General features: G+C 64.3%; 47 protein-coding genes and 1 pseudogene (2 of these 48 cut by a window edge). 22 read left to right on the forward strand and 26 right to left on the reverse strand.

Annotated features, from left to right (window positions below):
* The 4 genes from GL300_RS17545 to GL300_RS27140 all read left to right on the forward strand — a co-directional run.
* On the forward strand, positions 1 to 656 hold the final stretch of the coding sequence (locus GL300_RS17545) for a cellulose biosynthesis cyclic di-GMP-binding regulatory protein BcsB (protein ID WP_155040959.1). It extends 1,591 nt beyond the left edge of the window; the window shows 656 of its 2,247 coding nt (coding positions 1,592-2,247); its start codon lies off the left edge, out of view; its stop codon occupies positions 654 to 656.
* Positions 656 to 1,744 carry a family 8 glycosyl hydrolase gene (locus GL300_RS17550; protein WP_155040960.1) on the forward strand — a complete coding sequence of 363 codons (1,089 nt, stop codon included), beginning with the start codon at positions 656 to 658 and terminating at the stop codon, positions 1,742 to 1,744. Before GL300_RS17545 ends, GL300_RS17550 begins: the two co-directional genes overlap by 1 nt.
* Positions 1,741 to 3,129, forward strand: a complete 1,389-nt coding sequence (locus GL300_RS17555) for a hypothetical protein (RefSeq protein WP_155040961.1) — start codon at positions 1,741 to 1,743, stop codon at positions 3,127 to 3,129. The genes GL300_RS17550 and GL300_RS17555 overlap by 4 nt, the downstream gene beginning before the upstream one ends.
* 209 nt (positions 3,130 to 3,338) lie before the next feature.
* The gene (locus GL300_RS27140) at positions 3,339 to 4,088 is read left to right on the forward strand and encodes a calcium-binding protein (RefSeq protein ID WP_155040962.1); all 750 of its coding nucleotides are present in this window, start codon (positions 3,339 to 3,341) and stop codon (positions 4,086 to 4,088) included.
* A 68-nt stretch (positions 4,089 to 4,156) separates the two neighbouring features.
* On the opposite strand, the gene GL300_RS17565 is transcribed toward GL300_RS27140, so the two are convergent.
* Complete coding sequence (locus GL300_RS17565; protein ID WP_343043103.1) at positions 4,157 to 4,711, reverse strand: NADPH-dependent FMN reductase; 555 nt, start codon at positions 4,709 to 4,711, stop codon at positions 4,157 to 4,159.
* A 140-nt stretch (positions 4,712 to 4,851) separates the two neighbouring features.
* Here GL300_RS17565 and GL300_RS17570 point away from each other — a divergent pair, with 140 nt between their 5' ends.
* Entirely contained in the window at positions 4,852 to 5,400 is a 549-nt protein-coding gene (locus GL300_RS17570) for a helix-turn-helix domain-containing protein (RefSeq protein WP_211595176.1), read from the forward strand.
* Positions 5,401 to 5,468: 68 nt separating this feature from the next.
* On the forward strand, positions 5,469 to 5,990 hold the full coding sequence (locus GL300_RS17575) for a GNAT family N-acetyltransferase (RefSeq protein ID WP_155040964.1): 522 nt from the start codon (positions 5,469 to 5,471) through the stop codon (positions 5,988 to 5,990).
* Positions 5,991 to 5,992: 2 nt separating this feature from the next.
* Here GL300_RS17575 and GL300_RS17580 read toward each other — a convergent pair whose 3' ends face one another.
* Positions 5,993 to 6,892 carry a DMT family transporter gene (locus tag GL300_RS17580; RefSeq protein WP_211595178.1) on the reverse strand — a complete coding sequence of 300 codons (900 nt, stop codon included), beginning with the start codon at positions 6,890 to 6,892 and terminating at the stop codon, positions 5,993 to 5,995.
* Positions 6,893 to 6,922: 30 nt separating this feature from the next.
* Between GL300_RS17580 and GL300_RS17585 the strand changes: the two genes are divergently transcribed.
* Together GL300_RS17585 and GL300_RS17590 are read left to right on the forward strand one after the other, a co-directional pair.
* Positions 6,923 to 7,477 carry a helix-turn-helix domain-containing protein gene (locus GL300_RS17585; RefSeq protein ID WP_155040966.1) on the forward strand — a complete coding sequence of 185 codons (555 nt, stop codon included), beginning with the start codon at positions 6,923 to 6,925 and terminating at the stop codon, positions 7,475 to 7,477.
* 110 nt (positions 7,478 to 7,587) lie between these two features.
* Positions 7,588 to 11,586, forward strand: coding sequence for a toll/interleukin-1 receptor domain-containing protein (locus GL300_RS17590; protein WP_170297705.1), 3,999 nt, complete (start codon positions 7,588 to 7,590; stop codon positions 11,584 to 11,586).
* A 6-nt stretch (positions 11,587 to 11,592) separates the two neighbouring features.
* Here the strand turns inward: GL300_RS17590 and GL300_RS17595 are convergent, their stop codons facing one another.
* The 8 genes from GL300_RS17595 to GL300_RS17630 form a co-directional block, all read right to left on the reverse strand.
* Positions 11,593 to 12,915 (reverse strand): TRAFs-binding domain-containing protein, encoded by a 1,323-nt coding sequence (locus GL300_RS17595; protein ID WP_155040968.1) that lies wholly within the window; start codon positions 12,913 to 12,915, stop codon positions 11,593 to 11,595.
* Positions 12,916 to 12,949: 34 nt separating this feature from the next.
* Entirely contained in the window at positions 12,950 to 14,152 is a 1,203-nt protein-coding gene (locus tag GL300_RS17600; RefSeq protein ID WP_211595179.1) for a patatin-like phospholipase family protein, read from the reverse strand.
* Positions 14,153 to 14,341: 189 nt separating this feature from the next.
* Positions 14,342 to 18,088: an nSTAND1 domain-containing NTPase gene (locus tag GL300_RS17605; RefSeq protein WP_155040970.1), complete on the reverse strand. Its 3,747-nt coding sequence runs from the start codon at positions 18,086 to 18,088 to the stop codon at positions 14,342 to 14,344.
* A 14-nt stretch (positions 18,089 to 18,102) separates the two neighbouring features.
* Positions 18,103 to 19,125, reverse strand: a complete 1,023-nt coding sequence (locus GL300_RS17610) for an ABC transporter substrate-binding protein (RefSeq protein WP_170297706.1) — start codon at positions 19,123 to 19,125, stop codon at positions 18,103 to 18,105.
* Entirely contained in the window at positions 19,122 to 20,921 is a 1,800-nt protein-coding gene (locus tag GL300_RS17615) for an SLC13 family permease (protein ID WP_155040972.1), read from the reverse strand. The genes GL300_RS17610 and GL300_RS17615 overlap by 4 nt, the downstream gene beginning before the upstream one ends.
* Positions 20,922 to 20,965: 44 nt before the next feature.
* Complete coding sequence (locus GL300_RS17620) at positions 20,966 to 21,646, reverse strand: methyltransferase domain-containing protein (protein WP_155040973.1); 681 nt, start codon at positions 21,644 to 21,646, stop codon at positions 20,966 to 20,968.
* Positions 21,643 to 22,578 (reverse strand): hypothetical protein, encoded by a 936-nt coding sequence (locus GL300_RS17625; RefSeq protein WP_155040974.1) that lies wholly within the window; start codon positions 22,576 to 22,578, stop codon positions 21,643 to 21,645. Before GL300_RS17625 ends, GL300_RS17620 begins: the two co-directional genes overlap by 4 nt.
* On the reverse strand, positions 22,575 to 23,747 hold the full coding sequence (locus tag GL300_RS17630; RefSeq protein ID WP_155040975.1) for a type 2 periplasmic-binding domain-containing protein: 1,173 nt from the start codon (positions 23,745 to 23,747) through the stop codon (positions 22,575 to 22,577). Before GL300_RS17630 ends, GL300_RS17625 begins: the two co-directional genes overlap by 4 nt.
* Positions 23,748 to 24,159: 412 nt before the next feature.
* Here GL300_RS17630 and GL300_RS17635 point away from each other — a divergent pair, with 412 nt between their 5' ends.
* Positions 24,160 to 25,464, forward strand: a complete 1,305-nt coding sequence (locus GL300_RS17635; RefSeq protein ID WP_155040976.1) for an OmpP1/FadL family transporter — start codon at positions 24,160 to 24,162, stop codon at positions 25,462 to 25,464.
* 12 nt (positions 25,465 to 25,476) lie between these two features.
* Here the strand turns inward: GL300_RS17635 and GL300_RS17640 are convergent, their stop codons facing one another.
* Positions 25,477 to 26,034: a hypothetical protein gene (locus tag GL300_RS17640; protein ID WP_170297707.1), complete on the reverse strand. Its 558-nt coding sequence runs from the start codon at positions 26,032 to 26,034 to the stop codon at positions 25,477 to 25,479.
* A gap of 251 nt (positions 26,035 to 26,285) precedes the next feature.
* Between GL300_RS17640 and GL300_RS17645 the strand changes: the two genes are divergently transcribed.
* From GL300_RS17645 to GL300_RS17660, 4 genes are read left to right on the forward strand one after another with little or no spacing between them, the layout of a single operon-like run.
* A complete protein-coding gene (locus GL300_RS17645) occupies positions 26,286 to 26,951 on the forward strand; it encodes a hypothetical protein (RefSeq protein ID WP_155040978.1) in 666 nt (221 codons plus the stop codon).
* A gap of 21 nt (positions 26,952 to 26,972) precedes the next feature.
* The gene (locus GL300_RS17650; RefSeq protein ID WP_155040979.1) at positions 26,973 to 27,995 is read left to right on the forward strand and encodes a hypothetical protein; all 1,023 of its coding nucleotides are present in this window, start codon (positions 26,973 to 26,975) and stop codon (positions 27,993 to 27,995) included.
* A 12-nt stretch (positions 27,996 to 28,007) separates the two neighbouring features.
* Positions 28,008 to 29,681, forward strand: coding sequence for a Dyp-type peroxidase (locus tag GL300_RS17655; RefSeq protein WP_155040980.1), 1,674 nt, complete (start codon positions 28,008 to 28,010; stop codon positions 29,679 to 29,681).
* Between the two features lie 24 nt (positions 29,682 to 29,705).
* A complete protein-coding gene (locus tag GL300_RS17660) occupies positions 29,706 to 31,064 on the forward strand; it encodes a cytochrome P450 (RefSeq protein WP_246195234.1) in 1,359 nt (452 codons plus the stop codon).
* 1,071 nt (positions 31,065 to 32,135) lie between these two features.
* Here GL300_RS17660 and GL300_RS17665 read toward each other — a convergent pair.
* The 6 genes and pseudogenes from GL300_RS17665 to GL300_RS17685 form a co-directional block, all read right to left on the reverse strand.
* Positions 32,136 to 33,070 (reverse strand): annotated as a pseudogene (locus GL300_RS17665) (transposase).
* On the reverse strand, positions 32,961 to 33,212 hold the full coding sequence (locus GL300_RS26785) for a transposase (protein WP_343043105.1): 252 nt from the start codon (positions 33,210 to 33,212) through the stop codon (positions 32,961 to 32,963). Before GL300_RS26785 ends, GL300_RS17665 begins: the two are co-directional and overlap by 110 nt.
* Before the next feature lie 579 nt (positions 33,213 to 33,791).
* The gene (locus GL300_RS17670; protein WP_155040981.1) at positions 33,792 to 34,268 is read right to left on the reverse strand and encodes a DUF411 domain-containing protein; all 477 of its coding nucleotides are present in this window, start codon (positions 34,266 to 34,268) and stop codon (positions 33,792 to 33,794) included.
* 33 nt (positions 34,269 to 34,301) lie between these two features.
* The gene (locus tag GL300_RS17675; protein ID WP_155040982.1) at positions 34,302 to 35,738 is read right to left on the reverse strand and encodes a multicopper oxidase family protein; all 1,437 of its coding nucleotides are present in this window, start codon (positions 35,736 to 35,738) and stop codon (positions 34,302 to 34,304) included.
* 72 nt (positions 35,739 to 35,810) lie between these two features.
* Complete coding sequence (locus tag GL300_RS17680) at positions 35,811 to 36,275, reverse strand: hypothetical protein (RefSeq protein ID WP_170297708.1); 465 nt, start codon at positions 36,273 to 36,275, stop codon at positions 35,811 to 35,813.
* Between the two features lie 73 nt (positions 36,276 to 36,348).
* Complete coding sequence (locus tag GL300_RS17685; protein ID WP_155040984.1) at positions 36,349 to 37,014, reverse strand: TerC family protein; 666 nt, start codon at positions 37,012 to 37,014, stop codon at positions 36,349 to 36,351.
* Between the two features lie 430 nt (positions 37,015 to 37,444).
* On the opposite strand from GL300_RS17685, the gene GL300_RS17690 reads away from it, so the two are divergent.
* The 8 genes from GL300_RS17690 (at position 37,445) to GL300_RS17725 (ending at position 47,133) form a co-directional block, all read left to right on the forward strand.
* Positions 37,445 to 38,212 (forward strand): DUF2092 domain-containing protein, encoded by a 768-nt coding sequence (locus GL300_RS17690; protein ID WP_155040985.1) that lies wholly within the window; start codon positions 37,445 to 37,447, stop codon positions 38,210 to 38,212.
* Positions 38,209 to 38,796 (forward strand): hypothetical protein, encoded by a 588-nt coding sequence (locus GL300_RS17695; RefSeq protein ID WP_155040986.1) that lies wholly within the window; start codon positions 38,209 to 38,211, stop codon positions 38,794 to 38,796. The genes GL300_RS17690 and GL300_RS17695 overlap by 4 nt, the downstream gene beginning before the upstream one ends.
* 151 nt (positions 38,797 to 38,947) lie before the next feature.
* Positions 38,948 to 39,622 (forward strand): response regulator, encoded by a 675-nt coding sequence (locus GL300_RS17700; RefSeq protein WP_155040987.1) that lies wholly within the window; start codon positions 38,948 to 38,950, stop codon positions 39,620 to 39,622.
* Complete coding sequence (locus GL300_RS17705) at positions 39,609 to 41,015, forward strand: sensor histidine kinase (RefSeq protein WP_170297709.1); 1,407 nt, start codon at positions 39,609 to 39,611, stop codon at positions 41,013 to 41,015. The genes GL300_RS17700 and GL300_RS17705 overlap by 14 nt, the downstream gene beginning before the upstream one ends.
* 85 nt (positions 41,016 to 41,100) lie before the next feature.
* Complete coding sequence (locus GL300_RS17710; RefSeq protein ID WP_155040988.1) at positions 41,101 to 42,093, forward strand: Bug family tripartite tricarboxylate transporter substrate binding protein; 993 nt, start codon at positions 41,101 to 41,103, stop codon at positions 42,091 to 42,093.
* Positions 42,094 to 42,184: 91 nt separating this feature from the next.
* Positions 42,185 to 43,492, forward strand: a complete 1,308-nt coding sequence (locus GL300_RS17715; protein ID WP_155040989.1) for a CitMHS family transporter — start codon at positions 42,185 to 42,187, stop codon at positions 43,490 to 43,492.
* A gap of 229 nt (positions 43,493 to 43,721) precedes the next feature.
* Entirely contained in the window at positions 43,722 to 46,706 is a 2,985-nt protein-coding gene (locus GL300_RS17720; RefSeq protein ID WP_155040990.1) for an ATP-binding protein, read from the forward strand.
* Between the two features lie 85 nt (positions 46,707 to 46,791).
* Positions 46,792 to 47,133 carry a zinc ribbon domain-containing protein YjdM gene (locus tag GL300_RS17725; RefSeq protein WP_155040991.1) on the forward strand — a complete coding sequence of 114 codons (342 nt, stop codon included), beginning with the start codon at positions 46,792 to 46,794 and terminating at the stop codon, positions 47,131 to 47,133.
* 24 nt (positions 47,134 to 47,157) lie between these two features.
* On the opposite strand, the gene GL300_RS17730 is transcribed toward GL300_RS17725, so the two are convergent.
* From GL300_RS17730 to GL300_RS26790, 7 genes are all read right to left on the reverse strand, one after another.
* Positions 47,158 to 47,838, reverse strand: a complete 681-nt coding sequence (locus GL300_RS17730) for a response regulator (RefSeq protein WP_155040992.1) — start codon at positions 47,836 to 47,838, stop codon at positions 47,158 to 47,160.
* Positions 47,835 to 50,522, reverse strand: a complete 2,688-nt coding sequence (locus GL300_RS17735) for a sensor histidine kinase (protein WP_155040993.1) — start codon at positions 50,520 to 50,522, stop codon at positions 47,835 to 47,837. Before GL300_RS17735 ends, GL300_RS17730 begins: the two co-directional genes overlap by 4 nt.
* A gap of 8 nt (positions 50,523 to 50,530) precedes the next feature.
* Complete coding sequence (kdpC, locus tag GL300_RS17740; protein WP_155040994.1) at positions 50,531 to 51,109, reverse strand: potassium-transporting ATPase subunit KdpC; 579 nt, start codon at positions 51,107 to 51,109, stop codon at positions 50,531 to 50,533.
* 12 nt (positions 51,110 to 51,121) lie between these two features.
* A complete protein-coding gene (kdpB, locus tag GL300_RS17745; protein ID WP_211595181.1) occupies positions 51,122 to 53,164 on the reverse strand; it encodes a potassium-transporting ATPase subunit KdpB in 2,043 nt (680 codons plus the stop codon).
* A gap of 24 nt (positions 53,165 to 53,188) precedes the next feature.
* Positions 53,189 to 54,853, reverse strand: a complete 1,665-nt coding sequence (gene kdpA, locus GL300_RS17750) for a potassium-transporting ATPase subunit KdpA (protein ID WP_155040996.1) — start codon at positions 54,851 to 54,853, stop codon at positions 53,189 to 53,191.
* Positions 54,854 to 54,862: 9 nt separating this feature from the next.
* A complete protein-coding gene (kdpF, locus tag GL300_RS27470; RefSeq protein ID WP_155041021.1) occupies positions 54,863 to 54,949 on the reverse strand; it encodes a K(+)-transporting ATPase subunit F in 87 nt (28 codons plus the stop codon).
* 107 nt (positions 54,950 to 55,056) lie between these two features.
* Positions 55,057 to 55,416 (reverse strand): hypothetical protein, encoded by a 360-nt coding sequence (locus tag GL300_RS26790; protein WP_246195235.1) that lies wholly within the window; start codon positions 55,414 to 55,416, stop codon positions 55,057 to 55,059.
* On the opposite strand from GL300_RS26790, the gene GL300_RS26795 reads away from it, so the two are divergent.
* The gene (locus GL300_RS26795) at positions 55,415 to 55,678 is read left to right on the forward strand and encodes a hypothetical protein (RefSeq protein ID WP_246195236.1); all 264 of its coding nucleotides are present in this window, start codon (positions 55,415 to 55,417) and stop codon (positions 55,676 to 55,678) included. The two genes, GL300_RS26790 and GL300_RS26795, sit on opposite strands and share 2 nt — an antisense overlap.
* A gap of 228 nt (positions 55,679 to 55,906) precedes the next feature.
* Here GL300_RS26795 and GL300_RS17765 read toward each other — a convergent pair whose 3' ends face one another.
* Together GL300_RS17765 and GL300_RS17775 are read right to left on the reverse strand one after the other, a co-directional pair.
* Positions 55,907 to 56,422, reverse strand: coding sequence for a tripartite tricarboxylate transporter permease (locus GL300_RS17765; protein WP_211595184.1), 516 nt, complete (start codon positions 56,420 to 56,422; stop codon positions 55,907 to 55,909).
* Positions 56,423 to 57,302: 880 nt separating this feature from the next.
* A protein-coding gene (locus GL300_RS17775; protein ID WP_246195237.1) for an NAD(P)/FAD-dependent oxidoreductase crosses the window boundary here: on the reverse strand, positions 57,303 to 57,671 show its end. The gene runs 978 nt beyond the window's last position; 369 of the gene's 1,347 nt are visible here — the last part of the coding sequence; its start codon lies beyond the right edge, outside the window; its stop codon occupies positions 57,303 to 57,305.

Below are 57,671 nucleotides of genomic sequence, written 5' to 3' on the forward strand. Positions count from 1 at the left end.
ATATTGCCGGATTGCGGCCTTCGGATGCAGGTATCCCGACGCGGGTCCTGCAAGAGGCCCTGTTCCCGGTCGAGATCGCGCCCGTGGCCAAGGCCGCGCCTGTGCCCGCGGCGCCTCAGTTCCGGCTGAGCGAGGAAAGCGAACCCGCGCCCGATGCCGAACCAACCGAGGCCAAGGAGAATGCCAAGGAGCCCGCGTGGTCCTTTGGCGGCTGGCTGTCGGGCATGCGGGAACGGGTCCGAAATTCGGCCTTCATGACCTCGGATCAGGATCTGGGCGATTGGTTGCAGGGCCGCAAGGGCGACGCGCTGCTGATGTCGGGCCATGCCGACCAGCCTGAAGCGCTGCGGCTGATCGTCGGGCCGGATGCCCAGGCGAATGCCATCGGTCCCGCCCTGAACAAGCTGCGTACCGGATCGCTGGGCGAGGGCAAGGCGGTGCTGCTGTCCAATGACGGAACCTATCAGGTCTGGGCCTCGGCGCAGCTTCCCCGCATGCGCGAGCCGGTCACGCCTCTGAACCTGCTGCCGGTTCTGGGCAATTACGCCTCGTGGTCGCCCTTCATCTTTACGCTCGGTCTGCTGGTGCTTGGCCTGATTTCGATCATTCCGGCGCTGCTGATCGTCGTTCTTTTCCGCAAGCGGAGACTGCGCTGATGGACCGCCGAGCCTTTTTGACCTGTGCGGTCGCATCGACATCCCTGCTGCTGGGCGGCAATCGCGCATGGGGGGACATGACCACGGGCTATTTCGACCCCGAGCATCCGCTGCAGGAATCCTGGCGCATGTGGAAATCCCTGTGCCTGGATAATGCCGGGCGGGTCATCGACGGATTTCAGAACTCTGCCAGCCATTCCGAGGGGCAGGGCTATGGCCTGACGCTGGCCGCGATGTTCGACGACCGCGCCGCCTTTGACTCGATCATGGCCTGGAGCGATGCCAATCTGGCGGTGCGCGACGACGCGCTGATGGCCTGGCGTTGGCAGCCCGATGCCGATCCCCCGATCCAGGACCGCAACAATGCGACGGATGGGGACCTGTTCTATGCTTGGGGGCTGATCCTTGCCGGTGCGCGTCAGGACCGTCCCGACCTGATCGCCCGCGCGGGCCAGATCGCGGCGGATATCGTCCGGCTTTGCTCGGCCCCGCATCCCGACGGCAGCGGCAGGCCGATCATGCTGCCCGCCGCCATGGGTTTCCGCAGCCCCGAACAACTGGTCGTCAATCCATCCTATTACATGCCGCGCGCCATGCGGGAACTGGCCGCGGCGACTGGCATTGCCGGTCTGGCCACAATGGCCGCGACCGGCGAAGAGCTGATTGAAACGCTGGCCCAGACCGGGCTGGTGCCCGATTGGGTCGCGCTGACGCCGCAGGGGCCGACGACGCCCCCGGAAAACTTCTCAAGCAATTCCGGCTATGAGGCGATCCGCGTGCCGCTGATGGCGCTGTGGTCGGGCAATGCGCAATCGCGGGCCGTCCGGAATTTTGCCGAGGCCACTTCGGCCGCGTGGAAGACCGACAGCCCGGCCGTGGTCTTTGACCCCATCACCCGCGAGGCGCTGGAACGCAGCAGCCATGCAGGTTATCGTGCGGTCGCGGCCCTCAGCAGTTGCGCGGCATCTGGCGGCGTTGGCTCGGTCATGCCGCGCTTTACGAGCGAACAACCCTACTACCCGGCGACCTTGCACCTGATGGCGCTGGTTGCCCAAGCCACCCAATTTCCCCAATGCGTGCCCCTATGATCCGTTCGACCATCTTTGCAGCCATGATGCTGGCGGCTCTGCCCGCCTTCGCGCAGGACGCTCCGTCGCCTGACGAGTTCCTTGCCCTCAACATCTATCTGCAGCGCAATGAGACCGCTGCGGTCGAGGCCGAACTGCGGCGCCTGCGGTTGAAATACCCGCAATGGACGCCGCCCGCCGATCTGCGGCAATTGTCGAATTCGGCCCCCAGCGGCGAGATCGACACCTTCTACAAGCAGATTGCCGCCGGGCAGATCGAACAGGCGCGCGGGACCCTTGCCGCGATGCGTCGGGATTATCCGAACTGGACCCCGCCCGCCGACATGACCACGCAGCTTGAGACGGCTTCAGGTCAGCAGACGCTGGACTCGGCGCTGGATGGCGGGGATGTGGACGCGGCCCGTTCGGTCGCCGCGCGCACGCCCGGCCTGCTGCGCTGCGACCGGATCAACAACGCCTGGCGGATCGCCGACGGGCAACGCAGCGCGGGCCGCTCGGCCGAAGCACTTGCGACCTATCGCGCCATTCTGGGGGCCTGCGTCAATCCGGCCGATCTGACCGCAACCATCGAAAAGGCCGATGCGGTCAGCAGCAGCACCGAGTTGCGCGCCATGGTGGCGCAGGTCAGCGGACGTTTCCCCGCCGAGGCCGCGCGTTTTGATGAGCTTTTGCAGCGTCTTCTGGCTGGGCGGGGATCAGGAGCAGCCGCGCCGGCAGTCGCCCAGCCCCGGACCGAGCAACCCGCGCCGCGTCAGCAGGCCGCCACCCCGCGGGCGGAGCCTCAGCAGCAGGCGCAGCCGCAACGGCAGCAACAGACGCGCAGCCCAGATGCTGGCCGCGCCGAAGTTGTCGCGCCGCGCAGGTCGAATGAAAGCCCCGCCCAATGCGCCGCGAGAACCGCGAATGCCCGTGCGGCGGGAACGGTTCTGGAGCGTGCCTGGTGCGTCTACAACCTGAACCGCACCATGGATGCGATGGCCGATTTCCGCACGGCCCTGTCGGGACGCCTGACCGCCAAGCAGCAACGCGAGGCGCAATATGGTCTGGCGCTGTCCTATCTGAAACTCGGCATGGCCGAAGAGGCTTCGCGGATCGCCGCCAAGACCGATTTCACCCGTCAGCAGCGCGTCGACGTCGAGCGGCAGATTCTGGACCAGCGCGGCGTGCAGGCCTATCGCGAACGCCGCTTCCGCGATGCGGTCCGCTATTTCGACGCGTTGGAGCAGGTCACTGGCGGCATCCGGCGCGATCTGGCCATCCTGCGGGCCTATGCCTATCTCAACGCGGGGCAGCGCCCCAAGGCGCATGCCGAATTCCTGCGCCTGAACAATGAACTGTCGACGACCGAGACCCGGAAAGGACTGGCCGCGGCGGCTTCGGAATAGGCCTTGTGCCTTGGCATCCTCGGTTGCAGGGGCTGGGTCAGGATGTGTGACGGTGCCGTCGGCACGGTGTCGATGGGAATCTGGCAAAAGCCTGACAGGTCGCGTCAGGAAGCTGTCAGGACAGATGCGCTAGGAAGCGTACCAAGCTGAGTCTGTCCGGTTCGCGGGCAGTCAGGCCGATGGTAGGTTACATCTGTAGGAGCACAATCATGGCACGCATTACCGGGACCTCGGGCAACGACACGCGCAACGGCACTTCGCTGGCCGACATCATCCTTGGTCTTGATGGCGATGATCGCCTGTATGGCCGCAATGGCAACGATACGATCAATGGCGGAAACGGTCGGGATCGTCTGTTTGGTGATGACGGCAACGACCGCCTGTTTGGCGCGGCTGGCAATGACAAGCTTTTCGGTGGTGCAGGCGCAGATTCGCTGGATGGCGGTATCGGCGCGGATGAGCTTGAGGGCGGCGCGGGCAATGACTCGCTTTATGGCGGCCTTGGCAACGACGATCTTGAGGGCGGCTCCGGTCATGACCTTCTGGTGGGGGGCGATGGCCATGATGAGCTTGACGGCGATTCCGGTAACGATTCCTTGCGCGGTGGCGCGGGCAATGACGATCTTGAGGGCGGGGCTGGCAGCGACAATCTGGCCGGTGGCTCAGGTCGCGATACCCTTGAAGGTGGGCGCGCGAACGATCGTCTGATCGGCGGTACGGGGGCTGACTACTTCGAGTTCGAACGCGGCGATGGGCGTGACGTGATCACCGATTTCGAAAATGGCGTTGACCGTCTTCACTTCGACGATTTCAGCACCTCGCAGGTTCGCTCGGCGATCAACTCGGCCGTGCAGAGCGGTGACGACGTGGTCATCAGACTGGATGGCGATACCAGCGTCCGGCTGAGCGATTTCCGCCTGAGCCAGTTGGATATGAAGGATTTCGTATTCGATCTGTGATCGCTAGGCGCATGACGCCTTATGGACCGGCGCAAAGGTGCCGGTCCTTTTCGCAAAGAGGCTGGCGTTTAGCGCGACCCGACAGCAAGGCTGGCGGCAAAGCCTGCGATGAAATCGGCCAAGGCGGTGCGGGACTTTTCGTCGGTCAGATCGCCATTGGCGTCGAACAGCCCACCCGCGCGTGAGACCAGCAGCCGACCCTCGGCCCAGACCGAGCAGCGCAGCGTGCGCAGCACCGGCAGCCAGTGGTTCTGCGCCATGATCGTGCCGAATCCTCCGGGCGAGGCCCCGATCACCGCCACCGGCTTGGCGACGAAATGGCCCAGACCCTCGCCCCGCGACATCCAGTCGATGGCGTTCTTGAACACGCCGGGAATGCCGTTGTTGTATTCGGGCGTGACCAGCAGCAACCCATCCGCCGCCCTCAACTGCTCCTGCAGGGTGACAACCGCAGGCGGCAGGCCGTGCTGGGCCTCAAGATCGCCATCGTAAAGCGGAACCTCGCGGATGCTGCCGATCTCAATGGTCGTGCCCTCAGGGGCGGCTTCGGCAGCGGCGCGCAGCAAACCGGCATTAAACGATCCCCGACGCAGGCTGCCCGACAGGCCCAGAATTTTGGTCACGATGCGCTCCTTGTGCAGTTGGTCGGGCGGACGATGGCCAGCCCGAATGGCGAAGTCCATACTCCATGTTCGCGGTCCCGTGTGCAGGCTTGTGGCAGGATCAATCCGTCCACTATAATGGCACGATGCAGCAGGATGACATGGATTACAGGATAGGCGCCCGTATCCGCGCCGAAAGGGAAGTTCGCGGCTGGTCGCTGACCGATCTTGCCGCGCGCGCAAGCGTCTCTCGCGCGATGATCCACAAGGTCGAGCGGGGCGACAGCAGCCCGACGGCAAACCTGCTGGGCAAGCTATCGGGAGCTTTCGGGTTGAGCATGTCGACCCTGCTGGCGCGCGCAGAAGCAGCGGGCGGGTCGCTTTTGCGCAAGGACGATCAACCCATCTGGACCGACCCCGAGACGGGGTATCTCCGGCGGCAAGTGTCGCCCCGTTCGGACCTGCCGGTCGAACTGGTGCAGATCAATCTGCCGGCCGGGCAGGAGGTGCCGATGCCTGCCTCGGCCTATACCTTCATTCGCCAACTGATCTGGGTGCTAAAGGGCGATCTGGTCTTTGTCGAAGGCCCCCTGCGCCATGAACTGCATCAGGGGGATTGCCTGCAACTGGGGCCCCCCGCCGATTGCATTTTTCGCAATGAAGGCGACCGCGACTGCGTCTATGCGGTGACGATCCTGCGTGATGCCTGAAGTGGTTACGTTGACAGCTGGTCTACAATAGTGGACATTATCGCAACTATAGTGGCGAGTGGGCTAAGATGGATATTCGTGACGCGGACGAACATGACCTTGAAGGGATCATGGCGATCTACAATGACGCGGTTGAACACACGACGGCGATCTGGAACGACACCAAGGTCGATCTGAACAACCGGGCGAACTGGCTCGCCGATCGGCAGCGGGCGGGATATCCCGTGCTGGTCGCGGTGAATGACGGCGGGGATGTTCTTGGCTATGCCTCGTTTGGTGACTGGCGCGCCTTTGACGGCTATCGCCACACGGTTGAGCATTCGGTCTATGTGCGCGCCGATCAGCGCGGTGCCGGCATCGGCAAGGCGTTGATGCTGGCCCTGATCCAGCGCGCGCAAAACATCGGCAAGCATGTGATGGTCGCGGGGATCGAGGCCGGGAATATCGGATCGATCCGTCTGCATGAGAAACTGGGCTTCGAGCAGGTCGGCCTGCTGCAAGAGGTCGGAATGAAGTTCGGCGGCTGGCTGGATCTGGTGTTCCTGCAGCTGAAGCTTGATCAGCGACAGGTTCCGCCGCCCGCCGCCTGAAATCAGGTCGCCGCCCGGCGATCCGTCCGGCTTTTCCAGGTTGGTCTGAGTTCACTGATCAGCACGCCCATCACGATCAATGCGCCGCCGATCAAGGCAAAGGGTCCCAGCCGCTCGCCCGCGATGCGCCCGACGATGCCGGCCCAGACCGGCTCGCCGGCATAGATGACCGTGGCGCGCGTCGGGGATACGGTCTTTTGCGCCCAGTTCATGACCAGTTGGATCATGGCGCTGGCCGCACCCAGACCGATCACCGCGCCCACCCAGATCCACGAGAATTCCGGCCATTCGACCCCGGCAATCGGCATCGACAGGAAACAGAACAGCGCCACCGCCAGCAACTGGATCGCGGTGACCCGGCGGCTGTCGACATGGGGGGCGAAATAGCCGATCAGCATGATCTCCAGCGCAATGCCGATGGTGCCGCCAAGCGTGGCGATCTCTCCGGTGGACATGCGGAGATGGCCCGCGCTGCCGCCTGAAATCAGCAGCAGGCCGGCAAAGGCCAGACCGATACCGATCCAGCTGAACAATGCCGGGGCCTTGCGGAACAATGCCCATTGCAGCAGCGGAACCAGCGGGACGTAGAGCGCGGTCAGAAAGGCCGACATGCTGCTTTCAACGGTTTGCAGGCCGTAAGATTGCAGCCCGTAGCCGATGAACAGCGATGCTCCGATCGAAAGACCTGCCAGCAGCTCCAGCCGGGTGACCTGCCGAAGATGCCGCCCGGCCAGGATCGCCGCCAGTATCCCTGCGATCAGGAATCGCAGACCGACCAACAGCAGCGCGCCGGTATATTCGACGGCGATATGGACGATCAGAAAGGTCACTCCCCAGATCATCGTGACGCCGATCAGCGAGAGTTCGGGCAGGGGCAAGTTGCGAAGGCGAGGGATGTGCATCATAATGCGCATAGACCTATAGGCAATATAATGCACAATCAAGAACAGAATCCGGCCATCCTGCGCCATGTGGCCCAGAATCTTCGGCAGACGCGGATCGCGCGCGGTCTGAGCCAGGTGGCATTGGCCGAGGCCTCGGGGATCAGCCGCCGCCTGATCGTCGATGTCGAAGCGGGGCAGGCGAATGTCAGCCTGTCCAGTCTTGACAAGCTGGCCTCGGCGCTGGGGGTCGGCTTCGTCGAACTGGTGGCCGAGCCGGGGCGTCCGCGCACGCAGATCCGCGAAACCACATGGCGGGGGGCGGATGGCAGTCTCGCACGGCTGCTGGGTGCCGCCCCCGCTCAGGCCGAGGCGCAGATCTGGGAATGGACCCTTGCGGCTGGCGATCACTATCAGGCCGAGCCGGACCCTGCCGGATGGCACGAGATGATCTATGTGGTCGCGGGGGCGCTGCGTCTTGTCATCGATGGGGTCGCGACATCCGTTCCGGCGGGCGACTTCACCATCTTTCCGTCATCGCAGCATTACAGCTATCACAATGACGGACCCGATCTGCTGCGCTTCATCCGGAACGTCGTCAGTTGAGCTTGGCAATGCGATGCGGGCCGCATTTTGCAGCCGCGCTATCGGAATAATTTGCGATAGCGCGCGTTTTCCTCAATCCTTTGCGGACGGCTATTCGCAAGGATATGGGGATGAATACGCCCTGCCTGTTTCTCAGTCATTCTGGACTCGATACTGCCGCTGCCATTGAAATAAAGAAACGCCTGCTTGCCAGCCCCGAGGCCCAGCTGATCGGGCTGCGGATCTGGCTGGATAAGGACGATCTGACTGAGGGCAGACCATGGGTCGAGCAGATCGAGGAGGCGATGCAGGCGGCCAGCGCTTGTGCGGTGGTCGTCGGCTCGACCGGAGTGCGCAACTGGGTGCGGGCCGAAACCGATCTGGCCCTGTCGCGGGCGATCAGCGACCCGGGCTTTCGCGTCATCCCGGTGCTGCATGGCGGCGCCAATGCCAAAGGTCTTTCGCCCTTTGCCAGCCGCTTTCATGCGGTTCTGGACCCGCTTGGCGACCCTGCCGCGATGCAGCGCCTGTTGCGCGCGGCCCTTGGGCAGGATGCGGGCGACGCTGGCCTGCCAGCGCTGACCGCGGACCCCTTTCCCGGCCTGCGGACCATGACCGAGGATTGGGCGGACCGCTTCTTTGGTCGCCGCAAGGAAACCGATGAGATCCTTGCGCTGCTTGCCGCGCATCCTACGGTCACCATCGTTGCGGATAGCGGTGCGGGCAAGTCGTCGCTGGCGCGGGCCGGGGTTGCCCATGCCTGGCGCGGTGGCGCATTGGCGGGTGACATGGCGCGCGATGGCGATCCCGAAATCTGGCATGTCGTCACCACCCGGCCGCTGCGCGATCCGATGGGCGAATTGCAGAACGCAATCGAAAGCGCCGCAAAGCTGGCCGGTCGCGACATGGCCGAAATTGTCAGCTTTCGCGCTGCGCTGGTGCAGGACCCCGCCTTTGCCCTGCGCTGCGGCCATGATCCCGCCCGCACTCGAACGCTTCTGATCATCGATCAGGCCGAAGAGCTGGTCACCCAAGCCGCTCCGGACGCAAGGGCCGAGTTCGGGCGGCTGGTCGCGCGGCTTTCGGAGAGTCTGGGCGACCGGCTGCGCATTCTGGTCACGCTGCGATCGGATTATCTGAACCTCGTGGCGGGGATCGAGGGATTGGGCGTGTTGATCAGTCCGCCCGAGACGCAGTTTCGCCTGAAGCAGCCCGCCGACCTGTCCGAGATCGTCAAAGGACCGCTGCGGCTGGCCGGGCATGGCGATGAGGTTGAGCAGGACAAGCTTGTGGCCCGCCTGCGCAAGGATCTTTCCGATCGGCCGGGGGACCTCGCTTTGGCCCAGATGGCGCTGCATCTGACATGGCGCGACCGCGCGCGCCATGGCGGGCTGCTGGCGGCCTTTGCGGCCAATGGCGGGGCGCTTGGCGCACTTGGTCACGAAGGTGAGCGGATCGAAAAGCTGCTGCCACCGGCTGATGTCGACCGGCTGATGCCGATCTTTGTCCGGCTTATCCAGCTGAGCGAAAGTGCCTCGGGGGCGACGCGCCGGATCGCGGCGCTTGATGAATTCGACGAGGATGAGCGGAACCTGATCGACCGGCTGGCGGGATCGGATTTCGGCAGGCTTGTCCAGACCAGCGACAGCCATGTCGAGATCGCCCATGAAGCGCTGATCCGGCAATGGCCGAAACTGCATCAGACCATTCAGGACCAGCCCCGCGACATGCGGGTTCTGGGGCGGTTGATGGCAGATGCAGGGCATTGGATAGAAAACCGCCGTCGCCGCGGCTTTCTGGCGCGGCCATCGGACCTGCCGGATTACCGCATGCTGATGCAGACCCATCCGGCATGGCCAAGCCCGTCCGAGCGCCAGTTCGTGACGCTGAGCCGCAGGTGGCAGAACATCTGGCGCGGCCTGACTGCGGCGGGGGTCGTGGCCATTCTGGTCGCGCTGGCCGCCGTGGGCTACCTGCAGAACCGCACGCGCGAGAACCTGATCCGCGCCGAAGAGGCCGAGGTGAACGCGATTTCGCTGCTTGCCCTGTCGCGCGCGGAAACCCGACCGATCGACGCGCTGAAACTGGTTCTGGCGGCTTGGCCCGAGCAAGCGGGGAAACCGTTTCCGCCGCCTGCGACCGCTTATCAGGCGCTATCGACCGCGATGAGCTTTACCCAACCCGGCTCGATCCTGCGCGGGCACGAGGGCGGGGTCTGGAGCGCGGTCTTTTCGCCCGATGGGTCCCGTATCGCCAGCGGCGGTGCGGATGGCATGCTGCGGATCTGGGATGCCGGCTCGGGCGCGGCTCTGGCCGAGCCGCTGCGTGGCCATCAAAGCTGGATCACCAGCGTGGCCTTTGCCCCCGACGGCAAGCGCATTGTCACAGGCGGTTTTGACAGCACGTTGCGGATGTGGGACGCGGCGACCGGGGCGCAGCTGGGCTTGCCGATGCGCGGCCATGCGGGCGGGGTCTGGAGCGTGGCCTTTGCCCCCAATGGCGCGCGCATCGCCAGTGGCAGCGCCGATGGCACGGTGCGGCTATGGGACACGGCGACGGGCCTGCAGCAGGGGGCGCCCATGCGGGGGCATAAGGGGCTGGTCCTGAGCGTGGCCTTTGCCCCGGATGGTCTAAGTCTGGTCAGTGGTGGCGAGGACGGCACATTGCGCCGGTGGGATGCGACCTCCGGCGCGCCGCTGGGCGATGCGATCCAAGGGCGACAGGGCCGGGTCTGGACCGTCAGCTTTTCCCCCGATGGCGCCCGCATCGTCAGTGGCGGCGATGACGGCTCGTTGCGTTTGTGGGCTGCCGCGACGGGCGCGCCGCAGGGCGAGCCGATGCATGAGCATAGCGGGCAGGTCTACCGCGCGGCCTTTTCCGCCGATGGCACCCGCATCGTCAGTGGCAGCGAGGACGGGACGCTGCGGCTATGGGACGCGGCATCGGGTGCGCAACTGGGCGAACCTTTGCGCGGTCATCAGGGCGCGGTCTGGAGCGTCGCGTTTTCGCCCGATGGCAGCCGCATCCTTGGCGGCGGCGAGGACGGCTCGCTGCGGATATGGGATGCCACGGTCGGCATGCCGCAGGGCGCGCCGCTGCGCGGCCATGTCGACGAGGTCAACAGCATCGCCTTTTCGCCCGATGGCAGCCGCCTTGTCAGCGGCAGTGAGGACGGAACGCTGCGGCTTTGGGATGGGGCGACGGGCGCGGCATTGGGCGAACCGCTGCGCGGGCATAATGACGTCGTCCGCAGCGTCGTCTTTTCACCCGATGGCACCCGCGTCCTGAGCGGCGGTGAGGACGGGACGTTGCGGCTATGGGACGCCAGTACCGGCACGCAACTGGGCGAGCCGATGCGCGGCAATGAGGGCGAGGTCTATGACGTGGCCTTTTCGCCCGATGGTTCCCGCATCGCCAGCGGCGGCACTGGCGACACGCTGCGGATATGGGACGTGGCGACCCGCAAGCCTTTGGGCGGGCCGATGCAGGGGGCGGACAGCATCGCCTTTGGGGTCGCTTTCTCGCCTGACGGCGCGCGTATCCTGAGCGGCAGCGAGGACGGGAACCTGCAGCTTTGGGATGCCACGACCGGTGCACCGCTGGGTGAGCCGATCTTGGGGCATGATGACGTGGTGCGAAGCGTCGCCTATTCCCCGGACGGCAGCCGCATTGTCAGCGGCAGCGATGACGGCACGCTACGGATCTGGGATGCTGCGACGGGCGCGCAGCGGGGCCAGCCCTTGCGCGGACATCAGGGGGCGGTGCTGAGTGTCGCCTTTTCGCCCGACGGGCTTCGGCTGGTCAGCGGCGGCGATGACGGCACGTTGCGGCTTTGGGATGTGGCGACCGGTGCGCAATTGGGCGCGCCACTGCGGGGACAGCAGGGCTGGGTGAACAGCGTGGCCTTTTCCCCCGATGGCGCGCGCATCGTCAGCGGTGGCGAGGATGGCACCCTGCGGTTGTGGCGCAACCTGCCGCCCGGCAACATCCTGCAACTGGCCTGCCGCTATCTGCCGAATATCTCGGGCAAGCCCGACGCCGCGACCGATGGGTTGACCGATGAGATCAGGGTCGCCACCCATGCCCTGCCCGATGATTGCGACAGCTACGACCCGCCGTTGCCGCCATAAGCCGCCTTATCCGTGCCCGGTCAGCGCCTGTTCGACTTCAAGCACCCATGTAGCATCCTCACCCCGCGCCTGTCGGGCGTCGCGGATCATGCCAAGGTTCCTTGCGGTGGTCTGGGCCTTCCACGGCTCATCCAGCGCCGCCAGCGCATCGCCAAGATGACCCACCGCGCCGTCCGGGTCGCGGGCCAGCACCGCAAGCTCAAGCAGATTGGCGTGGTCCCAGTAATCAGGCTCTCCGGTTTCGATCTTGCGCGCCACGGCAAAGCGCACGACCGGCAGCAATCGCGCCTGTTCGGGGGCAAGGTTTTCGGCCTGCTCCATCAGCGACAGCGCGTTGATCCCCGGATAGGCATCGCGCCAATCCGTGCTGAAACCCTTGCGATAGGCGTCGATCGCCTTCATCAGCAGCCCCCGCGCCAGCACAGTCTGGCCGCCATCGCGCGCAGTCAGCCACCGGTCCTTGTAGACGCGCCCCAGCAGGCCATAAGTTTCGGTCGAGGGGCCGCGGCGCTTGATCAGCTCCAGCAGGATGCGTTCGGCCTCTTCCCCGCGACCAAGCCGGTTCATCGCAAGGCCAAGCTGTTCTTGCACCAGTATCGTGCCCGACAGGTGCTTGGGCATGCGTTCGACAAGGCGAACCATGTCCTGATAGCCCTGCACGGCCCGATAGGACAGGTAGAGGTCGATCAACACCCCGGCCTGCTCATCCTCAAGCGAACCAAGCGAGGTCTCGACCGCGCGCACTGCCTCGACGCTTTCCGCGCGGCGGGCGCTGGCCAGCCTGTCCTTGATCGACTCGGCATATTGGACCTGCTCGCGGAAGATGTCAGTCAGCGCGGGGTCGATCGCGGGATAGCCGTTGATCAGCTGATAGACGGGGCTATCGACGGTGCCGCCGCGCGCCGAACGCAGCCGTTCGGCAAGCGCGTCACGGGTTGGTTCGACCTCGGCGGGCTTGCCTGCGGTCAGTTGGTAGGGCAGCGCGCGCAGCAGCCCGACATCGAAGGGCAGTTGCGCGCCATTCGCGGCAAATATCAGGATGGTCGTGTGGGGCTTGGTGGCATGGCGGACGCCCAGTTCGTAAAACACGTTGGCATTGGCGGCGGTCAGGTCGGCCACCGCGTATTCGCATAGCAGCAACCGCTCGAACATCGGGGTATGGATCAGCCCGCCGGTCTGTTCGTCATCGGCGCGGATGGGTTCAAGACCCGCCGCGACAATGGCCGGCTTGATCAGCTCGGCATAGACCGCATCGAAATCGACGCTGCCGCCCCGGCCATCGGGCTTGGTCCCGAATGGCATCAGGACGAAGCAATATGGTTTGGTCATCGCGGCCTCCGTTCAAATGCCCGTCCAATCATTTTCAGGTCCATTGTTCCTGTTCGTCGGAGGGACGGTCGCGCTTTTCGCCTGATGGGGCGGACGGAATATCGAATTTCGGGTCGAAATGCGCCTCATCGATCAGCGAGATCGCGGCCCGGCCGATCTTGATCAGGTCGGCCATGTTTTCAGGCTTGTCCATCTGCGCCACGGAATCCAACTGATCCGGGGTATAATCCAGATCCAGATGCCGTTTCAGCCAGGCGGGATCGAATTCGACATTATAGCGCAGATAGGTCAGCAACGGATTGCCTCCGCCCAGAAAGTCCTCGCGCAGATCGCCAATCTCGCTGTCGATCTCGCGGGCGGTGGGGCTGTCCGACAGCCATTGCAACAGCGTCTCGTTCAGGGCGGAAACATCGTCCATCAGCGAGGACAGGCCGCGAACGCCCAGCTCGGCTGCGGTCATCTTCATGACCTTGTCCTGCGCCAGAACGGTCGTGCGCGATCCGGTGCCAAGCGAGACGATCAGGATATTGTCGTTGCCGATCGGCCAGTTCAGCCCGTGACGCTTCAGGGCGGCCAGCATCAGCAGTTGCAAGGCCGGGTTGTTATGCGGGCTGACACCGCCATCGACAAAGGCGCCCTTGATCTCGGACGACACGCTGATGATTTCGGGCTCGAAATAGGTCGGGGCGGCGGCGCTGGCGCGGACCACTTCGCGCAGCAGGAAATCCTTGTTCGGGGTCGAGCCGCTGCCATGCAACTGGTTGAAAAAGACGCCTTTCGGGCAGTTGTGAATGACCCAGGGGCTGCCGGTGTCCAAACGCTTGACCACGATCGCCAGCCCGGTCTTCAACTCGGGCCCGCCCAGCTTGATATCCTTGAACTCCCGTTCCAGCCCCACCCGGATCGCATTGGCCGAGAATTTGGGGCGCAGCAGTCCCTTGCGGAACATCGAGGACTTGAAGATGTCCAGACCGAATTCCTTGTAAAGCGTCTCGACCCGATCGATCGACCAGCCAAGCGCCAGCGCCGAGGCGATGATCGCGCCCGTCGAAGTGCCGCCGATCAGATCGAAGTAATCCGACAGCACCGCTTGCGGATTTCCGGTCCGCTGGCGGACCAGTTCCTCGATCCGGCGCAGCATTTGCAGCGTCAGGATGCCGCGAATGCCGCCGCCATCCAGCGCGAGTATCCTTTTGGGTCCGGGACCGAAAAGATGGCCGTCAAGTTCATGTGCCACAGCGGTATCCTTTTCTATCAGAAAAGCGCAGCCCATTGGATGGGGAAATGATATCGGCGGGGCCGAGCGCCGAAAATCCGAATGCTGGAATACCTTGCCCGAGAAAGCGCGCCCGGCACCGAAAAGTCAATGATTCAGAACGGGTTCCGCAAGGCGGCGTCGCGTATTGGCAATGCATCCGACGCCCTTTCATTGTTTTGAGAAACGCTGCGCAAACCCGTCGAATATCGACATGGCCTGCGACCACAGACTGGAAAAACCGGACGTGGTGGCCCCCGTTTCGGCGCAGCGCTCCGAGAGGGTATATTCCGGTGCCGCACCCGTGCCCGGCTGCGCGATCTGGTCGGCGCAGATCATCAACTCGCGTGGATCAAGGTGATATTCGAACAGTTCATCGGCAAGGATCGCCAGACGTTGCGAGCCGTCCTTGCTGAAGGCGATGGCGGTCGCATTGCCCTGATAGTCGCTGATGGCGCGCTCTTCCTCGTGCGCCTCGGTGTCGATCACCCGCACGCTGCCTGCCGAAATCATCGCGATCCATTTCGCCTTGTGCGTCCCGCCGTTGAACTGGCCAAGATCAAGCCCGCTCTGCCAGTCATATCCCTGCGTCTGGTCAAACAGCCGCGAGATCCGGATCTCGCTGTCGTCGCCGGCGCTGGCAAGGAACTGGCCGTCGCCACCAAAGCCAAGGTCGTTCACCGGCCCCAGATGCTGCGCGACGATCCGGGACGAGGTATTGGCCCCTGCGCCTTGCTCGACATTCCAGACCTGCACCCGGCCATCCCAATCGCCGCTGGCAATCAGGAAACCGTCGCGCGGCTGTCCCAGCGGCGAACGTGCCTCGGCGCGGGTTGCCAGGGACACGACCGGCGCGCCATGGGGCAGCAGGTTCAGCATCTCACCCGTGGCGGTATCCCACAGCCGCACGGTTCCGTCCCAACTGGCGCTGGCCAGAACGGCCGGATTCGCGTCACCGGGAACGAAGGACAGGGCCGAGATCCGGGCGTCATGGCTGAACTCATGCAGCAGCGCGCCGCTTTGCGTGTTCCACAACCGGACGGTCTTGTCCCAGCCGCCGCTGGCCAGCAGATCGCCCCTGAAGGTCAGTTCGGTCACGGCCTCCGGACTGCCGGAAAGGCTGTGCAGCAGTTCGCCGCTTGTGGCGTCCCAGATATTGACCGTGCCCTGCCACCCGGCGGTGGCAAGCAGGGTGGCATCCTGATTGAAGGCCATTGCCGCGATCCGTGACGGTTGACCGGCAAGCGTCATGCTGGCGATTGCGCCGGTGGACGAAAGCTGCGCGATCCGCACCGATCCGGTGCTGTCGGCCGCCGCGATCCGCTGTCCGCCCGGTGCGATGGTCAGCGCCGCGACCGGGTTGCCGAAGCTGAAAACCTCGGCCCCCTCGGGCGTTTCTGCCGCCGTATGGTATAGCATGACGGTGCCGTCGGGACTGGCAACGGCGATCGAGCCGCTTTGCGGATCGCCCGCAAGCAGGCTGGCAGGACCTGCCAGCGGGTCCGGCATGGGCACGCCGCTGCAAGCGGGCGCGGTGCTGCCCGGAACCCGCCAGATCAGCGCACGGCGGTCCTGCCCCAGCGAGACCAGCGTCTCGGTCGCGCCATCCCCGGCTTGCAGGAACATCGCCTTGCTGACGGCCCGGTCATGGCCGCGCAGGGTGCGCTGTTTGCGCACCGCATGCACGGCCTGATTCAGCGCGCTTTGCGCATGCGACAGCACGATCCCGTCATGGGATTGTGTCAGGCAGACCGCCGCCTGTGCCATGCCGATGCTTTTCATCGGATCGGTCTGCATGGTGCTGATCGCGGCAAGGGATTGCTCGCGTGCCCATGAGGTGCGTTGCGCGCGCTTGGCGACATGTTCGTTCAGCAGCGCATAGGCTAGCAGTCCCAGAAGCGCCGAGGTTACCAGCAGCACCACATTGCGCCGCCGCCGCCCCTGCTGCTGACGCATTGCCTGACTGGCCTGAACAAAGGCCTTGGCGATGCGGTCCTCGGGCGAACTGCCGTCCAGCCCGCCGCGTCCCAGCAGATCGACTGCCGCAGAAAGCCTTGCGCCCCGCCACAGGTAATCGCTTTGGCGGTGGCTGGTCTCCCATGCCTCGCTGGTGCGCCTGATCCGCTGGCGTAGCTGCAATTCGGCGCGGTGCTCCTCGATCCAGCGGCGCAGCGGCAGCCAGGTGCGAAAGATCGCCTCATGCGCGACTTCGACGACGCGCCTGTCGCTTTCGGCGCGGGACAGCAGCAGGCGGCGTTCGATGAAACGGTCCAGCAGGTCGTGAACCGGCTGCAGCTCCGGTGCGTCCCAAGCGACGGGCTGGCGGGCGATCTGGCCGTCCTCGGTCAGGCGCACCATCTGCAGGAATGCCGTGCGCAGCTGGGCTTCCTGATCGCGCTGGCGGGCCAGGGCCAGGATGGCGTCGGCCTCGCCGGCCACGGCCCCTTCGACACCGCCAAGCGCGTCGTAATCGCGCAGGGTCAGCGCGCCCGAGGCATGACCGTCGCGCCAGAGCAGCCACAGCGTGAAGGACAAAAGCGGCAGCGCATCGGGGGTGCTGGCATCCTGCAGCAACCGGTCGGCCAGCCCACTTTCCAACTCGATCGCGCCCAGCTTGGCCGGAGCCTCGATCACCCGGCGCATGCCCTCGATCGGCATCGGGCCAAGGGACAGGGTCTCGAAATCCATGCCGTGATGGGCATTGACGGTCTGGAAGGCCTCAAGGAAATCCGACCGCATCGTCGCCACGACCGTCAGGGGCGAGCCTTCGGCGGCCAGCGACGCGGCCAGCAGGGCAAGGAAGCGGGCGGATTGGTCATCGGGTCCGCCACCGGCCAGCAACTCCTCGAACTGATCGAGGACCAGCAGGACGCGAGCGTCGGGCCGACCGGCGGCGCGGCGCAGGTCATCGGCCATGTCGATCAGCGGGGTCGCGCCCGTCCGTCCCGTAGCAAGGCCGGGCGTGCGGCCGACGATCCGGCGCAGATCGTCAAGGCTCCAGTCCAGAAACTCCAGCAACGAGGCATCGCGGACATCCGGGGCCTGACGCTTGAGCGCCTCGATTTCGGAGATCAGGCGGCCAAGCCGGGCCTCATCGGGATGCGGCCCGATGGATGGGCGGCCCTGCCGCGATACGTCATGCCAGGACCGCAGTCGGTCCAGCAGCGCGTCGGCGTCGTGCGGACCCACAGCGGCATGGCGGCGGAAGCTCTGCGCGAAAAGCTGCGCGAGTTCATAGAATGGCTCCCGTCCGGGTCGGAACGGGTCCAGCACGATCCAACGGTCCGTTTCACGCTTCAGGCGGGGCACGACCCCCGCACGGGCCAGCGAGGATTTCCCGCTGCCCGATGCGCCAAGGATCAGGATCAGCCCCGGTGCGCCGCGCTCGATCAACTCGATGGTGGCGCGGATTTCGCTCTCGCGGCCGAAATAGACCGGAGCGTGCTGTTCCTGATAGGCGTTCAGGCCCAGATAGGGCGATTTGCCGGGGTCCCAATCACCGGTCGCACCCAGCAGGTCCAATTCCCGCAGCCCGCGCCACAGGCGTTGGTAGGCGGCCTCGGGGTCGCGGCGCAGGTCGATGAACTGGCGCTCGGACAGGATCGAGGGCAGCTTTGCCGCATCGTCCAGAGGATCGGCCAGCATGGCGATGATCTGCTTGCCCTCCATCCGGGCAAGGGCGATCTCGGCAAAGCACCAGTAGGATTTCAGGTAACTGTCGGTGCAAAGCGCGATGACGGCGCGGCAGGCGCGCAGCTTGCGGTAAAGCGTCCGCTCCCAGCTTTCGCCAGCGACGATCCCTTTGTCCGGGTCAAGGTCAAGGAACAGGCAGGTATGGCCCTGCTGCTGCAACCGCGCGGCCAGATCGCGGGCCAGATCATTGTCAGCGGAACTGTGGCTGATGAAGATCGTGCTCATGCGCGGGCCATCCGTCAGCAGCTCTTCTCAAAGAAATTGTCGGTGGCCCGCGCCATGGCCTCATAGAGCGCGGGCAGTTTCAGCGACCAGCGAGCCATGGCAGGGGCGCAGATCTGGACGATGAATTGCTTCGAGGTGATCACCGGCAGATCGCCGGGCCGGGCGCCGCGCAGGATGTCGCGGGTCAGTTTTGCTGCCACCTCGCCCTGCTCATAGGGCGAGACCGAAACGGTCAGCATTGCCCCGTCCTCGCTGTTCGAGGCGCCGATGCCCAGCACCGGAACCGCGGCATTGGCCTGTGTCCAGTGCATCACCTGATTGGCGGGACGGACAAAGGGACCGCCCTTGCCGTCGCGGATCTGGCGGTAATTGGTGACAAGGATCAGGTCGGCATCCTGCCCCGCCTGCGTCACGGCGGCTTGCCACTGATCCAGCGTGTCGACCTGCACCGGGTCCAGCCACTGGATCGGGGACCAGTCGATGCTGCTGTAATAGGGGATTTCGGCGGTGATCGAGGACGAGGTATCGCCAATGAACCTGACCCGAGGGGCGTTCGGCGCAATCGTCAGGATGGTTTCCTTGATCGCGTCCAGCGGCTTGCGCTCAAGGATGCCGGTGACAGGGGCGGTTTGCGGGTAATAGCTGCGCGGATCGCCATTCACCCCGGCAAAGACGATGTCGGGCCCGTCCTCAAGATTGCGGCCGACCAGATCCTGCGCGGGATCGTCGATCAGGATCAATACGTCGGGCGACCAGTCATCGACCGCCTTTCGCGCCAGCGTCGCGGCCTTGCGGGTAAAATCCTCGTCCGAGTGGTTCTTGAGATCCATGTAATGGTTGCGAAACAGCACGTTCTGGGTGCCGGTGAAACCGCGGGCCAGACCCTCATTGACCATCTCGACCCATTTGTAGTCGGGGTCATAGCTGTGGATGATCAGCACGCGCGCAGTCTGGGACTTGTGGATAAAGACCAAGGCAAAAAACAGGCCGGTAAAGGCCAGCATTGCCGTCAGCCGCAATCCGCGCCGCAGTCTCATAGCAGGTCCAGCCCTTGCCAATAGGGCAGGCTGGCATAGATCGCCCCGATCCGCAGCGCGATCAGCGCCAGATTGGCGATGATCAGGCGCGGCATGTCGCAGATCTGGTCCAGACCCTGCTGGGCCAGATCGCTGCGCAGCTTCAGGAAATATGAGCTTTGATAGGGGAAGACATAGGTATCCGCGACGGCAAGGATGATGAAGCCGATCACCCACAGCGACATGCCCTGCGCCATGGCCAGCGGAAACAGCGCGGTTGCGAACAGGATGACCGTCACCCCGGTCGGCAAGGCCAGCCGCACCAGCAGGATCATCCCCGAGACCTGCAGCACGAATAGCGGGAAATCCGCCCGCATATGCGCGCCCAGCCATGCCAGATGGCCGATGATCACCTGATCCAGCCCGGTGATCGTGGCCGCCGGGACCCAGCCGACAATCGCGCCCAGATAGATCAGGATCGGCCAGTCGATCTGGGCGCGGATTGCCTCGCGGTTCATGGTGCCGAACAGCAGCAGCGTGACAAAGACCGCCAGCGCTACCCATGCCACGTCGATGCGATGGGACTGCTCGGTCAGGATGCCGACCATCATCGCCACGACCGATAGCAGTGCCGCCCATTCCAGCCGCGAGATCGGACCCAGCACCCGGCGCTGCGCGGCAATCGTCTGGCGGGGCACGCTGAAGCGCCGCGCACCGCGAAAGCAGATCACCGAAACGATCCAGAAGCTGGCCAGCACGCAGGCCCCAAAGACCAGAGCGGCCTGCAGCCATGCCAGCCAGCCAAAGGCATATTGCGTCTGCGCGTCGAACAGGCCGTAGATGACCAGATTGGGCACCGCCGCCGTCAGGAACAGCGGCACCAGCACAGACGCACCGGACACAAGGCTGAAGATCAGCCGGTTGGCGAAAATGTCCCTTGCCCCGGCATTCGAGGCCTGAATCAGCTCGATCAGGAAGGGCGAAACGATGCTGACCCGCCCCAGAACCGATGGGATGATGGGCGACAGCAGCGCCCCGATCCCGAACAGGCTAAGATTGTAGCCCGTCGGCGTCTCGGGCACCCTGCTCAGCACCCAGAGCGAGAAGCGATAGGTCAGCCCCGAGGTGACCATCAGTGCCCCGATGCCAAAGATGCTGAGGCTGGCAAAGAAGCTTTCGGACCTGAAGCCCGACAGCACCTGCGCAGCGGGGGCCACGTCCAGCAGGATCATCGCCAGAGCGGCGAAAAGCGGCGGTACATATTCGGGGACCAGCGAAAACAGCCACATGCAGATCGTGGCCGCGATGATGGCCAGAAAATCGGTGGCGGTGGGGCTTAGCCCCCATGACGGCGCGATCCAATAGATGCAGGCGGGCAGGGCGATTGCCATCAGCCAGCCCAGCAGCGGGGCCCATGACTCGGCAGCGGGCGGGGTGGGGTTGGTCTTGTCCGACCCGGTTGCCGGGCTGGCATAGGATCGAAAGAACAGTTCGCGAATGTCGCGCTGGCGATTGGCCAGCTCGGTCATCCGGGTCGCCGGAAGCACCAGAACGGTCGTGTCGATCTGAGCCCGCGCCGCATCGGCATAGCTGGCCGAGCCCAGCATCGCCTCGATCCCGATATAGCCGTGATCGCGCAACGATTGCCCGCGCGCGCCGTCCAGCAGCACCCGGCCATCCCGGATCAGAAAGACGCTGCGGGCTTCCTCGCCGGGTTGGAACAGGTATTCGCCCGCCTTGATCTGCCGCGTCGTGACATGCGGCATCAGGCCGGACAGCTGCATAGCGGGCAGCCGGGCAAGGATCGGATCGCCCATCAGTGCCTCGGCGGCAATGCCGGGTGTGTCGTCTGGCAGGGATGTCAGGACCGGACCTTTCCCGAGACACGGTAAAGCGGGCGCTGCATCGGTCCGACATGCGTGTCGAAGCGACCGATCGGGGTGATGTCGAGCCCGCTGCAGGTGGAAAAGATCGCCAGCTCATCTTCGGGCAGGTGCCGGTCCCAGGTGTAGCCGGGGGGCGGGATTTCGCGGCGCAGCGCTAGTTCGACATAGATGGTCGGAATGCGAGAGGTGATCTCGCGCATCATGTCCTGCATGGCGGCCAGTCCCCGCACCTCGATGATGTGGTGCAGCACGCTGAAGAAAAAGGCGTAATCGTATTCGCCGGGCGCGATCGTCTCGACGGTTTCCGGGGTCAGGGCGCCAAGGGAAAAGCGCGCCTCGCCCCTGGTCCAGCCCGCGATCTCATTGCAGATCGCGACATTGCGCGGGTCAATGTCGATGCCATGGCCGATCATGCCGCGTTCGACGAAATACAGCGTGTTGTAGCCCAGCGAGCAGCCGACATCCCACAGCTTGCGGCCGGCGATGCGGTCGCCCATGCTGGCCTCGACCGCGCGGCAGCGGTCATCGCAGGGGCGAAGCGGGGCGATGGAGGGCGCGAAGGGCGCGTTGTAAAGCGGCTGATAGACATTCTTGCCCTGCACCAGCAGCGCCTCGATGCGGTCGCGGGTTGCGTCGGGGATGCACAGATCGGTCACTTTTCCACTCCGTCAGGAAATATACGCATGGTCTTGGGCGAATAGGCGGCGGTCACGGCCCGGACCGCGTCGAATTTCAGCACCAGATCGGCGGCTTGCGCATTGGGCCGCACCCATTTGTCGATGCTGGGACCCAGGGCCTCGCGCCAGAACTCCTGCATCCGGCGCAGGGGAAAGCCCGATTTGCCGCCGCTGCGCTGGCGCAGTTTCCGTTCCCGGTCGAAACGCCAGCGCCGCAGCAGGGGCGTCGGCACATCGAGATAGATGAAGAAATCCAACCGCTGCGCCAGCACCTCATAGCCGGGCAGGGTCGAGCCGACCATCGCGCCGTCAAACAGGCAGATGGCGGGGCGCGCGATCAGCGGCTCATCGGGCAAGGGCTCATCGCGACCCAGATCGTAGCGCGGTACGGCAATGGTCGCGCCGTTATCATCCAGCGCCGAAAGAAAGTCTGCGATCCGGTCGGTGTCATGGGTGCCCGGCAGGGTCCGCCATTTGAAGCCCATGCGCAGCCGGTCCTCTCGTGCCCGGTAAAAGTCGTCGATCGAGAGGCTCAGGCATGTCGCGGCTGGTCGGTCGATCTCCTGCAGGCAGCGCGCAAGCAGGCGCGACATCGTGGTTTTTCCCGCCCCCGGCCCGCCCCCGATTCCGACCAGATAGGCGCCCGTCCGCCCCCTTGCGCGGGCGCGGATGAACAATGCCAGCGGCAGGATGAGGTCATCCAGATATGACGTATCGGAAGGGTCGATGCCCATGTCACGCAGCGTGGCGATACAGATCAGGCGCAACCTGTCATGGATAGCCCCGTGATCGGCGTCGTGATCCGTCCCCAGATCCATCAGCGCGGCTTGGATCAGGCCGGTCCGGGCCTGCTGCGATCCCGCTGGGGCTGGCGGGTGGTCCGCGCCTGAGAAAGACAGCGGCCCCGTCATCCCGCGGCCTTTGCCGTGTCTTGGCCGCTGATGCAGGCGCGGTGGTCGCGAATGCTGTCCTGAAAGAACTCGTTCAGCTGCCCGGTCGTGCAGTAGCTGTCCAGAATGTCGCGATCAAAATACAGAACATCCATGTATTCGTCGTGATTGAACTCGCGGAATGTCACGGAATCGACCGCCTTGCGGAACACCCATTCCAGGAATTGCCGACGATCCGCGGGCACGTCTTTGGGGATGAAAAAGCCCCGGTAGCGGTAATAGGCGCGGCAGTTTTCGCCGCTCGTATCAGGGAATGAGGCGGTCTGGCCCAGCCGCTCCTTCAGCCGCGCGCTGATTTCAGGGTTGAGGTCCTGCTGTGGCAGGAAGGTGAAGATCGGCTTCAGCAACCCGCCCGAGATCAGCTGCGCCACGTCGCCGGGCTGTTCGATCAGCGCATCGCTGCGCTGGTCAGAGGATTGACTGAAAAGGGAAAAATATCGCTCTGAGCCGCTTTCAAAGGCATGGGATACAATGGTCGGTGCGACGCTTGTATCGGCCACGACGTTTGTTCCGTAGTTCGCGATGAACTTCCTCAGCAGGATGTTTTCCTGACCCGACCGATCTTCCGCAGCCCCGAACAGTGCCACCCTGAGCGGGACGGGATCGCTGCCTTTTGCGGAGTTTGCCGCATAATCGAGGAATGAGCCCAGATCGGAGAACCGGGTATCGTCCGCGCGAATGTAAAGCTGGCTGAAGGTCACCTGCGCCATGCTGATCGGCACTAGGTTGCCTTCGCCCGTCGAACTGGCCAGCAGACTGGAATAGGTGTCCATCAACTGGATCACGTTGTAGCCGTTTGGCGGCAAACCGTTGAAATAATCCAGCGCGACATTCATGTCGCCGCCGAACTTGAACAGCGTGTTTACCCTAAGGCCAAGCGGGTTTCCGTCCTTGTCCTTCAGCGCCTCGATCGCCTCGGCGATCTTCTGGCTGAGGCCCAGTGAGCCCGAATTGCTGCTGCGGGGAATAAAGATGTTGATCGGTTGATCCGGGAAATCCGCAGGTCTGGGCACGTCCGGCAGGTTGCAATTTTGCGCCTGCGCCGCGAATGCGCACAGAAAGGTGGCGGCAAAAGGAAGCGCCGCATGACGCAGCGCGGGCCAACCCCATCTCCTGCCGATATTTACCAATTTCGCGCTCCGCTTTGCGGGGATGTTCGCGCTAAGGATGTGCTCCGTCAAGGACCGTCATTTCGGAATCCATTTGGACCTCGTCGAATCATCGGCGGATGTGACGTGAATTACTCATGCCAAGTCACGCGAAAAGGGTGAGGCGAAAATCGCACAGGTTGTGGAATATGAGTGAACAAATATGACAGCAGTTGACAGGAAAGGGTGGCCGCGCGCTACTGGAAAAGACAAGTAAAACCCGTGCCTTGCCGATTATGGAAAAAGTGAGGATTCCGCGCACTCGCCGACTGGCGTTATGGCGGATGGTCTATATTCGGTGCGGCAGTCTGGATGGAACATGGGCTGTCCTTGATTGGACAAGCGGCTGCGGATTCGAACGAAGCAGCAACCATATATTGAAAGAGATTCGACGATGCGCTTCATTCCCCTTTCTGCATCATCCCACGCAATCATCCTTGGGTTGTTGCCGGCCATGGCTGCGGCAAACGGCTATCAAAACCTTCATCAAAGCGCGACCGGTCTGGGGACGGCATATTCGGCGAATGGCACGGGCATCGACGATATTTCGGCGATTTATTCCAACCCCGCTTCGCTGACGCGTTTTCCGGGCACGAACGCCTCGTTCGGGGCAGATCTGATCATGCCGCGCGACAGTTTCGAAAACCTGTCGGCGACGACAGCCAGCGGCGCGCCGGTCACCGATGGCAGCCCCGGCACGCCGACGCAGTTTCTGGACAACACGCTGTCGGGCTACTGGTATATTGGCCATCAGCTGTCGGACCAGCTTTACTTCGGTCTGTCCTTCAACGCGCCCTGGGCGACCGAGTCCGATTACACCGATACTGCCGCCTCGCGCTACACCGCCACCACGACCAAGCTGACGGCCTATAACCTGACCCCGATGCTGGCCTACAAGGTCGATGACAAGCTAAGCATCGCTGCAGGCCTGAACATTCAGTACTATGTCTCGGAATTCTCGACGAACATTTCGTTGACGCCAGACAATCCCTCACAGGCGAGCGACCTGGCGAGCGATTTTGAGGGCAACGACCTGTCCTTCGGCGCGATCATCGGGATCGAGTATCAGGCGACGGATCAATGGCGCTTTGGCGCGTCCTACCGCACCAAGATCACGCATGAATTCGACGGCGACATCCGCGTCAATGGCTCGGATGCGAACCTGGCCGTGCTGGAATCGAACGGCGTCTCGCGCGATGGAGACGCCCGCTATGAGATCGCCACCCCGTGGATGCTGCAGCTTGGCGCGCATGGCAAGCTGACCGACCGGTTGGAGACCTATGCCTCGGCCACGCTGACCGGGTGGAGCGCGTTCAAGGACACGAATATCCACACCACCAATATCGGCGATCTGAGGGTCCGGAATGGCTGGGACAACGCCTGGTATGTCGCGGTTGGTCTGGGCTATCAGGTGAACGACAAGGTCAAGGTTTTCGGCGGTGTCGCCTATGATGAGACGCCGACCCCGACCGAGGTCCGCAACCCGCGCGCCCCGAATGCGGATCGCTCCTATGTCGGCCTTGGCGGTTCCTATGAGGTCAGGCCGGGGCGCACATTCAAGGTGGGTTACGCGCATACCTTCTTTGAGGATGCCCCGATCCGCCTGACCAGCGAAAACAATCCGGGTCGCGGGACGCTGAATGGCGATATCAAGATCGATGCGGACATCCTGATGGTGCAATACATCCATCAGTTCTGATCGCGCGTCCGATCAGAAATCCGCCGGATCAATGATGATGCGATGGGCCACGTGGCGCGTGGCCCGCGCGATTTCGGCTGTCCCGCCATTGCCGTCCGGCGATTTCCCGTCCCACAGCAGCAGGACATGCGGCGCGATCGGCGCCGACTCACGGGCATAGGCCAGCATGATCGCGTTGTTGCGGACAAAGGGCTGCTCGGTTGGCTCAGCGGGGTCGCGGGCCGACGTGGGCCAATGCACGACCGATGCGGCGCAGAGGTTTCGGAAGCGCTGCTCCCAATCCAAATCGATCGCTCGGGGCAGGCTGACCGAGCTTTCCAGAAACGCATCCTCGGGCAGCGGCAGGAACAGATGCACCGTCGCGCCAAGGGTCAGGCAATGTTCGGCAAACAGGATGTCGCCACCCCTTGCAGCCCCGCAAATGCCGATATCGCCCGCTCTGACCTGCCAACCGGACAAGGCGTCGTGGATCGCCGCACTGATCGGGCCCTCCTTGTCCGCTGGGAAACGAGGTTGGGCCCGGCCGGGACCGTCGGTCATGTGTCCGCTGAACAGGATCACCTTATGCATGAGCGCATGATGCCACGCCTGATCAGGTTGGGAAGGAAAATTCCCACATGGCGCAGATGCTATTTTCATGCAGAAATACACGCTAGGGTTGATCTCCCTTGACGCGAGTTCAAGGATGTCGCAAGGATTGCAAACTGCACAACCGATGCTTGTCACTATTGACGCAAAAACTTCTGTCAAATACAATATTCTGAATAATAAGGCAGAAAAAGAAAACAGTGACGGAACCGGTCTTCATTTAGAGGGCGCGCATGTCGAATATCGCCGGCAAGGCCTATGCCATGAATGTGGTCACGCCGAGCAATCGCAAGATCACGTGGGTCAATCGTCTGTTGTTCATGGCTTCGCGGGGTTTGCCTGCGAACTTGCTGGGGCTTTTGGGGCTTTCGATCATCCATTTCGCCCGCTGGGTCATCATCAGGCCGCAGGACTGGCCGGATCTGGGTCAGGGCAAGCAGGTCCTGAAAAACGATTACATGCTGTTCTGTTCCAACTTCAACGGGACTTGGGATCAGTATATCGACGCATTTTCGGATGGTATTCCGAAGGGCCTGAACCTGTTCTGGTACTCGGCGAGTAAATACCCGCAATCCATCCCGGTGACGGATTTCAAAAGATATATCACTTATAATCAGATAAATACGGACTTCTACTATAACGCGACTCCGGGTTCGGCGCAGCGCGACGTGAAGGCTGCGATGAAGGTCTATGATGCCGTGCTGGCGCTTGCCGCGACGCATGCCAATCAGACGCCGGATGAATTCGCCGCCGCCTATCGCGACGCGATGTTCAGGATCCAGCACTGTCTGGGTGAGCCGGGGCTTGGTCCCGTCGCCAGCCTTGATACGGAACGCGCCGACATCAACCGCGGCTCCTATGTTCGGGGTGCCCAGAACATGTTCAACCGCGAGAGATGATCGCTCTCCTAAGGTGTCATCATGGCCGATCTTGATTCAGGGCATATCTTTCTGACCACATTGGCCCCGATCAAAGGGGCCAAGGACGATCCCGATATCGGCGTCTCGTATGAGCAGCGGGTGCGGATCGCATTGGCGGAACTGCCGACCGCCCTGCAAAGCCCGGCGACGCAGAATATCGGGCTGAACAGCCCCTTCGCCCGCAACAGGCGCACGCATCTGGCCCGGATGTTCGTCCTGAGCGACGTTGTCTATAACGGTCGCAATGCGCAGAACCCGGTCGTCGCCACGGCCAAGGGCATCAACCCGGTCGATCCGCTGCCGATTGACGAACTCAATGCGCCCTATCTGGTCTTTTGTGCCGATATTGATGCCGTGACCTCGGATGGCGCGCCCTTGCCCCACAACCTGACCGCAAAGCAGCAGAAAGAGGTGCGCGCCTCGTATGCTCGGGAATTGTGGAACACGATGGGTCCCGAGCTGAAGGACATCTACTGCAATTGCGTGGGCTTTGACGATGTGACGACGGCGGATGATTTCGCCACCTATCTCGACCGTTGCCATGTCGAGACGACCATGCCCTTCCACGATTACTACCTGGAGCTGCCCAAGTTCAACGACCTGCCGGTCAAGTCGCTTCTGGCGGCGGTGGGCGTGCCTGCTGCAATCACCGTGCTGATGTTGCTGCTGCGGATTCTGGGCTGTCTGAACCTTCCGATGCTGGGTTTCAGCACGCTGTGGACGGCGGTGGTGGCGGGGCTGGTGACCGCCGGTGCCGCGATGTTCAGTCTGGGCTACGCGCTGCGCAACGGGGCCAAGCCTCTCGCACCGGGGAAATATGACGACCTGCCCTCGGTCCTGAAGGCGCTTTATACGCAGCAGACATTTTCGGATTTCATCGTCGCGCATCAGGGCGCCGATCCCGACAAGCTTTATGCGGATTTCGCCGCCTTCCTGACCGAGCACAAGCCGCAAGACAAGCACGCGCCGACACAAACGCCCGGAGTCATCTCGATCCGGGAACAGGGCGGAATCTCAATCTAGGACTGGACGATCATGGGACGCAGGCTCGACCTGGACGACATTCAGGGGAACGTCATCCGCGCTTACGGGCGCTATTCCTTTCCTTTTGCACGCTATTTCTTTCTGAACATCGCGGATTGCGGCAAGGGCCGCCGTTTCGTCGACATTGTTCGTAAAAAGATCACCACCGGCGCGACCTGGCCCGAGGACAAGAAACCCGCCGTCACCTGGAACATCGCCTTTACCTTCTTCGGCCTGTACAAGCTGCAGGTGCCGCAGCGCACCCTGCGCGGCATGCCCGAAGAATTTATCTCGGGCATGCGTGACCGCGCCTTCATCCTTGGGGATCGCGATGTCACCAAGACCGAGGCCGAGGCCGTCGGCTGGGACGCGCAGTGGGACCCGATCTGGCGCGCGAACCGCAATGGCGACGGCGACGATTCCGACAATGTTCATATCTGGATCGCCCTGAATGCCCAGTTGAAGAAGCTGGGCACGGATGAGCCGGTCGATGAGCTGGAGCTCGAGACGCAATGGCTGCGCGATCTTTGCGCCGAGCTTGGCGGCGGGGTAAGCATCCTTGCGACCAATGGCCAGAATGGCGATCAGGAATACCAGTCGGCCTCGGCGCTGTTCTTTGAGAAAAACGGCCTGCTGGTCCCCTCGCCGACCGAGCATTTCGGCTTTGCCGATGCCATCGGCGATCCGGTTTTCAGGGGGCAGTTCTCGCCCGATCTGGAAAAGGAAGCCGTGATCGGTCGTGGCAAATGGATGTCCAAGGAAAAGGGCTGGGAGCCGATCGAGACCGGTGAGTTCGTTCTGGGCCACCCCGACGAAAGCCAGGAGCTGCCCCCGATCGCCCGGCCACCGGAATTCATGACCAATGGCAGCTTCATGGCCTATCGCAAGCTGCACCAGAACGTCGCCACTTTCGATCAGATCGTCGCCGAAGAGGCCGAGACCTTTGCCAAGGTGCAGGGCGTCGGTCTGGAGGAAGCCCGCGAAACCCTGCGCGGCAAGATGTGCGGGCGCTGGTCCAATGGCGTGCCGCTGGCGGTTGCCCCGACCTATGCCGAATGGCTGGCCTTCAACGACAAGATGGGTTTTGCCGACCCCGATCCGTTCAAGGCGCTCAGAAAGCAGCTGGATTATATCCGCTCGCCCGCCGCGTCCGATTTCCGCTATGCCGATGACATGTTGGGCTACAAGACGCCGGTCGGCTCGCATCTTCGGCGGATGAGCACGCGGGACTATCTGGACCCGCTGAACCAGATCGGCATCGACCCCGCGACCGGTGAGCAGTTCAAGAATGAGAATGCGACATCCGGCCTGAACAAGCGCCGTCGCATCCTGCGCCGTGGTCTGCCCTATGGTCCGCGCGCCGGCGTGCAGAAAACCGACCAGACCGAACAGGGCGTCGCGATGATGTCGATGTGCGCCAGCCTGTCGCGCCAGTTCGAATTCGTGCAGCAGCAATGGACGCAATACGGGTTGGACTTCCATCAGGGCAACGACACTTGCCCGATGCTGGGCAATCACGACCGGCACAAGCGCTTCACCATCAATTCGGACCCGAAATCCGGCAAATGTCCCTTTGTGATGAGCAAGCTGAAAACATTCGTCGAATGTCGGGGCGGGGATTATTTCTTTGTCCCTTCAATGACATCGCTGCGCATGATGGCGATGGGCATTATCGACCCGACATGACGCGTTCGCCGAAAGGATAAGGGCATGTTTGCAGCACTGCGCAACGCGGTCACGACGGTTTTTGCGGTTCTGATGGTCTGGCTTGAGGGGATCGGGGCGGCTCTTCGGCTGCTGGCGCTGGGGGCGCGTTTGGCTGTGGGTGGCGGCTTTCGCCAGAATCTTGCCGTGGCCTTCAAGCAGGTCCCGACCCAACGCATGGTCCTGCAGGTGCTGCGGGCATTCGCGCCGAACCTTTCGCTCAAGCGGCAGTTGGTGAAAGCCTATGACAACAGCGGCACGGTGATCGTGACCCGCAGCAATGACTGCCTTGACGTGCTGCGCCGCGACGAGGATTTCGAGGTCGTCTATGAAAGCCGGATGCGCCAGTTGACCGATGGCGATAATTTCTTTCTGGGGATGCAGCCGGGCTGGGATTACACGCGCGACACCTCGGCGATGCGGCTTGCGGCCCGCCGTCCCGACGTGGCCGAGATCGTCCTGCCCCGCGCGCGTGCCTTGGCGGATGAGATCGTCGCGAACAGCAACGGCAGGTTGGATCTGCCCGCGCAACTTTCGCTTCAGGTTCCATGGGATATGACTGCGCGCTATTTCGGGGTCGGCGGCCCCGACGCCGCGACCATGCAGGAATGGACCACGACCCTGTTCTGGTATCTGTTCGAGGATCTGCCCGCCGACCCCGCCTTGCACGCGCGGGCGATGCAGGCCGCATCCGGGCTGCGCGCCTATCTTGATGCGGCGATCGTCGCACGCAAGGCGAACCCGTCCGATTATGCCGATCTGCTGAACCGCTGTCTGGCGCTGCAATCAGCGGGCACGCCGGGGATGAGCGATCTGGGCATCCGCAACAACCTGCTGGGCCTGCTGATCGGTGCGATTCCCACGATTTCAAAAGCTTGCTGCTATGCGCTGGATGAGCTGCTGAACCGCCCCGACGCCCTGCGCATTGCGCATCAGGCGGCTGTCTCGGGCGACGATGCCCTGCTTTCCCGCTGCATCTGGGAGGCGCTGCGCTTCAACCCCCATAACCCTATCATCTATCGCCGCGCCACCCGCGATGCGGTCATCGCCCAGTCGACCCTGCGCGAGGTTCGCGTCCGGAAAGACCAGATGGTCTTTGCAGCAACCCTCTCGGCGATGTTCGACCGCTATGCCGTCCCCAAGCCCAATGAGTTCCGCACTGACCGCCCGTTCGAGACCTACATCATCTGGGGTTACGGCCTGCACACCTGCTTCGGCGCCGCAATCAACGAGGCTGTCATCCCCGCTATCCTAAAACCCGTTCTTGCCCGCAAGAACCTGCGGCGGGCAGATGGTCCCGCCGGCCAGATCGACACCGGCCCCACCCCGCATCCGCAGCATTTTCATATTGAGTTTGACCGCTGAGAGCGTTCAGGTGCGTCCTTCGGGGATAGCGTCACACAGCAGAGTGATACTGTCTATGGCCTAAGGTTCTTCAGTTCGACGATGTTTCCGATTCCCAACCACGTGACTGTATTGGCGTCAAACCCAACCACATCGTGCAACAGGGCAGGGAGATGCGGCGACTTGTAGCCATCTCACGGTGTTTTCCTGCCAAACCGTGCCTCTAAACCCACGGCGCGGGCGCAGCTTCTGCTTACGTGGCTGTTCTGGCGCGATCTACCGACACGGCGATGCGCGCCGAGATCGCCGCTTGTTACGCAGTGTCGAGCAGATCGAATCCGCCGATTACAGACACTGGCTGCGACGTTGGGGGAACCTCCCCCTTCCCACCACCCGATGATAGGGAGTGAGCTGACTGGATCGGCAGTCTCTTTCGCAGCATTCTCCATTCGAGGGGTGCCGCCAACTTGACTGGTGGCGAGCCTCAAGAGTGCGGGAGAGGCCTAATGCATTTTTGCCGGGCTGGGTGTCCACCGGGTCACGCCTTCTGTAGCGGTGGCGCATGCCGACCGCCGTGGTAAGACCCGCCACCGGGGAACGAGCCCACATCGCCCTAACGATATCAGAAGGCTGACCGAGTAGCTGCGCGCGGGAGATGTCCAGCTTCACGTCTACGAGGAAGCGAGGACCTCGCGAAAATTGGCGGACTATCAGTTTGTCGAGTTTGGGTATCACAGCACGTAACGGCGCCCTCGCTCACTCCAATCAAGATGGGAGACCGGGTGAAAACCTATCGTCGAGATGCGGTGATATGGGGAAAACTCCACCGCGTTGGGTAGCTGACGCGGGCGTGGTACCGGACGCTAGCGCATGAGGCGATGCGGTATCTGATCGGACTCGGCCCATCGCGATGCGAGTGCCGCCGCAGGGCTTTCTGCTGAAAGAAGGTTGGACGTGGTCTACCGGCGCTGACTGGATCGTTTCCGAAAGCATGGCGCAGGAACGCCGACCTCCAGCGAGGTCTGAGGCAGTTCAGGAGGCCACAGCAAGCAGCTTGACGTTTTGATTGTCAGCGGGCGAGGCCTTCAAGGCTCATTTAGCGCCGCGCGACAGCCCATTCGTCATTGGTCTTGAGCATCGGTGCTCCGACGATGCGGACGACGGCGTCGTCATGCGGGAAATCCCGATGACATCGGCCCGGCGCTTGATCTCGCGGTTCATCCTTTCGAGCGGGTTCGTCGACGCGATCTGGGTCCAATGCTCGCGTGGAAAGCACGTGTAGGCGAGGACATCGTCGCGCGAGGCATCCATGAGAACGCCGAGCGTGGGCTGTTTTTCGCGAAGCACCTGGGTCGCGACAGCGCACTACTCCTCGGCTACCTCCTTGGTGTCCTGAGCGAAGATCGTCTTCAGCATTCCCGCCACCGTGCTGTGCTGCTTGGTGGGGACATGGGCCAGCGCGTTTCGCATCCAATGCACGCGGCAGTCCGAAGGGGCTTGTGGCCGTCTGCGATCACCAGCTTCACGCCACGCAGCCCACGGTCGGCCAAAGACCGCGGGAACTCGGTCCAGAACCTCGGCCTCCGAGGGTCCGGTGGCCACGCCCAGAACTTCGCGCTTGCATCCTCGTTGAACGCCACGGCCACTATGACGGCGCGGCTGTTGATACGACCCCTGCGCGCACCTTCAGATAGGTGGCATCGAGCCAGAGGTTGGGCCATGCGCCCCTCCAATGAGTGGTTCAGGAAGATATTCACTCGGTCGTCGATCTCGCCGCAGAGCCGGCTGATCTGGCACTTGCTCATCCCGCCTGTACCCATGGCTTTCACCAGGTCGTCAACCGAACGCGTGGAAATTCCCCCCACATAGGCTTTCTGGATCACGGTCACGAGGGCCTTCTCGGACGTGCGAGGGGGCTCAAAAAAAGCTGGGCAGATAGCTGCACTTGCGCAGCTTCGGAATCTCCAGCTTGATACGCCCGGCCCGGGTGTCCCGGTCACGCTCGCGATATCCATTGCGCTGAACATCCCGCAGGGTCGTGCGCTCGCCTTTGGCCGCACAGGTTCGCAGTTCTACCTCGGCCTTCATGATACGCTCGGCCGCATAGGCCGGAATTTCGCGCAGCATTTCGCCGTCAGCCTGCTTTTCAATGAGTTCAAGCAGCACCACTTTTTATCGGTCATCGTCATCGCAACCCAAACCTACTTCGAAGATCGACGATGGCCGCCACCGTCGCGCCCGGTCGCGCTGCGTTGCGCCGGGGCTCCGCGCACGGCCTCCTATACCATCACGCGGGACACGGCCGTGCCGGCTACAGACGGGATTGTATTGCCCTGCAGGTCGCCCAAAGGATCCGCCGTCGATCCGCACACGATCCAACACCCGGGCTGTGTCTTGTTCAAAAATTGGAAAAGGATCGGGGAAAGCTACGGCTGAACCAAGGCTTCCTGCGGGATGGTCTGGATCAGCTTCGCTACCTCGAGCGGGTCCTATGTCAGGAAATCTCACCCGATTGCCAAAGTTGTCGGCGATACGAAAACCAGAATACCCGCGCAAGAACCCCGGCGACGCTCAGAACTAGCGGGGTGAAAACAGGGCCGTGGCAGAGGCCATCATTGCCGACGCCTTCCCGGCCTGATCGCATTACATCGCCACGCGGCGAGGGCCTTTCCTCGCCGCATAGGTTGGGCCGTTTAGTCAGCTGGAAGTCTTTGCCAGTCCTCCAGCAACGCCAACCCGCAACCGAAGTCAGGTCGCGTCGTAATGGCTGAAGACCGTCGTGCTGCCGTCCCTCTGGATGAGGAAAACGTCATAGGCCTCACGCTCGGATTCCGGTCCCATGCCCGGCGATCCCACCGGCATGCCGGGTACGGCCAGACCGATGGCGTCGGGGCGCTCATCAAGCAGGCGGCGGATATCGGCGACGGGAACATGACCTTCCAGCAGATAGCCACCGACCCGCGCGGTGTGGCACGAGACCATTTCCTCGGGGACGCCACCTTCGGTCTTGAAGCGCATGAGGGCGGCTCCGGCGCTGAGTTCGGTCGTCACCCGGAACCCCGCGGCTTCGACGATCTCGATCCAGGCGGAGCAGCAGCCGCAATTGGGGTCCTTCAGGACATGCATTTGCGGCCCGGTTTCCTGTGCTACGGCGGGCAGTGAGGTTGCAATCAGCGCCACCCCGGCGGCCAGCGCCGCCCTGCGCGAAAGCTTGATGCTGTTCATTTTCGTGTCCCTTCAATCATCATGTCAGAGTTGTCAGGCAGAGACCGCGAACTCGGTCATCATGCCGGTCGCCAGATGCGGCATGTGGTGGCAATGCAGCATCCAGCGGGCGGCCTCACCTGCATCCAGCGCAATATCGACCATCGACATCGGCGGCACATAGACCGTGTCGCGCCTTGCGCCCGAAACCCGGCGACCGTTCAGGCCGACGACCTGAAACACATGGCCGTGCAGGTGCATCGGGTGGCCCATCATCGACATGTTGTGGAATGTCAGGACCACCCGCTCGCCGGTCCGGGCGATGACGGGCTGATGGTCGCCCCATGTCGCGCCATTGATCGTCCACAGATAGGGCTGCATCGTGCCGCCCAGCATCAGCATCTGGCTGCGCGCGACGGGCCGGTCGGGCAGGGGGGCCATCGCGACAAGGCGCACCTCTTGTGCCATGTCGGTATCGAAGGCCGGGGCATCGGCCTGCGCAAGCGGCGCGATGCGGGCGACCTTGGCCCCCGGCGGGGCAAGGATCAGGCCGGTGCGCTCTTTCGCGCCCTCGCGCAGCGCAAGGATCGGCCACGCGCGGCCTTCACCCGGCAGGTCGATTTCCAGATCCAGCCGCTGGCCCATGGCAAGGCCGAAGCGCGTACCCGCAATCGGTTGAACCGGATGCCCGTCCACCGCGACCAGCCGCCCTTCGACCGCGCCGGTGTCGATCCAGAAAACCGTAGCGGCAGCGGCGTTGATGACCCGCAGCCGGATGCGACCTGCGCGTTCGACCTGTACCACTTCGGGGTCCGAGAGGGTCCGGTCATTGGCAAGATAGGCGTCCCAGTCATGATCGTTCAGGTCCATGGCCATGCCACCCATGGTGCCATGGTCCATGCTCTGCATCATGCCCATGCCCGTCATGTCATGCGCGGTCGAGGCACCATGCGCGGTTCCGCCGCTGATCTTAGCCAGAACCTCCTCGGGCGATTTGAAGGAAAAATCGTGCAGGAACATGATGACCTCCTGCCGGTCCGCGCGCAGGTCCTCGGGGCTGCGAACGATCAGCGGCGCGGCGAGGAGTTGCATCTCTTGCGTGGGGACATGACTGTGCATCCAGAATGTGCCCGGCATCGGCTGGAAGTCATAGGACCGCGTTTCTCCCGGTGACAGAAGCGGCATCGGCATGTCGGGCACGCCGTCCTGCGCATTGGGCGGGATCTGGCCGTGCCAATGGATGATCGTTGCCATGTCGAGATCGTTGGTCAGATCGACCCGGAAGCGTTGATCGGGATCAAGGACCAGCCCCTGACCGCCGGGACCGGCAAGGCCAAGGACCGAGGCCGCGCGTCCGTCGATGTCGAGTGTCCGGCGGGTTGCCCTCAACGCGAGGGGCGTTACCTGCGCAAAAGCGGCATGGGGCAGTTGGGCGGATGCCAAAGTGGCAGCGCCTGCGGCCAGAAAGCCGCGTCGGGTAAGCGAGTTCATGATCGTCTCCTCGGGATCGGAGTCCCGCGTTTCAGGTCCAATATGGCGCCGCGGGCAGTGGCCCGGACGCGATCAGAGGAGACGGGTTTGAGGGGGGCGTTCGTTCAGGCCCGGATTGTGGCCAAGGCCCATGCTGTCGACAGGTCGGACATGCGTGATGGTGAAGTGATCGACAAAGACATCGCCCTGCACCGGGACAATAAAGCAGATCAAAGCGGCGCAGGCGGCTGCGCAGCTGTCGGCATCGCCAGCGCTGCAACCGGATTTTTCCCCGCAAGCCGCATGGGTGCTGTCCGCCATGGCCGCGTGCCCGGCATGGGCTGAAACGACCGCATCCTCCAGCGTCGCACGTGCCGCATGCGCTGTCGCTGCCGTCGCGACGATGGCAAGGTACAGGGCAGCAAGAAGGGCGATGATGCGGCGGACCATGGGGCAAAAGTTATAAAGGCCAGCAGGTGTTGTCCATTCCTGCACATGTCGCAGCGCCGGTTCCACCTGAACAATCGCGTGAACGCCTGCGCCTAGGATGCGCCGCATATTGAGCCGTTCCCGGAGGTCGCGTGGACCATCCCGGAAACGGCGAGAAGGCGAAGGAAACCGTCCGCCTTGATCAGCCCATCGCAAGGGCGTGGCGGACATAGGGCGCGACCTCATGTGCGCCTTCCCAGATCATCTTGAGCGCGACATAGAAGATCACGGCAAGGCCGACATAGGCGATCCAGCGGTGGCGGTTCAGAAGGCGGGCGATGAAGCTGGCGGCCAGACCCATCATCGCGATGGACAGGACAAGCCCGACGACCAGAACCGTCAGATGCTCGCGCGCCGCGCCGGCAACCGCGAGGACGTTGTCGAGGCTCATCGAGACATCGGCGATGACGATCTGCGTCACCGCCTGCTTGAGCGTCTTTTGCTGCACTCCGCCCCCGACGGTGCCGTCGCCGTCAAGGTCATGATCCGCCAGCGCTTCCTCGGCCGCATGTTCCTCGGCGGCGCTGGTGCGCAGTTCGCGCCACATCTTCCAGCAGACCCAAAGCAGCAGGATGCCACCGGCCAGCAGCAGGCCGACGATCTGCAGCAGTTGCGTCGCCATGGCGGCAAAGATGATCCGCAGCACGGTCGCCGCGATGATGCCGATAAAGATGGCGCGGGGGCGCTGTTCCTTGGGCAGGCCAGCGGCGGCCAGGCCGATGACGATCGCGTTGTCGCCGGCCAGCACCAGGTCGATCCCGATGACGGCAAGAAGGGCGCTTAGTCCCTCTGGGGTGAATATTTCCATGATGATCGTTGGTCTTTCAGTTCAATCAGGTCGCAAACACGGGCGTCTGGATGAGTCGGGCCGGGCTCGCTCTGCCAGACGGAAAACATCTGTGGTGCCGGAATTCATCTGGTTTATCCATGGCTTGCCTTTGGCGTGCGGGAATCCGGCCGCGTCGTTCGATGGTTTAGGAACCTTGTAGTCCCGGATATCGGGGCTTGCCAGCGGGCAATCGGACGCGGCTTCCAAATCTGCTGACTGTGCCCGTTTGTCGCACATTCCCGCCGGAACAAGGCCGCCCTTGGCGCGTTTTGGCCGGACTATGGCGTGTGAACGGTGGGCTGGATGAAGACCTTCGTGACGTCGGCCCCTGTGATGGTTCGCCCCATAAGCCCTTCCTGCAGCGGGCCGCAGCCCTAACCTTAGGCCACAACCTAGAACCGAGGTAACCATGGGGAATAAGACCCATATCACAGCCCTTCTGCTGGCCGCGACCCTGTCGGGACCAGCATTTGCCGAAGACCCCATCGAACCCGCCGCGATCGAGGCGCTGCATGCCATGGGCGCGCATCTTGCCGGTCTTCAGACATTCGCGCTGACCTCGCAGACCGAGATGGAGGTGGTGCTGGACGACGATCAGAAGCTGCTGATCGGGGGCACCGTCCAGTATCAGGTCCAGCGACCCGATCACATGCGCATCGACCTCAAGACCGATGTCATCGACCGCCAGCTTTACTATGACGGCAAGACCGTCAGCTATGTCTCTCCGACCGAAGGCTATTACGCGCAGATCGAAAACGCGCCGCCGACGATCAAGGAGGTGCTGGACTACACCGCCGATACCTATTCGGTAAGCTTCCCGGCCGCGGACCTGTTTCAGTGGGGAACCAAGGACGAGCCGATCGACCAGATCAAGGAAGCCTTCAAGGTCGGCACCGCCACGATCAACGGTGCGCAAACCGACCATTGGGCCTTCCGCACCGATGATCAGGATTGGGAGGTCTGGCTGCGCACCGATGGCACATCGCTGCCCGCGCGGATCTCGGTCGTTGATCGTCAGGACGACGCGCGGCCCCGCTTTGTCGCCACCTATTCCTGGGATGAGCAGGCCAAGCCCGCCAGCGATATCTTCACCTATCAGCCGCCCGAAGGCGCCAAGCGGATCGATTTCCTTGAAACCGAGCTGGCCCCTGACGACGAAACGGAGCCGCAGCAATGAACGTCCTTCTGAACACGCGACGCGGAGTCGCGGCATTGGTCATGGTCAGCCTTGGCGCGGCGGCTTTTGCCCCTGCGGCCGAGGCACGGGGCAGCTTTCACGGCGGTCGCAGCGGCGGGATGCATATGGGCCATCCCGGCACTCACGTGGTGATCCGCCCGAAACACCCCGGCGCGCATCCGAGCACGGCGCATCACAAGCCACCGCCACATGCCGGGTCCCATGCGAAACCCCATCCGCCTGCGGGGCACAAGCCGCCGCCACCGCGTCATGACGCGCATCACCGGCCGCCACCGCCGCGCCATCACGATGACCATCACGATGACCACCACGATCACCACGACCATCATCACCCCCGCGGCCCTTACTGGCCCGGATACTGGCATGACAATGACAATGATGATGATATCCTGTGGGGCGCGGCCACTGCGCTTGCGATCGGCAGCATCATCCGCAGCACCCCGTCGGGCTGTTCCGATGTGCAGGTCGGAAACCACATGTACAAGCATTGCGGCAATACCTGGCTGCAGGCCGCCTATAGCGGACATCAACTTGTCTATGTCGCGGTCAGTGATCCGCGCTGACGGGCAGAGGCCTCGCCGGACATAGCGGTTCCAGGCGTCATTCGCGGTGAATGTCAGCCGTGCTGTACGTGAAGCCGTGCCGGATGCCACCCGCGTTGCAGGCTATCCTGATTTGCGGCATGTACCGTTGCCATGCCGCGAAAGGGACCCGATGCGCTGCCTGCTGATCGAAGACGATGCCGATCTGGCGACCTGGCTGGTGAAATCCCTGTCCGGCCGCGACATCTTTGCCGAATGGGAGGAAAGCGGCCTGATCGGCGTCCGGCGCGGATTGGCCGAGGATTACGATGCCATCATCCTCGATCTGGGCCTGCCCGACCTGAATGGGGCCGAGGTTCTGGCGCGCCTGCGCGCCGCCGGGGGCGCGGTCCCGATCCTTGTCGCCACCGCCCGCGACGATCTGTCCGAACGGGTGGCGCTGCTGCATGCCGGGGCCGACGACTTCCTGACCAAGCCCTTTGCGCTGGATGAGCTGGAAGCACGGCTGGTGGCGCTGGTGCGGCGCAGCCATGGGCGCGCGACCGGGAATTATGCCTGCGGGTCGCTAAGCTATGATCAGGCGACGCGCCAGTTCCGGCTGCGGGGCGATGCCCTGCCGCTCAGCCCTCGGGAACATGCGGTGCTGCGGCTGTTGATCATGCGGCATGGCGAGCCGCTGTCGAAAACCTATATCCTCGACCGGCTGATCGGCGAGGATGACAGCATGAATCCCGAAACCGTCGAGGTGATGATCTATCGCCTGCGCCGCAAGCTGGAAGGTTCGGACATGCGGATCGTGACCATGCGCGGCCTTGGCTATTTCCTTGAAGCCGATGCCGCGGACTAGGGTATCGCTGCGGGCCACCGTCGCCCTGTGGATGGTGCCGACGGTGCTGCTGTTCTTTGGCTCGTCCTGGTGGCTGACGCAGGTCAATGTCAGCCAGCTTGCCGACAGCGCCTATGACCGGACGCTGGACGGGGCGCTGCGCGCGATCGAGGCGAATATTTCTTTGCAAAGCGGCGGATTGGGGGTCGATCTGCCCTATGCGCTTTTCGCCAGCCTGCGCACGACCTCGAAGGGGACGGTCTATTTCCGCGTGACCTCGGCGGACGGGCTGGTGCAGATCGGCGATGCGGCCTTGCCGCAGCCCCCCGATCTGAAACCCAACGAGACACATTTCTTTGACGCGGAATATCTGGATCAGCGCGTGCGCATCGGGGCGCTGCGCACGACATTGCCCGCGCCGCTCTATGGCGCGGGGCAGGCGCAGGACGTAATCATCGAGGTGGCCGAGACGGCGGCCCCGCGCGAGGCTTCGCTGGAGCTCATCGCGAATGCGGCTTTCTGGCGCGACGTGGTGGTGACGGGTCTTGGCCTTGGGCTGATGATCCTTGGCTTTGGCGCGGCCCTGCGCCCGCTTGAACGGCTGCGCCAACGCTTTGACCGGCGCGATCCAAGCGACCTGTCCCTGCTGGACGAGGATCAGCTTCCCGTCGAGGTCCGCCCGCTTGTGCAAAGCTTTAACGCGCTGCTTTTGCGTCATGCGGCGTTGGCCGGGGCGCAGCGGCGGTTTCTGGACGATGCCTCGCATCAGTTGCGCACGCCGATCAGCGTCTTGCGGATGCAGCTTGACCATGCGTTGCAAACCGCCGACCCCGCCGATCGCGAGGAGACGCTGCGCGCGATGCGGGGCGTCATCGAACGCTCGGCCCGGACGACGGCCCAGATGCTGGCCCTGGCCCGCGCCGATGCCACGGCCATCGGGCAGGCGGGTGATCAGGTGGACCCGGCGCGCATCCTGTCCGAGGTCGCGCGTCTGCATCTGCAAGGGGCGCGGCGCAAGCGGCTGGTGCTGGATCTGGACCTGCCCGAGACGCCTCTGACCGTCCCCGCCCATGAAACCCTGATCTATGAGGCGCTGAGCAACCTTCTGGACAATGCCATCCGCCATTCGCCGATGGGCGGCACGATCCAGCTGTCCCTGACCGTGCAGGACGGCAGCATCCGTTTTGGCATCACGGATGAGGGGCCGGGGATGAGCGCCGAGGGGCTGGCCCGTCTGGGCGAAAGGTTCCGTTCCGACGGCGGGCATGGGTTGGGACTGGCACTGGTCCAATCCGTCGCCCGCGCACATGGCGGGCGCGTGATCGCACAGAACCGCGACGGGGCGGGGCTGGATGTGCAACTGGAAATATCACGGGCAAATGCGGATTTTACCGTTCCCGTGACGGATCTGTAAGCTGTTTGACAGCTTCAAGGCGCTATGACGCCTGCCGGAGGACGGGAATCGCAGGGTTCCCCAGGAAAATATAAGGGGTGGCTGGATGAAAAGGTGTTGGCTTGGCTTGGTCCTGCTGTTGGCAGCATTGCTGCCCGGCATGGTGCAGGCCCAGTCCGTAACCGCGTCCGCGCCCGAGGATCAGACCAGCTGCATCGCCCCGGCCCAGCCCGAAGGCGGCTTCGACCTGACCTGCCGCGTCATCACCGAGGCGCTGAAGGCGGCGGCAATCCTGCCCCGGCCCATGCAGCGCAGCTTTCTGCCCGGCGGGGTGGGCGCGGTCGCCTTCAACGCGATGACCGGCCCCCGCGCGGCCGAGGCTGGCACTCTCGTCGCCTTTTCCGAGGGCACGATCTACAACCTTGTCAGGGGCAGTTTCGGCGATCACGACATCGGCGATGTGCGCTGGCTGGCGCAGGTCGCGCAGGATTATGGCGCGATCGTCGTGCGGGCCGACGCGCCTTGGGCCGATCTGCCCGCGCTGCTGGCGACTGCGCGCGAGAACCCGCAATCCGTGGCCTTTGGCGGCGGCGGAACCATCGGCGGGCAGGACTGGATGCGCGCCGCGATGACCGCCGAACTCAGCGGCATCGACCGCCGCAAGCTGCGCTTCGTCGCCTTTGAGGGCGCGGGCAGCTGCACCGAGGCGCTGCTGGCCGGTTTCGTTCAGGCCTGCATGAATGACGTGGGCGACACCCGCACGGCGATGGATGCCGGCAAGCCTCTGCGCATCCTTGCGGCTTTCGCACCCCAGCGTCTGCCCGGTGCGCTGTCCGACATTCCGACCGCACGCGAACAGGGGCTTGCGCTGGATTGGCCGGTGATGCGCGGCGTCTATATGGGTGCGCAGGTCAGCGATCAGGACTTCGCCTTGTGGCAGGCCCGGCTGGAACGGGTCATGGCCAGTCCCGAATATGCGCAGATCCTGCGACGATATCACTTGCAACCTCAACCGCTGACCGGAGCCGCGCTGAGGGACGAGATCCTTGGCATGGCGCAGGATGCCCGAGACCGCCTTGCGCGGTTGGGCACCTCCTGACCGGCCGCGAAACCCCGTAAATCCGGGCGGTTTCCGCCGCCCCAACAAGACCCAAAACACCGTCCCCGCGACAGGTGAACAGAGAGACTGCATGCTTACATTCCTTGCCTATGCCATGATCATCGTGTTCATGGCCGCCATCATGACCGGGCGCGTCTCGGCACTGATCGGCCTGATCCTTGTTCCGATCATCTTTGCCGCGCTGGCGGGCTTTGGCCCGGAAATCCCCGACCTGATCATGGACGGGCTGCGCAAGATCGCCCCGACCGCGGTGCTTTTGCTGTTCGCGATCCTCTATTTCGGGCTGATGATCGATGTCGGCCTGTTCGATCCGCTGGTGCGTTTCGTGGTCAAGACCTGCCACGGCGACCCCCTGCGCGTCATCGTCGGGACTTGCGCGCTGTCGATGGTCATTTCGCTGGATGGCGACGGCTCGACCACCTATCTGCTGGTGGTGACGGCGATGATGCCGCTGCATCTGAAGCTGGGGATCAACCCGCTGATCCTGCCCGCCGTGACCGTCATGCCGAACGCGATCATCAACGTCGCCCCTTGGGGTGGGCCGACGGCACGGGTCATGTCCTCGTTGCATACCGATGTCAGCCAGACCTTCCTGCCGCTGGTTCCGGCCATCGTCATGTCCTGCGCCGCTGCCTTGGCGATTGCCGCCTATTTCGGCCTGCAGGAACGTCGCCGCCTGGGCACGCTGGATTACGCGCTGGTCGGCAAGGACGATATTGAGCGCCAGATGGCCGAGGCCAGCCGCGCCGTGGTCGAGCGCCCCGTCTGGCTGCAAGCCTTCAACGCCATCCTGACCGCCGGGATGATGACGCTGCTGGTCATGGATGTCGTGCCGCTGGCGCTGGTCTTCATGGTGGGCTTCGGCATCGCGATGCTGGTGAACTTCCCCAATGTGAACGAACAGCGCGACCGTATCGCCGCCCATGCGGGCTCGGTTCTGGCCGTCGTCGCCGTGGTCTTTGGCGCGGGTGCCTTTACCGGCATCATGATGGGCACCGGCATGACCGAGGCGCTGGCGCAAAGCGTCGTCGCCATGATCCCGGAAAGCGCGGGCAGCTATATTCCGCTGATTACCGCCGTGCTGTCTGCCCCCTTCACCTTCTTCCTGTCCAATGACGCCTTCTATTTCGGCGTGGTGCCGGTTCTGGCCGAGGCCGCCTCGCATTACGGCATCCCGCCCGAGGTGATCGCCCGCGCGTCCCTGATCGGCCAGCCGGTGCATATGCTGAGCCCGCTGGTTCCGGCAGCCTATGTACTGACCGGCCTCGCCAAGGTCGAATTCGGCGCGCATCAGCGCTTTACCCTGAAATGGTCGGTGCTTCTGGCCTGCGTCATGCTGGTCGGCGCGATCATCACCGGCGCATTGCCGCTGGGCTGAGCTCAAGGACGCGGGCGGCCCGGCGCCGCCCGCGTCCATGTTTACAACCTGCCGAACTTGCCCGCGTTGAGGTCGGCGATGGGCCTGCAGATAGCCATGAAAAAGCCACTGCGCGCTTGGCTTTCGGCACTGCGTGGACCTTATCAAATCCATTCGACAGCGGCAGGCTCCGGGTGATACAGACAAATAGAACTTATGTGAAATAAAGTCTGAATGCTCAGGAGGTTGTATGCCAGTATCCAAGGGCGGGCATGCGGCTCTTCCCTTGGGAGAGCGGCGGCAGGTGACCGCGATATTCGTGGATCTGGTCGGCTTCAGCAGCCTGGCCGCGCGTGCCGATGCCGAAGACTTGCAGACCTGGCTGGACGACTTCTATCGCCGTACCCAGCAGATCGTCGCGGCTGCGGGCGGCGAGGTGACCGAGTTTCTGGGTGACGGCATCGTGGCCATTTTCGGTCTGGGCCATGCCGATGAGTTTCAGGCCCTGCGCGCGATCGAGGCCGCCGCCCGCATCGTCGCCGCGCCGATGCCCGGTGTGGCGGGCTCCGATCCGGTCGCCCTTCGCGGCGGCATCGCCACCGGCGAGGTCGCGATCCGGCCCGTGCCCCCCTTGGTGGCGCGCCAGTCGCTGCCCCGGCTGACCGGATTGGTCACGACGCTGGCGCAGCGTTTGCAGGCAGCGGCGGCACCGGGTGAGGTGCTGGTCTGCGCCCGCACCGCCGCGCTTTGCCGCGATCGCCGGTTGACCCCGCGCAAGGGTCTGCATCTGAAGGGCTTCGAGGGCGAATATGAGGCCTATTCGGTGGAACTGAGCGCCACCCCCCATGCCTTGCGGGTCGGCCGGACCTTTGTCGGCAGGCAGGCCGAACGCGCCTGTCTGCGCAATCTCGACCGGCCCTGCCTTGTGACCGGAGAGGCCGGGATCGGGAAATCGGCGCTGGTGAACAGCGTGATCGAGACCGCGCCCTCGCATGTGATCTTTGCAGCGGATGCGCTGAAGCGATCCGAAAGCCAGCACCCGTTCCGACAATGGCTCAGGTCGCGGATGGGCAGTGAGTCCAGCGATTTCGCGCTGCTATGCGGCACATTCCCCAATCTTGTGCCGGATGATCAGCTGGCCCTGGCGCTGACGCTTGACCTGCCGCAGGGGCAGGCGCTGGTGGCGCGTTTCGCGCAGCTCGCCTTGCGCCAGCGGATCGAGGACGCGATTGCCCACACCGTCCTGATGGCCGTGCCTGCAGGCGGGGTGCTGGTCTTTGAGGACCTGCACTGGTTCGACCGGGCCAGCCTTGACACCCTGCGCCGTGTGCTTGAGCTGAATGGCGACCAGCGCGGCATCCTGCTGACCAGCCGCGATCCGGAAAGCGCCGCAGAGTTCCTGCAGGACCGGCAGATCATGCATCTGGAGCTTGCGCCGCTGGCCGCATCAGATGCCCGGAAGTTCATGGAGCTGGCGGGCGGCGCGGGTCTGGATGGTGCCGAGCAGAACCGCCTGATCCGCCATGCCGGCGGCGTTCCGCTGTTTCTGGAACAGTTGCTGATCCATCGGCTGGATCATCCGGGCAGCGATGCCTTGCCCGCCACGCTTGAGGACTTGCTGACCGCACGGATCGATGCAGCGGGCCCGGCGCGGGGGCTGCTGATGCAGGCCGCGATCATCGGCCGGGGCTTCTCGTTGCGGCTGCTCAAGGCGCTGGCCGCCCCGGCGGCGGATTGCCCCGAGATGCTGGAACGCGCCAGCGCGATGGGCATTGTCGAACATCTGGGTGATGACGGCTGGCGCTTTGTTCACGCCCTGCTGCATCAGGCCAGCTACCGGCAGATGCTGCGGGCCACGCGCGAGGGGCTGCATGCCCGCGTCGCCGACCTGCTGCAGGGCGAATGCGCCGATCTGCCCGGAAACAGCCCGGCCCTTCGCGCCAGCCATCGCGACCGCGCCCGGCAGTTTCTGCCGGCGGCGCAGGACTATATCGCCGCCGGGCGCGCGGCCATGCTGCAAGGCGCATTCACCGATGCCGAGGCGCATCTGCGATCCGCATTGCGCATGTGCCATCAGGGGGCTGCGGGACCGGGGGCCGATCTGCTGGAAATGTCGGCGCAGACCGCGCTGGGATCGGTGCTGATGCAGATGCAGGGCTATGCCGCCGCGCCGGTCCGCGAGGCCTTCGATGCCGTGCTGAACCTTGCCCGCGGCGCAGCCGGGATGCCGGCCAGCGCTGCCGCCGCGCTTTTCGGCAGCTATTCCCATGCCATCATTGCGGGCGACCGGCCCCGTGCCGACCAGCTTTGCACCTTCCTTGAAACCGGCGCGCAGGCCGAACGCGGCCCACTGCGCGAAACCTATCTGCTGGCCGCCCATACCGCCGCCAATTGCGGGCATTTCTACAGCGGAGAGTTTCCTGCCCAGTTCCGCCGCATGGAGCAGATCCGGGCGATCTACGACGTCCGCCGCCACGCCCCGATGATCGTCGATTTCGGTATGGACTGTTTCGCCGCCGCGCAGATGTTCGAGGTTCCCGCCCGCGTCATCTGCGGCGAAGGCCACCGTCTGGATGCCCTGATGGCCGAGACCGACGCCCATCAGCGGGCGCTGAACATTCCCGTCATGCAGCCCTATGCGCTGGTCTGGGGCGCGGTCCCGCTGTTTCATGCCGGGCGCAGCGATGAGGCGCTGCAACGTCTGGAACGCGGCATTGTCATCGCACGCGAACAGGGTCAGGCCTTCTGGCAGGTCATTGCGCGTTGCTGGCAGCATGTCATCGATCCCACCCAGAGCGCGGATGCCGAGGGCTGCGCGGACTTCGCCCGCACCATCGCCACGCTCGAGACCATCGGCGCGTTGATCGGCATCCCCTATTTCAAGATGCATCTGGCCATGGCGCTGGCCCGAGGCGGCGATACCGCCGCGGCCGAGATACTGGCCGAGCAGGCCGTCTCGGATGGGAACCGTTCGCGCCTGTGGTGCTGGCAATCCGAGACCCTGCGCCTGCGGGCGATGCTGCAGCGTCAGGCCCAGCAGCAAGACGAGGCCCTCCTGACCCTGCATCAGGCCTATTCCCTGTCGCAGGAGCAGGGCGCGATCCTGTGGCAGGTGCGCGCCGCGCTGGACCTGATCGATCTTGGCAGCCCCGCGAACCTGCTGACCTCCGCGCTGGCGGCACTGCCACCCGGCGCCGATATCCCGGAACTGCGAAGGGCGGAGCTTTCGCCGTGACGGTGCGCGGGGGCGGGCAATGGCGACCATGTGACGCGCGGAGGGCCTCTATCGTTTGCTGCGGCATCAGGCTATAGCTGCGGGCATGACCGATATCCTTCCGCCGTGCCCCGAATGTCGTTCCACCTATACCTATCAGGTGGATGCCCTGCTGACCTGCCCGGAATGTGGCCATGAGTGGTCGCCCGAGGCTGCGGCGGAATCCGGGCTTGAGGTGCGCGACAGCGTCGGCAATCTGCTGGCCGATGGCGATACGGTCACGGTGATCAAGGATCTGAAGCTGAAGGGCTCTTCCAGCGTGATCAAGGTCGGGACCAAGGTGCGCGGCATTCGTGTCGTCGGCGGCGATCACGACATCGATTGCAAGATCCCCGGCGTCGGGCCGATCGGCCTCAAGTCGCAATTCGTCAAGAAGGTCACCGACTAGGACGCGCCTGCATGGGCCGAGCGCCTAGCGTTCGGCCAGCCGGTAGCCCACGCCCGGCTCGGTGAAGATCCAGCGCGGGTCGGCGGCGTCGTCGCCCAGCTTTGCGCGCAGGTGACGGATATAGACGCGCAGATACTGGCTGTCCTCGGCATGGGCTGGACCCCAGATCGCTTTCAGAAGCATCTCTTGCGTTACCAGCCGCCCGGCATGGCTGGCCAGCAGCCACAGCAGGTCGAATTCCTTGCGGGTCAGCTTCAGGTCCTGACCATCCAGACTGGCGCGGTGGTCCTTGGCGTCGATGGCCAGCGGGCCCAGCTCCAGCCGGGCCGCGCCGCCTTCGGAGGCGCGGTCGCGCAGCAACCCGCGCAGCCGGGCCAGCAGTTCGCCGGTCGAAAAGGGCTTGGTCACGTAATCCTGTGCGCCCGCGTCCAGCGCGGCGATCTTGCCGGCCTCGTCGCTGCGCACCGACAGGACCAGCACCGGGACCGAGGACCATTCCCGCACCCGCTTCAGCACGGTGATCCCATCCGCATCCGGCAGGCCCAGATCCAGCACGATGGCGGCGGGAACTTCGCGCGCAGCCAGCGCCACCCCTTCATGCGCCGAGGCGGCTTCCGAGACCAGCCAGCCCTCGGCCTCCAGCGCGACGCGCAGGAAGCGGCGGATCGGCGTCTCGTCCTCGACGATCAGGATGCGGGCGGTCATGCGGGGCGCTCCGAGGCGGCAAAGGGCAGGGTCATCACGATGCGGGTGCCACGCCCATCCGGGTGAACGGGTTCGGCGGCAATCGTGCCACCATGGGCTTCGACGATTCCCTTGCAGATGGCAAGGCCAAGCCCGGTGCCGACCTGTCCGCCATCGCCCTGTCCGGCGCGCCAGAACATGTCGAAGGCCAGCGCGGCAGAGCCCGGCGGCAGGCCCGGCCCCTCATCCTCGATTGCAAGGACGGCGTGATCGCCCTCGCTGCGGGCGGTGACGCGGATCGGCGTGCCGGGGCCGGAATATTTGCGGGCATTGTCGAGGATATTGACCAGAACCTGTTCGATCAGGATCGGGTCGATGGCGGCGGGGGCCATGTCCTCGGGGACCAGCACCTCGACCGGATGGCCCTTCAGCGGGCCGCGCAGGCGGTGACGGGCGGCGCCGACCAATTCGCGCAGATCGCTGGGGGAAAGGTTCAGCCGCAGCGCGCCATGGCCCAGCCGGGTCATGTCCAGCAGGTTCTGGATGTAGCGATCCAGCCGCTCGCCTTCCTCGCGGATGGTGTCGATCAGGATGTCGCGGCCCGTCTCGTCCAACCCCGGCTGGTCCAGCCCGCCCGCCGCCCCAAGGATCGAGACCAGCGGCGTGCGCAGATCATGACTGACCGATGAAAGCAGCGCGGTGCGCAGCCGCTCGGCCTCGCTGGCGACGCGGGTCTGGGCCAGATCTTCGGACAGGCGGATGCGCTCCAGCGCCAGCGCGACCTGATCGGCAAGGGCCTCCAGCAGGCGACGGTCGCCGGGATCGGGCTCGCGCCCGTCTTCATGCGCGATCCCCAAAGTGCCGATGCGGCGTTCGGCCTGACCCAGCGGCAGGAACAGCCAGCGCGAGGCGGGCAGCGTGGCCGAGCCGCGCCCGGCAGGCTCGCCATGTTCATAGGCGTAGCGGGCGGCGGACATTTCGCGCGGGGCCAGACGGTCCTCGGGGGGGAAGGCCCCGGCGATGGCCAGCTGACCATTGCCGTCGGGCACCAGCAGGATCGATTCCGCCTCAAGCACGGTGGCGACATGGCTGACGGCCGCCCAGACTACGTCGTCAAAGCCCGCCGCCGCCGCCGCCTTGCGCGAGAAGTCGTAAAGCTTGCGCGTGCGGTCCGCGATGGCACGCTGCGCGATGACCCGTCCACGCAGCCGCGCGGCAAGGTTGCCGGTCAGGATCGAGGCGACCAGGAACAGCACCAGCGTCAGGAACTGGCCTTGATCCCAGATGGTCAGGGTAAAGCGCGGCGGAGTGAAAAGGAAGTTATAGGCCAGAAAGCTGAGGCCTGCCGTCGCCACCGAAGGCCACAGCCCAAAGCGCGAGGCGACGGCCACGACCGCCGTCATGTAGATCAGCGACAGGCTGAGGACCGGGATCAGCCGGTCCGCCGCCGCCGCAATCAGGCTGACCCCCGCGACCGTCGCCACGACCACGGCGGCAAGGCGCAGTATCTGGGGCAGGGCGGGCGCGGGCGCGCTGCGGCGATGACGCGCCGGGCGGCCATCGTCGCCAACCAGCGTCAGTTCGTATTCCGTGGCCATCCGGGTCAGGCCATTTGCCAGCCGCTCATGCGCGGTGGGGATCAGCCGGGCCAGCCGGTTCCGTGCGGGCGGGCGCGGCAGGATGATGCGGCGGATATTCAGGCGGCGGGCAAAATCCAGCACCTCAGCGGCGGCGTCGCCTTCGACCTGCAGCACGGAATTGTCCGCGCCCAGCCGCTCGGCCAGCCGCAGCGCTGCGCCGGGCGTGTCGGATGCCTCGCGCCGGGCGGCTTCCTCGGCGCGCAGGCTGGTCAGGGCCAGCACGAACCATTCCGTCCGCGCCCGGTCGGCCGAGCGCTTGCCGATGCGGATCGCGTCGCGCCCGGCGGCGCCTTCGGGCAGCAGGACAAGGATGCGCTCCTGCGTGGGCCAGGGGCCTTCGATGGCATTGGCGGCCATATGTTCCTGCAATTGCGCATCCACCCGGTCGGCGGCAGTGCGCATGGCCAGTTCGCGCAGCGCGGTCAGGTTGCCCTTGGCAAAGAAATTCGCCACCGCCCGCGCCGCCTGATCCTGCACATAGACCTTGCCCGCGCGCAGGCGCTCGATCAGCTCATCCGGGGGCAGGTCGATCAGTTCGATCTGGTCGGCCATTTCCAGAACGCGGTCGGGCACCGTCTCGCGCACGCGGACGCCGGTGATGCGGGCGACGGTGTCGTTCAGCGTTTCGACATGCTGGACGTTCAGGGTGGTATAGACGTCGATCCCGGCGGCCAGCACGTCCTCGACATCCTGCCAGCGCTTGTCGTGACGCCCGCCCGACAGGTTGGAATGGGCCAGCTCATCGATCAGGGCAATGTCGGGACGGGCGGCGATCAATGCGTCCACGTCCATTTCCTGCAGGATGCGGCCACCATGCAGCACCCGGCGGCGGGGCAGCACGGTCAGATCGCGCAGCAGGGCCTCGGTCTCGGCGCGGCCATGGGTCTCGGCCACGCCGACCAGAACATGCTGACCCGCGGCCAGCCGGGACCGGGCGGCTTCCAGCATGGCATAGGTCTTGCCCACGCCCGGCGCCGCCCCCAGGAAGACCTTGAGCCGCCCGCGGTTTTCACGGCGGGCTTCGGGCAGCAGGGCCTCGGGTTCGGGGCGGCGCGGTTCGGGCATGGGCGTCCTCAGTTGCCGCCAGAGGGCGTCATCGGCATCGCCTCGTCAAGCGCGAGGTTGGTCAGCAGCACATTGACGCGCGCCTCGCCGTAAAGACCCCAAAGCGGCTGGGTGACGTGGCCTGCGATGACCGCCTGCACGGCGTCGGGATCGACCCCGCGCGCCTTGGCGATGCGGATCGCCTGCGCCGTCGCATTCGCCACCGATATCTCGGGGTCCAGCCCCGAGCCCGAGGCCGTCACCGCATCCACCGGCGCGGGCGCGCCATTCGTCGCCTGATAGGCGGCCCGGCGTTCAGCGATCTGCCGCGCCAGCGCCGCCGAGCCGGGCGACAGGTTCGAGGCCCCGCTGGGCATGGTTGCGTAATCGACCGCCGAGGGGCGCGGATGCAGATAGCCTGCCCCGGCAAAGGGCTGCGCGACCAGCGCCGAGCCGATGGGCTGGCCGTCGCGCAGGGTGATGCTGGCTTGCGACAACTCGGGCGCGATTACCCGCGCCAGCCCGGTCATCGCCAGCGGATAGGCCAGCCCGGTCAGCAGGGTCATGGCGACCAGCATGGTCGCGGCGGGGCGGATCTGGTTGAGCATGATGGGCAACTCCTATGCCAGCCCCAGCGCGGTCACGCCCATGTCGATCAGCTTGATGCCGATGAAGGGCGCGACGATGCCGCCAAGGCCATAGATGGTCAGGTTCCGGCGCAGCAGTGCTGCGGCACTGGAGGGCTGGTATGCGACCCCGCGCAGCGCCAGCGGGATCAGGGCCACGATGATCAGCGCATTGAAGATCACCGCCGAGAGGATGGCGCTTTGCGGGCTGGACAGGCCCATGACGTTCAGCACCCCAAGCCCCGGATAGGCGGCCACAAAGATCGCGGGCAGGATGGCGAAATACTTGGCCACGTCATTGGCGATGCTGAAGGTGGTCAGCGCGCCACGGCTGATCAGCAACTGCTTGCCGACCATCACCACCTCGATCAGTTTCGTCGGGTCGCTGTCCAGATCGATCAGGTTCGCGGCCTCCTTGGCGGCAGGCGTCCCCGAGTTCATGGCGACGCCCACATCCGCCTGCGCCAGCGCCGGCGCGTCGTTCGAGCCGTCTCCGCACATGGCGACCAGCCGCCCGCCCGCCTGTTCCTTGCGGATGTAGTCCAGCTTCATCTCGGGCGTGGCTTCGGCAAGGAAATCGTCCACCCCGGCCTCGGCGGCGATGGCGGCGGCGGTCAGCGGGTTGTCCCCGGTGATCATCACCGTGCGGATGCCCATGGCGCGCAGCGCGACAAAGCGTTCGCGTATGCCGGGCTTGATCACATCCTTCAGGTGGATCGCGCCAAGGATCTGGTCATTTTCGGCGACCAGCAGGGGTGTGCCGCCGGAACGCGCGATCTCATCCACGCGGGCGCGCAGGGCAGGATCGGTGCTTTGGCCGGTAAAGCGCTCGATCGCGTCGACCGCCCCCTTGCGCAGCCGGATGCCGGCGAAATCCACCCCCGACAACCGCGATTGCGCCGAAAACGGCACCGGGACCGAGCCGGGCTCGGGGATGCGGGTGACCGTTTGCAGCTGCCTTTCGGCCAGCTCGACGATGGATTTGCCCTCGGGCGTGTCATCGGCCAGCGAGGCCAGAAACGCCGCCATTGCCAGTTTGCGCGTATCCGTGCCACGGGCCGGGACAAAGGCGTCGGCCATGCGGTTGCCAAAGGTGATCGTGCCGGTCTTGTCCAGCAGCAGGATGTCGACATCGCCCGCCGCCTCGACCGCGCGGCCGGATTTGGCGATGACATTGGCCCGCACCAGCCGATCCATGCCCGCGATGCCGATGGCGGAAAGCAGCCCCCCGATCGTGGTCGGGATCAGCGTTACGAACAGCGCGGACAGGGTGATGACCGGGATGACGATGCCCGAATAGCGCGCAAAGGGTTCCAGCGTCACCACCACGATCAGAAAGATCAGCGTCAGCCCGGCCAGCAGGATGTTCAGCGCGATCTCGTTCGGAGTCCTTTGCCGTTCAGCCCCCTCGACCAGCGCGATCATCCGGTCAAGGAAGCTTTTGCCCGGCTCGGCGGTGATGCGGATGATCAGGCTGTCCGAGACGATCCGCGTCCCCCCCGTCACCGAGCAGCGGTCGCCGCCGCTCTCGCGGATTACCGGGGCGCTTTCACCGGTAATCGCGCTTTCATCGACCGAGGCGACGCCCCGGATCACCTCGGCATCGGTGGGGATCAGATCGCCCGCCTCGACCAGCACCAGCTGCCCGGTCCGCAGCGCGCCCGAGGGCACCAGCCGCGGTGCCTGATCGGCCTCATGCGCCAGCAGCTTGACCGTGGTTTCCGCCTTGGTGGCGCGCAGGCTGTCGGCGCGGGCCTTGCCACGGCCCTCGGCCAGTGCCTCGGCGAAATTGGCAAAGATCACGCAGACCCACAGCCAGAAGGCGATCTGGATGCTGACCGCCGCGCCGGGCGTGCCGATGGCCATATCGCGCAGCGCCAGCGCGCTGGTCAGGGTGGCGGTGACGGCGGTGACGAAGATCACCGGATTGCCCATCAGCGCGCGGGGGTGAAGTTTCACGAACGCGGCGCGCAAGGCTGCGCCGTATAGCCCGGCAGGGGGCGATTGGGCGGATATCTGGGCGGTTTCGGTGGACATCTTGATGGTCCTCATGGGATGGGCTTAGAAGCTCTGGCCGATGGCCAGCGCGGTGTGTTCGGCGATGGGTCCCAGCGCCAGCACCGGAAAGAAGGTCAGCGCGCCAAGGATCAGCACGGTCAGCACCAGCAGCGTGACGAATAGCGGGCCATGCGTCGGGAAGGTGCCGACCGTGACCGGGCTTTGACGCTTGGCGATCAGCGATCCGGCGATGGCAAGCATGGGCAGGATGATCGCGAAGCGGCCAAGGATCATCAGCAGCCCCAGCGCCGTGGTCTGCCATTGCGCCGCCGCCCCCCAGCCCGCAAAGGCCGAGCCGTTATTGCCGACGGCGGAACTGTAGGCGTAAAGCGTTTCCGACAGCCCATGCGGTCCGGCCTCCTGTATCGAGGCTGCGGCCGTCGGCACCGTGACCGAGATCGCGCCGCCGATCAGGATGCCCAGCGGCATCGACAAAAAGGCCAGCATCGCCAGCGTGACCTCGCGCGCCTCGATCTTGCGGCCCAGATATTCGGGCGTGCGCCCGACCATCAGCCCGGCAAGGAACACCGCCAGCACGACATACAGAAGCATCCCGTAAAGCCCGGCTCCGACCCCGCCAAAGATCACCTCGCCGATCGCCATGTTGACGATCTCGACCAGCCCCGACAGCGGCATGAAGCTGTCATGCATCGCATTGACCGAGCCGTTCGAGGCCGCTGTGGTCACCACGCCCCAAAGCGCCGACAGGGCCGCACCAAAACGCATCTCCTTGCCTTCAAGGCTGGCCGCGCCGGTCTCTCCGGCCCAGACCACGACCAGGCCGATCAGGAACATGACACCCATGGCGGCATAGATCGCCCAGCCCTGGCGGGCATCGCGCGCCATGCGCCCGAACAGGAAGCAGAAGGCGACCGGGATCAGCAGGATCGACAGGCATTGCAGCATGTTCGACGCGACCGTCGGGTTTTCCAGCGGATGGGCCGAGTTCACGCCAAAGAAGCCGCCGCCATTGGTGCCCAGTTGCTTGATCGCGATCTGGCTGGCGGCGGGTCCGCGCGGGATGATCTGCTGCGCGCCCTCAAGCGTGGTGACATGCGCTCCGCCCAGCAGCGTCTGCGGCACGCCCTGCAGGATCAGCGCCACGGCCAGCAGGATCGACAGCGGCAGCAGTACATACAAAACCGATCGCGTCATATCGGTCCAGAAATTGCCCAGACCTGTGCCCTTTGGTGCGGTAAAACCACGGATCACCGCCAGCCCCACCGCCATCCCCGTCGCGGCCGAGACGAAATTCTGCACCGTCAGCCCGGTCATCTGCGACAGGTAGCTCAGCTGTGCCTCGCCGGAATAGGCCTGCCAGTTGGTGTTGGTGACAAAGCTGACCGCCGTGTTGAAGGCCAGATCCGGGCTGATCGCGCCCACCCCATCCGGGTTCAGGGGCAGGACCTGCTGCAATCGCAAGATCCCGTACAGCAGCACGAACCCCAGCAAATTGAAGGCGAGCGCCGCCAGCGCATAGCCCCGCCAGCCCTGCTGGACCTGCGCGTCGATGCCGCTCAGCCGATAGATGCCGCGCTCGACCGGGCCGAGAACGGTTGTCAGAGGGTTCGGCCCGCCCTCATAGACGCGGGTCATCCAGCGGGCCAGCACCCATCCCCCTGCTGTCAGCGCCGCGCAAAACAGCGCATATCCCATCAGGTCATGCATGGCTGGCCCTCAGAAACGGTCCGGGCGCAGCAGCGCCAGAACCAGAAAGCCGAAAATCCCCGCCGCAGTGGCGAGGCCAAGGATCAGGTCGAACATGGGCGCGCCTCATATCCGTTCGATCAGGCGCAGCGCGCCCGCGAAACCGGCAATGCCGATGATCCCCAGTCCCAGATAGACGATGTCTGCCATGGCAGCACTCCTGCTTATGTCATGGCACAGAGATCGGGCAGAGGGGCGTTAAGCCGCCATGTCGAAGATCGCGGATGGCGTAAAAAACGCGTATAAATCCGGGCGGCTAGGCGTCCCCGCGCGGCAGAGCTTCTTCGGATATTGGCAACTAGCGCTTTGAAGTCGAAATAGCCGATGTTGTAGTAAAGCTCCGCCCGGGTCTGCATCTTGGGCACGGCCGCGTCCGTGCTGTCATGATCGCGTAGCGTGGTGTAAAGCCACGCCTGCGCCTTGTTCGCCACCCGCAGCAATGAGCCCGGCCAGATGAGCATACGGTAGCCCAGTTCCTGCAGCTGAACTCCGGTCAGGTGCGGACTGCGGTCGAATTCGGTCATGTTGGCCAGCAACGGAGCCTGCCCCCTCGAAACGGCGCATCATCACCAAGACGTTCAGCGCCTCGCCATAGCCGGTATCGGCATCGACCAGCAGCAGGCCGGCACTGGCGATCTGGCGGACAAAGAAGCAGACATCCTCGATGGTGATCAGTCCCAGATCGGGCAGGGGGCGCTTATGTCCGCCCCCGGACAATTACAGCCACTCGAACCCGGCCAAGCCGGCCTGAAATGCAGCCTGCCCGGTAAGGGCACCGGGCTGTGAAACCCGCGCGCGAAAGCGTTGCCCGGCGGGGATCGGGCGGTGACGGGTCAGCGAGGTTATCCTATTCCTCGGTCATGCGGGCTTCAGCCGGAAGCAGTTGGCGCATCGATCGCGGCAGCAGCAAGGTGGCGATCCACCTGGATCACAGGATCTGGACCTCGCCCGTCGAAAGCGACAGTGCCCGGCGAAGGTTGGTTTCCAGAATGTCGCCCAACACGAAGCCTAGGATCAGCAGTCCCATCGGCACCGACATCCGCCGCAGCCCTCGACCGCGACCATCAGGATCCGATCGAAGATCGCCGACTTGTCCGAATGGACGCGCACGGCCGAGACTAGGACGATAAAGGGCACCAGAACCCATGCAGGGACCGACAGCATTCGGGCGAATACCCCGCCCAGCGGGATATTCATCGCCAGCAACATGACATTGCCGATGAACAGCGACGCGATCAGGCCCCAGACCAGATCGGGCTGCGCGGTGAACAGCGTCGACCCCGGCGTCAAATTGTACAGCGTCAGCACCCCCAGCATGATCGCCGTGGTCCCCGAGCTGGGAATGCCCAGGGTCAGCATCGGGGCGAAGTTCGAATTCGACGCCGAGTTGTTGGCCGCCTCGACCATGGCAAGACCGATGCCGGTCGCCAGCAATGCCTTGACCGGCTGATCGGCCAGCAATCCGGTCAGGCAGGCAAAGGCAAATACCATCAGCGCGACATATTCCATCGGGCCAAAGGCTGCCAGCACGATCCCCACCGTTGCCAAAATCGAACCCAGATCGAGGTCCAGACCGTCAGCGACAGCGCCACCCCGGCGCGGTCCCGACGGGACAGTAGATAGCGCTCAAGCGCGGTCATCACCGCCTTCATCCAGTCCTGAATGCCTATGGTGCCGCGGGTCCCAGAATGACCGCGCCGGGATCGGCCCCGAGCGAAGCCACCCAGCGCACGTCATCCTCATCATAGGCACCGAACTTGCTTGGAGTGTGGTTCATTCATGGCGGCGGTGGTTGTCCAAGGCATGGTCATGGGGCCGTGTTTACCTGTGGATGAGCGCGCTAAGATCGGTGTCACCTCAGACCGGCGGTCATGATGCCATCGGCGTACTTGGCGTCAGGCTCGCCTGCTCGTTCAGGTTTAGACGGGCACGGGGGTCGGACTGCTGTTCATGTGCGTAGATTCCGCCCTAGGCCGAGCGAAGCTTGATCCCTGCCGAGACCCGGTCGGAAAAAGCTTAGTAAATCATAGGACAGCTTGCCCAGTTCGCCGCTCTAGCCAAGGAGGAGGTCTGTCTCGGCATCGCCCCTCAGCCCATATTCGGAATGGTCGATCTGTGAAGGTCACGCGCCGGAATTGAGGTTATTGGCGAGGTTGCGTGCGGACATAGCGCCTCAAGCGCGGGCTGTGGTGGTTCTGGCTGAACCCAGCGATCACATAGCCGGATTTCAGGGCAAGGCCGAGATAGTTTCGCCTTCGGCCTGCGCCGATGAAGCCGGCCAAAGCCAACAAGGTGGCCACCAGCATTGGCCCTTGAACGTGAAGCAATTTTCCCCGTCTTTGGCGTGCCTTGTTTGATCCGCGCCACTTTCTACGGCGCGGTTGGCAGAGGGCATTGCAGGGGCAGGGCACTAGCCCCTGTCCTTGATCCCATAGGCCAGATAGGCCGGATAAAGGAACGCGCGCCGCCATCCTGCCAACGGAAAGCGCCGTGGCTGAACGGACATGAAGGCGGGCAGTTCGTGCGTCTTGCCCAAGGCCATGCGGGCGACCTGCTCGCCGCACCAGCTGCCCATCGCGACGCCATTGCCATGCCACGCAAAGGCGGCATGGGCGCGTGGCAGATCGCCCATCTGGCCCACAAAGGGCACCAGATCGCGCGTCATGGCGACAAGGCCGCTCCAGCCATGGGTAAAGGTGACATGGCGCCATTTCGGGAACATGGCGCGGAAATGCCGGCGGGTGCGGTCGAGGATCGCGGCCTGCGAGGCCGCCGTCCA

This window comes from Paracoccus litorisediminis (assembly GCF_009711205.1).
GTDB classification, from domain to species: Bacteria; Pseudomonadota; Alphaproteobacteria; order Rhodobacterales; family Rhodobacteraceae; genus Paracoccus; species Paracoccus litorisediminis.

Excerpts from the sequence above, each read along its gene's own strand:
- GL300_RS17550 (WP_155040960.1), top strand. The coding sequence starts at position 656 with ATGGACCGCCGAGCCTTTTTGACCTGTGCGGTCGCATCGACATCCCTG.
- GL300_RS17555 (WP_155040961.1), top strand. The coding sequence starts at position 1,741 with ATGATCCGTTCGACCATCTTTGCAGCCATGATGCTGGCGGCTCTGCCC.
- GL300_RS27140 (WP_155040962.1), top strand. The coding sequence starts at position 3,339 with ATGGCACGCATTACCGGGACCTCGGGCAACGACACGCGCAACGGCACT.
- GL300_RS17570 (WP_211595176.1), top strand. The coding sequence starts at position 4,852 with ATGGATTACAGGATAGGCGCCCGTATCCGCGCCGAAAGGGAAGTTCGC.
- GL300_RS17575 (WP_155040964.1), top strand. The coding sequence starts at position 5,469 with ATGGATATTCGTGACGCGGACGAACATGACCTTGAAGGGATCATGGCG.
- GL300_RS17580 (WP_211595178.1), bottom strand. The coding sequence starts at position 6,892 with ATGCACATCCCTCGCCTTCGCAACTTGCCCCTGCCCGAACTCTCGCTG.
- GL300_RS17585 (WP_155040966.1), top strand. The coding sequence starts at position 6,923 with ATGCACAATCAAGAACAGAATCCGGCCATCCTGCGCCATGTGGCCCAG.
- GL300_RS17590 (WP_170297705.1), top strand. The coding sequence starts at position 7,588 with ATGAATACGCCCTGCCTGTTTCTCAGTCATTCTGGACTCGATACTGCC.
- GL300_RS17595 (WP_155040968.1), bottom strand. The coding sequence starts at position 12,915 with ATGACCAAACCATATTGCTTCGTCCTGATGCCATTCGGGACCAAGCCC.
- GL300_RS17605 (WP_155040970.1), bottom strand. The coding sequence starts at position 18,088 with ATGAGCACGATCTTCATCAGCCACAGTTCCGCTGACAATGATCTGGCC.
- GL300_RS17610 (WP_170297706.1), bottom strand. The coding sequence starts at position 19,125 with ATGAGACTGCGGCGCGGATTGCGGCTGACGGCAATGCTGGCCTTTACC.
- GL300_RS17615 (WP_155040972.1), bottom strand. The coding sequence starts at position 20,921 with ATGGGCGATCCGATCCTTGCCCGGCTGCCCGCTATGCAGCTGTCCGGC.
- GL300_RS17625 (WP_155040974.1), bottom strand. The coding sequence starts at position 22,578 with ATGACGGGGCCGCTGTCTTTCTCAGGCGCGGACCACCCGCCAGCCCCA.
- GL300_RS17635 (WP_155040976.1), top strand. The coding sequence starts at position 24,160 with ATGCGCTTCATTCCCCTTTCTGCATCATCCCACGCAATCATCCTTGGG.
- GL300_RS17640 (WP_170297707.1), bottom strand. The coding sequence starts at position 26,034 with ATGCATAAGGTGATCCTGTTCAGCGGACACATGACCGACGGTCCCGGC.
- GL300_RS17645 (WP_155040978.1), top strand. The coding sequence starts at position 26,286 with ATGTCGAATATCGCCGGCAAGGCCTATGCCATGAATGTGGTCACGCCG.
- GL300_RS17650 (WP_155040979.1), top strand. The coding sequence starts at position 26,973 with ATGGCCGATCTTGATTCAGGGCATATCTTTCTGACCACATTGGCCCCG.
- GL300_RS17655 (WP_155040980.1), top strand. The coding sequence starts at position 28,008 with ATGGGACGCAGGCTCGACCTGGACGACATTCAGGGGAACGTCATCCGC.
- GL300_RS17660 (WP_246195234.1), top strand. The coding sequence starts at position 29,706 with ATGTTTGCAGCACTGCGCAACGCGGTCACGACGGTTTTTGCGGTTCTG.
- GL300_RS17670 (WP_155040981.1), bottom strand. The coding sequence starts at position 34,268 with ATGAACAGCATCAAGCTTTCGCGCAGGGCGGCGCTGGCCGCCGGGGTG.
- GL300_RS17675 (WP_155040982.1), bottom strand. The coding sequence starts at position 35,738 with ATGAACTCGCTTACCCGACGCGGCTTTCTGGCCGCAGGCGCTGCCACT.
- GL300_RS17680 (WP_170297708.1), bottom strand. The coding sequence starts at position 36,275 with ATGCGGCGCATCCTAGGCGCAGGCGTTCACGCGATTGTTCAGGTGGAA.
- GL300_RS17685 (WP_155040984.1), bottom strand. The coding sequence starts at position 37,014 with ATGGAAATATTCACCCCAGAGGGACTAAGCGCCCTTCTTGCCGTCATC.
- GL300_RS17690 (WP_155040985.1), top strand. The coding sequence starts at position 37,445 with ATGGGGAATAAGACCCATATCACAGCCCTTCTGCTGGCCGCGACCCTG.
- GL300_RS17695 (WP_155040986.1), top strand. The coding sequence starts at position 38,209 with ATGAACGTCCTTCTGAACACGCGACGCGGAGTCGCGGCATTGGTCATG.
- GL300_RS17700 (WP_155040987.1), top strand. The coding sequence starts at position 38,948 with ATGCGCTGCCTGCTGATCGAAGACGATGCCGATCTGGCGACCTGGCTG.
- GL300_RS17705 (WP_170297709.1), top strand. The coding sequence starts at position 39,609 with ATGCCGCGGACTAGGGTATCGCTGCGGGCCACCGTCGCCCTGTGGATG.
- GL300_RS17710 (WP_155040988.1), top strand. The coding sequence starts at position 41,101 with ATGAAAAGGTGTTGGCTTGGCTTGGTCCTGCTGTTGGCAGCATTGCTG.
- GL300_RS17715 (WP_155040989.1), top strand. The coding sequence starts at position 42,185 with ATGCTTACATTCCTTGCCTATGCCATGATCATCGTGTTCATGGCCGCC.
- GL300_RS17720 (WP_155040990.1), top strand. The coding sequence starts at position 43,722 with ATGCCAGTATCCAAGGGCGGGCATGCGGCTCTTCCCTTGGGAGAGCGG.
- GL300_RS17725 (WP_155040991.1), top strand. The coding sequence starts at position 46,792 with ATGACCGATATCCTTCCGCCGTGCCCCGAATGTCGTTCCACCTATACC.
- GL300_RS17730 (WP_155040992.1), bottom strand. The coding sequence starts at position 47,838 with ATGACCGCCCGCATCCTGATCGTCGAGGACGAGACGCCGATCCGCCGC.
- GL300_RS17735 (WP_155040993.1), bottom strand. The coding sequence starts at position 50,522 with ATGCCCGAACCGCGCCGCCCCGAACCCGAGGCCCTGCTGCCCGAAGCC.
- kdpC (WP_155040994.1), bottom strand. The coding sequence starts at position 51,109 with ATGCTCAACCAGATCCGCCCCGCCGCGACCATGCTGGTCGCCATGACC.
- kdpB (WP_211595181.1), bottom strand. The coding sequence starts at position 53,164 with ATGTCCACCGAAACCGCCCAGATATCCGCCCAATCGCCCCCTGCCGGG.
- kdpA (WP_155040996.1), bottom strand. The coding sequence starts at position 54,853 with ATGCATGACCTGATGGGATATGCGCTGTTTTGCGCGGCGCTGACAGCA.
- kdpF (WP_155041021.1), bottom strand. The coding sequence starts at position 54,949 with ATGTTCGACCTGATCCTTGGCCTCGCCACTGCGGCGGGGATTTTCGGC.
- GL300_RS26795 (WP_246195236.1), top strand. The coding sequence starts at position 55,415 with ATGTTGGCCAGCAACGGAGCCTGCCCCCTCGAAACGGCGCATCATCAC.
- GL300_RS26790 (WP_246195235.1), bottom strand. The coding sequence starts at position 55,416 with ATGACCGAATTCGACCGCAGTCCGCACCTGACCGGAGTTCAGCTGCAG.